This is a genomic window from Streptomyces sp. NPDC050564, from assembly GCF_044457265.1.
In the GTDB taxonomy this organism is placed as follows: domain Bacteria; phylum Actinomycetota; class Actinomycetes; order Streptomycetales; family Streptomycetaceae; genus Streptomyces.
The window spans coordinates 1-57,671 of the sequence record NZ_JBITGS010000024.1; the positions used below are offsets into that span (position 1 = coordinate 1).

Genomic DNA, 57,671 nt, shown 5'->3' on the forward strand with positions numbered 1-57,671 from the left:
CTCCGTCTGCGATCAGTCTCGCGCACGGCACTGACATCGGTACGAGCGGGGGGGCGCCCCCCCCCGGGGGGGGGCCCCCCCCCCCCGGGGGCGCCGCCCCCCCCCCCCCCCCCCCCCCCCCCCCCCCCCCCCCCCCCCCCCCCTCTCCTCGTACGAACGGTTACAGCTTCTCGATCACGTAGTCGATGCACTTCGTCAGGGCCTCGACGTCCGCCGGGTCGATCGCCGGGAACATCGCGATGCGGAGCTGGTTGCGGCCGAGCTTGCGGTAGGGCTCGGTGTCGACGATGCCGTTGGCGCGCAGCACCTTGGCGACGGCGGCCGCGTCGATCTCGTCGGCGAAGTCGATCGTGCCGATGACCTGCGAGCGCTTGGCCGGGTCGGAGACGAACGGCGTGGCGTACTTGGAGTCCTCGGCCCAGGTGTAGAGGCGGGTCGAGGAGTCCTTCGTGCGGCCCGTGGACCAGCCGAGGCCGCCCTGGCCGTTGATCCACTCCAGCTGCTCGTTGAGGAGGAAGAGGGTGGCGAGGGCCGGGGTGTTGTACGTCTGGTTCTTGCGGGAGTTGTCGATCGCCGTGGGAAGGCTGAAGAACTCCGGGACGTGCCGGCCGGACGCGTGGATCCGCTCGGCGCGCTCGATCGCGGCCGGGGAGAAGACGCCGATCCACAGGCCGCCGTCGGAGGCGAAGGACTTCTGCGGGGCGAAGTAGTAGACGTCGGTCTCGGCGATGTCGACCGGGAGGCCGCCGGCGCCGGAGGTGGCGTCCACGAGCACCAGCGCGCCCTCGTCGGCGCCCGCGACCCGCTTGACGGGGGCGGCGACACCGGTGGAGGTCTCGTTGTGGGTGAAGGCGTAGACGTCGACGCCCGCCTCGGCCTGGGGCTCCGGGTGGGTGCCGGGGTCGCTCGCGATCACGGTCGGCTCGGCCAGCCAGGGGGCGAGCTTGGCGGCCTTGGCGAACTTGGAGCTGAACTCGCCGAAGCTGAGGTGCTGCGACTTGTTCTCGATCAGGCCGTGGGTCGCGACGTCCCAGAACGCGGTGGAGCCGCCGTTGCCGAGGATGACCTCGTATCCGTCGGGGAGCGAGAACAGCTCGCGCACGCCGTCACGGACCTTGCCGACCAGGTTCTTCACCGGGGCCTGGCGGTGGGAGGTACCGAGCAGAGAGCTACCGGTCGCGGCCAGCGCGTCCAGCGCCTCCGTACGCACCTTGGAGGGGCCCGCGCCGAATCGTCCGTCGGCGGGCTTGATGTCAGCGGGGATCTGGATATCAGCCACGATCGGAGCCTAGCCGTTTCGGGAAACCTGGGCGAAACGTCGTCCGTCGGGTGAGACGGGGGCGGGGGGTGACGGTTGGGTTCTTTCACCCCGCCGCGCCACGTCAGGGGCACGGCGGGGTACTGCGCGACCAGCCCCCACCCGCCCCGCAGCCGAAAGACATCCGCGGGGGCCCGGGGGCGCGGCCCCCGGGCACGGGACGGGCAGGGGCGGAGGGGGGCGAAATCCCTCCCCACCTCAGCCCGTCGTCAGCCGTACCGGCAGTTCGAAGAGGTCGTTCTGGGTCACCACGGGCTTGTGGCGGAGTTCCGAGGCGGGGATCGCCAGATCGAGGGACGGGAAGCGGGCGTACAGGGCCGGGAGGGCCACCGCCGCTTCCAGGCGGGAGAGGGCGGCGCCGGGGCAGACATGGGGGCCGTGGCCGAAGGAGATGTGCCGGTTCTCGGCGGTGCGGGTGATGTCGAAGTCGCCGGCGGTGGGCCCGTGGGCCTGCTCGTCACGGCCGATCGCGCCGTACGACACGATCAGGGCGTCGCCCGCGGGGAGCACCTTGTCGCCCACCGGAACGTCCTTTGTCGCGAAGCGGATGAGGACGTGGGAGGTGGGGGTGGAGTAGCGGAGGGTCTCCTCGATCACCGACGCCCAGTCGGCCTCGCCGGAGAGGACGAGCGCGCGTTGGTCGGGGTGGGTGGAGAGGTTGACCACCGCGTTGACGATCAGCGAGATCGTCGTCTCGTGCCCCGCCGCGACCATCAGTTGCAGGGTGGAGACGATCTCCTCGTCGGTGAGGTGGTCGCCGTCCTCGGAGGCCAGGATCAGCGCGGAGGTGAGGTCGTCGCCGGGCTCGGCGCGCTTCGCCGCGACCGTCTGCGCCATGATGCCCGCCAGCTCCGTCAGCGTCGCGATGACCTCCGCCGGCGGGGTCTGCGTCGAGAAGAACTTCTCGAAGAGCTCCTTCAGCCGGGGGAGCCGGGACTCGTCGATGCCCATGAGGTCGGCGATGACGTACATGGGGAGGGGGTAGGCGAAGTCCGCCTTCAGGTCGATCACCCCGGTGGAATCCGGCAGGCCGTCCAGCAGGCCCTCCGTCAGCTTGGTGATCCGCTCGCGCATCTGCTCCACCCGGCGTGGGGTGAGCGCCTGTGCCACCAGCGTGCGCATACGCCGGTGGTCCGCGCCGTCCACCGTGAGCATGGAGCGGCCGGGGTTGGCGAGCCCGATCAGCGGCCAGTCGGGGGGTATCTCGCCGCGCTGCCAGGCACCCCAGACGTTGATGTCCTTCACCAGCCGGGGGTCCGTGAGCAGGGCGCGCGCCTCGGCATGGTGCGTGACCGCCCATACCGGGACGCCGCCCGGCAGTTCGACGGCGGCGAGCGGGCCCGCGGCGCGCAGTGCCGCGCTCTCGCCCTCCAAGTCGGTGACGAAGGGGTCCAGGGCGATACGAGTGGTCATGCGGCAGGGCCTCCAAGAGCGGGAGTGGGCGTGAATCTCACAGGGAGTTCGGTCAGGCCCCGCAGCCACGGGGACGCCCGACGCGTCAGAGACTCGGCGGGTACGGCCAGGTCGATGTCCGGCAGCCGGTCCAGTACGACCTCGATCCCCGTCCGCGCGATCACCTCCGCGACCTCCTGGGCCGGGAACGGGCAGCGGTGCTCCCCGTGGCCGAAGGAGAAGTGGGCGCTGTTCCCGCCGGTGAGGGCGGAGCCGTCGATGCGGACCTGGGGGTCGGAGTTGGCGCCCTGGAGGCCGAGCAGCAGCAGGTCGCCGGCGCGGACGCGGCGGCCGCCGAGCTGGGTGTCGCGGGAGGCCCAACGACCTGCCACGTTCTGGGTGGGGGTGTCCTCCCACAGGACCTCGTTCATCGCCTCGGCGACGCTGTGCCGGCCGCCGAAGAGCGACGCAGCGAAACGCTCGTCCGTCAGCATCAGGCGCAGCGAGTTGCCGATCCAGTCGGCGGTCGGCTGGTGCCCCGCGGCCATCATGACCATCAGGTCCTGCATCACCTCTTCGTCGGTGAAGCCGCCGCCGTCCGCTGGATGTCCCGGTTCTTGCGCATGTCCCGGTTCTTGCGAACGTCCCTGCTCTTCTGCCTGTCCCGGCTCTTTCTGATGCGCCCTCGCGAGCATCCTGGACACGACGTCGTTCGCGGGCTCGACCTTCCGGTCGGCCAGCAACCGTGCCATGGACGTGGCCAGGTGCCGCTGGCCCGCCAGTGCCCCCTCCCGCCCGTTGATCATGTCGTTCAGGGCGGTGACCAGGCCCGGCCCCTGCTCCTCCGCGAAGCCGTAGAGCGTCGCGAGGACGCGCACGGGCAGCAGCGCGGCGTACTCCCCGACGATGTCCGTCTCGCCCTTGGCGCAGATCACGTCGAGCAGTTCGTCGGCGAACCTCTCGGTGTGGGAGCGCAGTTCGAAGGGATCGACCGCTTCGAGCGCGTCGCTGATCATCGCGGCGCGCTCGCGGTGGCGTTCGCCGACCGTGTAGAGGATGGACGGCTGCCTGCGCCCGATCATCGGCAGCAGCGGCCAGTCGTCGGGGATGCGCTCCCACTGGTTCCACAGGTCGGAGTCCCGGCTGAACAGGACCGGATCGCCGGTGACCTGGTGCAGTTCGCGATAGCCGAGCACCAGCCACGCCGGTATGTCGCCGTCGATCACGACCGGCACCACGGCACCGTGGTCGCGCCGCATCTCCCGGTACAGCTCGGCGGGTTCGGTCTGGAACCGGGGCCCGCTGAGGGGCACGGGGGCGGGGGTCACAGCGCCAACTCCGGAGATCTTGGGGTGGACAGGGACTTGAGGTGCTCGACGAGGGTGATCAGCACCCGCTTGGCGGACTCGCGCGAACGGGCGTCGCAGTCGAGGAGCGGGACGCCCGGGTCGAGGTCGAGGGCCTCTCGGATCCGGGCGGGCGGGTGCGTGGGGCCGCCGAAGTCGTTGCAGGCCACGATGAACGGCGTGCCGCGGCGCTCCAGACGGTCGATGGCGTACCAGGAGTCGCCGATACGGCGGGTGTCGACGAGGACGACCGCGCCGAGGGTGCCGGAGAACAGCCGGTCCCAGAGGAACCAGAAGCGTTCCTGCCCCGGCGCGCCGCAGAGGTACAGCACATTGCGGGCGTCCAGCGTGATGCGGCCGAAGTCGAAGGCCACGGTGGTCGCGGACTTGCCGCGCACCTCGCTGTTGTCGTCGACCGCCTCGCCGGCCTGTGTCATCGTCTCCTCGGTGTTGAGGGGACGTATCTCGCTCACGGAGCGGACCAGGGTCGTCTTGCCGACGCCGAAGCCGCCGACGACCACGATCTTGAGACCGTTGTCGGCCGACGCCGCCAGGGGTGTACGGGCGCCGGGGCCACCCGTGGACGTACGGGCGTCAGAGGTTACGGAGTCCAACGAGCACCTGCTCCAGGATGTCGGGATCGGGCAGAGCGGCGGCGTGCGGGTGGCGGGCGCTGACGCGACCCGCGGCGAGGAGGTCGCCGAGCAGGATCTTCGTGATGCTCACCGGCAGCCGCAGCTCCGCCGCGATCTCGACGACCGCCGTGGGCCGTTCGCACAGCCGCAGGATCGCGGCGTGCTCCGACTGCATGCCCACGACCGGATCGCACTCCGCGACCACCAGCGTCACCAGGTCGAAGGGGGTGTCGGGCGCGGACCGGCTGCGCCCTCCCGTGAGGGTGTACAGCCGGTCGGGCGCGTCGTCCCTGCCCGGCCGGCTCATGAGGCGCGTGGGCGCGCGCTCAGGTGTTCGCCGAGTTGCTCCACGAGTTCGCTCATGTTGTGCCCGACCAGACCGGCGTCCGCGTCCTCGGCGGTGACCACGGCCAGGTGCGCGCCGTCGCCCGCCTCCACGATGAACAGGACCCCGCCGTAGAACTCGGCCATGGCCGAGCGCACTCCACCACTTCCGTCGCCGAACTCCACGGACGCGCCGTGCGACAGCGACTGGATGCCGGCGGCGATCGCGGCGAGCTGGTCGGCCTGGTCGACCGAGAGCTCCGGGGTCCGGCACAGCTTCAGGCCGTCGCGGGAGAGCACGAGCGCGTGCCGGGCGCCCGGGGTGCGCTCGAGAAGGCCCTCGATGAGCCAGGTGAGCTTCTCGTCGGCGGTGGTCGTGCCGGTCATGGAGTGGTGTCGCCTTCCGGATGCGAGTGAGGGGTGGCGGGGGTGGTGTCCGGTACGGCTTCGGTCTCCCGTACGGCTTCCGTCTTCCCTACGGCGTCTTCGGCTCGTACGGCGTCCTCGGCGCCCCGGGCCGCGCTGCGTACCGCCTCGCGGAAGCTGCTGAAGCGGGCCGCGACGCTTGCTGTGGAGCTGTCGGCGGTGCGGGGCTGCGGATCGGCCTGCGGCGGCGGCGTGGCGTGCGCTCGGCTGCGCTCGGCGTGCGCGAGGGTGCGGCCCCGGCGGCGCTTGGGGAGGGCGCCCGTGGACGGCGGGAGCGGCTCGTGCCGGGGCGAGTCGTGGGTGGGGACCGGGTCCGGGTCGAGGTCGCCCATGGCGTGGGCGGCGGCGTACGACACCTCGGTGGCCGGCCCCGGAACCGCGACCGGTTCGGGCTCCGCGGGCAGCGGTGCGGACGGCAGCGGCGTGGTCGGGGGCGTGAGGAGGTCCTGGGGGATGAGCACCAGGACGCCCGTGCCGCCACGCGCGGAGGGCCGGAAGGACACCTTCAGCCCGTGCTTGCGGGCGAGCCGGCCGACCACCGCGAGGCCGAGCCGGGTGCCCGAGAGCCCGCCGAGCTCCGCAGTGTTCCCAGCGTCTGCGGAGACGGCGCGCTCGGCGCGGCGCAGCTGGACGTCGCCCATGACGAGCCCGCTGTCCTCGACGGAGACGATGACACCGGCCGGGACTTCTTCGACGTACACATGCACTTCAGCGGTCGGCGGCGAGAAGTTCGCGGCGTTGTCGAGGAGTTCGGCGAGTGCGTGCATCACGCCCTCGGCGGCGTGTCCGGCGACGGCGGCCTCGCTGGCGGAGTGCACGCGCACGCGCTGGTAGCCGCCGATGCGGCCCATCGCGCCGCGCAGGATCGACTCCATGACGATGGGGCGTGCCCAGCGGCGGCCTGAGCGGGCGCCGGCGAGGACGGCGACGGAGTCGGCGAGGCGGCCCGCCTGTGCGGTGCGGTGGTCGAGGTGGAGGAGGTCGGCGAGGACCTCCTCGTCGGAGTGCCGCTCCTCCATGGCGCGCAGGTCGGCGAGCATGCCGGTGGCCAGCGCCTGCATGCGGCCCGCGGCGTTGGCGGTCGCCGAGATCGCGGCGGCGCGTTCACTCGTGGCCTGCCGGGCGTGCTCGGTCAGCCGGGTGTTCTCCTCGAAGAGACGGGTGCGTTCGTCGGTGAGGTGCTGCCGCTCGGCCGCGAACTCCTCGGTGAGGAGGGCGCGTTCCCGCGCCGCCGTCTCGGTCAGACGCACGCGTTCCCGCGCCGCCGCCTCGGCCAGGCGGGCCCGTTCGCGCGCGGAGTCATCGGCCAGCCGGGACCGCTCCTGGTGGAACTCCTCGGTCAGCCGGGCTCGTTCCTGGAGCAGCCGTCCGGCGTCCTGGGTCACGGCGTCGAGTCGGCGGCGTACCAGCTTCGCCGACTGTACGGCGCGGGCGGCCACCGCGACGGCCGCGCACAGCAGCACCGCGGCCACGCTCGCGCCCCAGGCGAGGGGAGCGCGCACCGAATCGGGTGCCAGGGCGACCGCGCCGACCACCGCGAGCGCGGCCGGGACGGCGGCGATCAGGGGAGCGGGCGCGACGGCGCGGAGGGTGGGGCGTTCGCCGGAGGGGAGGGGCGCGGTCATCAATCGGTCCTCGGTCGTGTTCTGGGGGGAGAACGTTCCTCGGTCGTGTTCTCGGGCGTTTCCTCGGGCGTGTCCTGGCGCGCGTCCTGGGTGAGAAGCGACACCTGATGCTCAACTCGCCGTCACTATATGGGAGTTCGTGATCAAATTGGGAAGGTTCTGGAAGCGGTTGCATGATCGACCGTGATCGGCACGCGTTCCGTCCGCGATTTTGGCTGCGCGGGTGACGGTCACTGTCCGTGCCCGGCTGCATCCTGGAGGCATGACGGATCTCGGGGAGCAGGGCACACCGGCGTCGGCGGCCGATCTCGCCGGGCTGCGGACGGGGCTGGAGCGGGCGGTGCGCGGCGAGGTCGCCTTCGACGCGACCGCGCGGGCGCTGACCACCATGGACGCGTCCAACTACCGGCGCGTCCCGCTCGGCGTCGTCTCCCCGCGTGATGCCGACGACGTGGCGGCGGCCCTCGCCGTGTGCCGCGCGCACGGCGTGCCGGTGGTGCCGCGCGGCGGCGGCACGTCGATCGCCGGGCAGGCCACGGGCACGGGCATCGTCCTGGACTTCACACGGCACATGAACCGGATCGTGTCGCTCGACCCGGCGGCCCGTACGGCCGTGGTCCAGCCCGGTGTCGTACTGGACCGCCTCCAGGACGCCGCCGCCCCGCACCGCCTGCGCTTCGGCCCCGACCCCTCGACCCACAGCCGCTGCACCCTCGGCGGGATGATCGGCAACAACTCGTGCGGATCCCACTCGGTGGCCTGGGGCACGACGGCGGACAGCGTGCGGGAGCTGTCGGTGGTCACCGGTCAAGGGGCCGCCGTGCGCCTCGGCCAGGACTGGGCGGGTGCCCCCGATGGCCTCAGGGCTCTGGTGGAGGGCGAGTTGGCCCGCCTGCGCACCGGCTTCCCGGATCTGCCGCGCCGTATTTCCGGGTACGCGCTGGACGCCCTCCTGCCCGAGAAGGGCGCGGACGTCGCCCGCGCCTTCTGCGGCTCCGAGGGCACCTGGGGGGTGCTGACCGAGGCGGTCGTACGACTGGTGGAGGCGCCGCGTGCGCGGGCGCTGGCCGTGCTGGCGTACCCGGACGAGAGCGCGGCGGCGGAGGCGGCCGCGGGGCTGCTGCCATGGAGGTCCCCCCGCTCATGGGGGTCCCCCCGCTCGAGAGAAGCCGAGAGTGGGGGAGAAGCCGAGAGTGGGGGAGGGCCGCTCACGGTGGAGGGGATGGCCGCGGATCTCGTGCCGGCCGGCGCGGGGCTGCCACGGGGCGGGGCCTGGCTGTTCGTGGAGACGGGCGGCGCCTCGGAGGCGGAGGCACGTGCGCGTGCGGACGCGATCGTGCGCGTGGCCGACGTGTCGGACGCCCTGGTGGTCACCGACCCGGCCGGGCAGCGTGCCCTGTGGCGCATCCGCGAGGACGCGAGCGGTACGGCGACCCGGATGCCGGACGGCAGCGAGGCCTGGCCCGGCTGGGAGGACTGCGCGGTGCCGCCCGCCCGGCTGGGCGGGTATCTCCGGGACTTCAGGGGCCTGCTGTCCGCCCACGGCCTGCGCGGCACGCCGTACGGGCACTTCGGCGACGGCTGCATCCATGTGCGTATCGACTTCGACCTGATGAGTTCCGAAGGCGTGGCCCGCTTCCGGCGCTTCTCCGAGGAACTCGCGGCACTGGTCGTCTCCCACGGCGGCTCCCTGTCCGGCGAGCACGGGGACGGGCAGGCACGCGCGGAGCTGCTGCCCACGATGTACGGCGCCGAGATGGTGGGCCTCTTCGAGCGGGCCAAGGGCCTCTGGGACCCGGACGACCTGCTCAACCCCGGGATGCTCGTACGGCCCCACCGGCTGGACGAGAACCTGCGGTTCGCGGTGCTGCCGCGGGAGCCGGTGGACGTGGTGTTCGGGTATCCGGCGGACGGCGGGGACTTCTCGGCGGCGGTGCGCCGATGTGTGGGGGTCGCCAAGTGCCGTGCTCCCGTGGCGGCGGACGCCGGGGTCATGTGCCCCTCCTTCCGGGCGACCGGCGAGGAGGAGCACTCCACGCGCGGGCGGGCCCGACTGCTCCACGAGATGCTCGCGGGCGAGGTCGTGACGGACGGATGGCGGTCCACCGAGGTCCGTGACGCGCTGGACCTGTGCCTCTCCTGCAAGGGGTGCAAGTCGGACTGCCCGGTCGGCGTCGACATGGCCACGTACAAGGCGGAGTTTCTCCACCACCACTACGAAGGGCGCCGGCGCCCGGCCGCGCACTACGCGATGGGGTGGCTGCCGGTCTGGCTGGCGGCGGTGACCCGGACGCACTCGGCTCGGCTGGTCAACTCCCTTGCGTCGGTGCGTCCGTTGGCGGCTCTGGCCAAGCGGCTGGGCGGGATCGCGCCCGAGCGGGAGATTCCGCGGGTGGCGCGGGAGACGTTCAGCCGGTGGTGGTCGCGGAGGTTCCGGGATCGGGTACGGGCGTTCGTGCGGGACGCGCGGTGCGGGCAGCGGGGCGCGTTCCCGGGGTTCGGAGGGGACACCGTCGTGGTGTGGCCGGACACCTTCACCGAGTACCTGTCACCGTCCGTGGGCAAGGCGGCCGTACGGGTCCTGGAGGCGGCAGGGCTGACGGTGCTGCTGCCGCCGACGATCCGGATGAGGTTCGGGCCGGCGCTGGAGGGGCTGTCCGAACACCTGGCTGAGGCCGCGCCGGATGGGGCGCCGGTCGGGGACGGGGTGTCGCACGGCCCCATCGGGGACGGGGTGCCGCTGGGGCCGAGCGCCTTCAACACGCTGTTGTCGCGCCGTCAACGCGTCTGCTGCGGATTGACGTACATCTCGACCGGCCAGCTCGACCGCGCCCGCGCCGTGCTGCGTCGCACGCTGGACCTGATGGAGCCGTACCTGGAGATGGACGGCACCTCGGTCGTCGTACTGGAACCGAGCTGCGCCGCCGCCCTGCGCACCGACCTCCCGGAGCTGCTGCCCGACGACCCCCGCGCGGCGCGTCTGGCCGCGGCGGTGCTGACCTTCGCCGAGGCGCTGGAACGCCATGCCCCGCACTGGAGCCCGCCCCGTCTGGACCGCCCGGCCGTCGGCCAGACCCACTGCCACCAGCACGCGGTGCTCGGCGACGCCGCCGACCGCCGGCTGCGCGAGGCGGCGGGCCTGACCGGCAGCCTCACGGGCGGCTGCTGCGGCCTGGCGGGCAACTTCGGCTTCGAGAAGGGCCACTACGAGGTGTCGACGGCCTGCGCGGAGGAGCAACTGCTCCCGGCCGTCCGCGCGGCCACCGACGACGCGGTCGTCCTGGCGGACGGCTTCTCCTGCCGCACCCAGCTGGAGCAGTTGGCGGGGCGGAGGGGGCGACATCTCGCCGAGGTGCTGGCGGAGGCGCTGCCGGAGGGACACCCGTAAGTACGCTGGCAGGTCCACCGGGCCGAGGATCTGGGACCTCGGGACCTCGGGACCCCGGAACCCGGGACCTCGGGACCCCGGGACCCCGGAGCCCTGCGACCCGCCCTGGAACCCCGGAACCCGCACACGCGGACCCCAGAACGACCCCGAGAACCCCAGAACCGCCCGAACCTCAGAACCCTCAGGACCCCGAGGAGCAGTGCGCATGAGCCTCCGCCTTCAGGCGATCACCCGTGAAGAACACCTGGCGTTCGTCAGGACGCGGTCCTCGGCCAGCCACATGCAGGTGCCGTCGTGGGGCGATGTGAAGCCGGACTGGCGGGCGGAGAGCCTGGGATGGTTCGACGATGGCGACGGTGACGGGGACGGCGGCCGTCACCATGGCGGAGGCGGAGGCGGGCGACTGGTCGGCGTCGGGCTGGTGCTGCTGCGCCCGCTGCCGAAGGTGAAGCGGTCTCTCGCGTATCTGCCCGAGGGGCCGGTCATCGACTGGCACGCGGCGGACCTCGCCGAGCGCTGGCTCGAACCCATGCTGGCGTACCTCAAAACGCGGGGCGCGTTCTCGGTGAAGATGGGGCCGCCCGTCGTCGCACGCCGATGGAGCGCGGACGCGGTCAAGACGGCGATCGCCGATCCGGCGGCACGGCGGCTGGGGGACGTGGAGGCCACCACGTACGAGCCGGGCGCGGTCGAGGTCGCGGAGCGGCTGCGCGGTATGGGCTGGCGTCGGACCGAGCCGGGCGGCGAGGACGGCTTCGCGGCCGGGCAACCGCGGTACGTCTTCCAAGTGCCGTTCGCCGGGCGGTCGTTGGAGGAGATCCAGCGGGGACTGAACCAGCAGTGGCGGCGCAACATCAAGAAGGCCGAGAAGGCCGGTGTGAAGGTGGTGAGGGGCGGCCACGACGACCTGCCCGCCTTCTACGAGCTCTACGCCGAGACCGCCGAACGCGACCGTTTCATCCCACGCCCGCTGCCCTACTTCCAGCGCATGTGGACCGCGCTGACGGCCGAGGACCCCGACCGCATGCGGCTCTACCTCGCCCACCACGACGGCGACGTCCTCGCGGCGGCCACGATGCTCACCGTCGGCAGCCACGTCTGGTACTCCTACGGCGCCTCCACCAGCCGCAAGCGCGAGGTCCAGCCCAACAACGCCATCCAGTGGCGCATGATGGCCGACGCCCACGAACTCGGCGCCGCCGTGTACGACTTCCGCGGCATCACCGACACGCTGGAGGAGTCCAACCACCTGCTCGGCCTGCTCCGTTTCAAGGCCGGTGCGGGCGGCGAGGCCGTCGAGTACCTCGGCGAGTGGGACTTCCCGCTCAACCGCCTGCTGCACAAGGCGCTGGACCTCTACATGGCGCGCCGCTGAGCTCCGCGAGCCCCGGCGACAGACAACCAGCACTCAGGTAATCAGGGGGTGCTGCGGCTGCCGCTGTTCGTGGAGGCGCGCCAGTGTTCATGGAGGGTGGACAGGGACCGATGCGCCCCGCCCGACGGCCTGCATCGGTCCCTGTCCGCCCCCCCAGCGCCCCAGGACAGTTGTGCAACGGGTTCACACACCTGACGGAGTCCATTACCCTGGACTGGCAGGTACATCACGATGAACGAACCCTGAGCCGATTCCCTGGAAGGCCCCGTGAACACCCCGAGCGCTGCCCCGTCCTCCCCGGCCCCGGCCGCCCCCGCCACGGCATCCATGCCCACCGCGGGCGTGCCTTCGGCGGGCGGCCCGCGCCGACGGGGCTCCCTCGGGCCCGTGGGCCTGGTCCTCGCCGGAGGTATCTCCGTGCAGTTCGGCGGCGCCCTCGCGGTGACCCTGATGCCGCGGGTCGGTGCCCTCGGTGTGGTGACCCTGCGGCTGCTGGTGGCCGCGATCGTGCTGCTCGCGGTGTGCCGCCCCAAGGTGCGCGGGCACTCGCGCGCCGACTGGGGCACGGTCGTCGTCTTCGGCGTGACGATGGCCGCGATGAACGGCCTCTTCTACCAGTCGGTCGCCCGTATCCCGCTGGGCCCCGCGGTCACGCTCGAAGTGCTCGGACCGCTCGCGCTCTCCGTCCTCGCGTCCCGCCGCGCAGTGAATCTGGTCTGGGCCGGCCTCGCCCTCTGCGGCGTCTTCCTGCTCGGCGGCGGAGGCTTCAGCAGCCTCGACCCCACTGGCGTCGCCTTTGCCCTGGGTGCCGGCGCCATGTGGGCGGCGTACATCATCTTCAGTGCGCGTACGGGCCGACGCTTCCCCCAGGCCGACGGGCTTGCCCTCGCCATGGTGGTCGCGGCGGTGGCGTTCCTGCCCTTGGGGATCGTCGAGTCCGGTTCGAAGCTGCTCGTCCCGACCACGGTCGCGCTGGGTGCCGCGGTGGCCGTCCTCTCCTCGGTCCTCCCGTACACCCTCGAACTCCTCGCCCTGCGCCGCCTGCCCGCCTCCACCTTCGCCATCCTGATGAGCCTCGAACCGGCCGTCGCCGCCACCGCCGGCTTCCTCGTCCTGAACCAGGCCCTCTCGGCCACCGAGGCCCTGGCGATCGCCCTGGTCATCGCGGCGAGCATGGGGGCGGTGCGGACCCAGGTGGGACGCGGGAAGGCCAAGGGGCTGGAAGGTGAGTTGGGGACCGGCGGTTGACCGGCCCACGACCGAGCGGGTCGACCAGCCCACGACCGAGCGGGTCGACCAGCCCACGACCGAGCCGCCTGACCGGCGCGCGTACAGAGCGAGCAGGCTGACCGGCGCGCGTGCGGAGTCGAGCAGGCTGACCGGCGCGCGTGCGGAGCCGAGCCTCCCGACCGCCTGCCCGCCCCGCCGAATCGCGCCCGCTCAGCCCATGCGCTGCAACCGCCGCATTCAGCTCATGCGCTGCAACGGCCGCAGAGAGCCGTACGGCCGTTCGTGCTCGCCGAACCACAACTGCGGCGCTCGCTCGTAGGCGGCCTGGGCGAGTTCGCGCCCCCACTGGCGGCTGGCGTACATCGGGATCCTGATCCGGTAGCGGCGGTCCGGCAGGCCGGGGCGCAGCGGCTCGTCCCGCACGACGAGCGGCTTGAGCAGCGGATCGGACGCGTCGACGTCGCCGTACGGGCACAGTTCAAGGCTCATGACCTTTTGACCGGCCTTGGCGTTGCCCTTGTGCGCCCAGTACAGCCCGACCCCGGCGAGTGACTGCCACGGCACCACTGTCTGCCGCTCCTGGCTGTGCTGCCACCACACTCCGTATGCGTCGAAGGCGAGCAGCGTCCCGCGCCCCGCCCACAGCGCGTACGTCATCAGCGCCCCGAGCCCGCCCCAGAGCAGCAGCCACACCCCGGCGAAGATCCACTGCCCGGCACCCGCCCCGCCCTTGCCTGCCGTGACGACGAGCGGGAGCGGTGCGAGGAGGAGTGCGATCAGCGTGCCCGGCAGCCCGGTCCGGAGCCGGCGCATTCCGAAGCGGTAGACGGCGGCGTCGGGGCCGGGGTGGGGCGGCGGAGAGGGAAACATGGCGGCAGAGCGTAGCGGGGTGACCTGTGCATGGCGAACTCGCCCGGGTCTCGTCGGCGGGGCGTTTCGGTGGCTGCATCCGCGTCAATTAATGCAAGCATGCTTGCTTGTTTCTGTGAGCACTGCCATGCTCCCGGACACACAACTCGTGCCCCGAGGGGAGCGCATCGTGTCCGACCCGTCGTCCGTGATCGACGATCTGCACCGGGAGAGTGACGAACTCGACCGGCTGGTAGGGAAGTTGGCAGAGGGGCAATGGACCCTCGCGACACCCGCTCCCGGGTGGACCGTCGCCCATCAGATCGCGCATCTCGCCTGGACCGACCGCTCCGCGCTGCTCGCCGTGACCGACGCCGAGGCCTTCGCCAAGGAGGTCGAGAAGGCGCTCGCCTCGCCCGACGGATTCGTGGACGACGGTGCGGCGGAGGGGGCCGCACTGCCGCCCGCCCGGCTGCTCGCCGAGTGGCGGGAGGGGCGGGCCGCGCTGGAGAAAGCCCTGCGCGCGGCACCCACCGGAACCCGGTTTCCCTGGTATGGCCCACCCATGTCGGCCGCCTCTATGGCCACCGGCCGTCTTATGGAGACCTGGGCCCACGGACAGGACGTGGCCGACACGTTGGGCGTGGTGCGCGCACCCACGGACCGGCTGAAGCATGTGGTGCGCATCGGGGTGCGGGCCCGTGACTTCGCCTTCGGGGCACGGGGACTCACCGCGCCCGGCGAGGAGTTCCGGGTCGAACTGGTCGGCCCCTCGGGCGAGTCGTGGACGTACGGCCCGGAGGACGCCGCCCAGCGCGTCACCGGGCCCGCTCTCGACTTCTGCCTGCTGGTGACCCAGCGGGCGAACCGCGCCGACCTCGCCGTACGGGCGGAAGGCCCCGACGCCGACCGCTGGCTGGACATCGCTCAGGCCTTCGCGGGGCCGCCGGGCGTCGGACGCGCGCCGAAGGGAGCCGCAGGGTGAGCGGCGTACCACCGCTGCGCATCGGCAACGCCTCCGGCTTCTACGGCGACCGCTTCGGCGCCCTGCGCGAGATGCTCACCGGCGGCCCGCTGGACGTCCTCACCGGCGACTACCTCGCCGAGCTGACGATGCTCATCCTGGGCCGCGACCGGCTGAAGGACCCGAGACGGGGATACGCCAAGACCTTCCTGAGGCAGCTGGAGGAGTGCCTCGGCCTGGCGCACGAGCGGGGCGTGCGCGTCGTCGCGAACGCCGGCGGCCTCAACCCGGCCGGACTCGCCGACGCCGTCCGCGAGTTGGCCGACCGGCTCGGCATCCCGGTGCGCGTCGCCCATGTCGAGGGCGATGACCTGACGCCCCAGTACGCGGGGAGTCTCGCCGCGCACGCCTACCTCGGCGGCGCGGGCATCGCCGCGTGCCTGCGCCAGGGCGCGGACATCGTCGTCACGGGGCGGGTCACGGACGCCGCGCTCGTCACCGGGCCCGCTGTCGCCCACTTCGGCTGGGGGCCGCGCGCGTACGACCGGCTCGCGGGCGCCGTCGTCGCCGGGCACGTCCTGGAGTGCGGCACCCAGGCCACCGGCGGCAACTACGCCTTCTTCGCCGACCACGACCCGGCTGGCCTGCGCCATCCCGGCTTCCCGCTCGCCGAACTCCACGAGGACGGCACGAGCGTCATCACCAAGCACGACGGCACCGGAGGCCTCGTCGACGTCGGCACGGTCACGGCCCAACTCCTGTACGAGACACAGGGCGCTCGGTACGCGGGCCCCGACGTCACCGCCCGGCTGGACTCGGTCCGGCTCACCCAGGAGGGCCCCGACCGGGTACGGATCGAGGGCGTGCGCGGCGAGGCCCCGCCCCCCACCCTCAAGGTCGGCCTCAACCGGCTCGGCGGCTTTCGCAACGAGGTCGTGTTCGTCCTGACCGGGCTCGACATCGCGCAGAAGGCCGCCCTGGTACGGGCCCAGATGGAGGCCGCGCTCGACGCCGCCAAGTCCCGCCCGGCGGACGTCCGCTGGGACCTCGCCCGCACGGACCACCCCGATGCCCCCACCGAGGAGACCGCGAGCGCGCTGCTCCGGCTCGTCGTGCGGGACAGGGAGCAGGAGGTCGTGGGGCGGGCGCTCAGCGGGGCCGCCATCGAGCTGGCGCTGGCGAGCTACCCCGGATTCCATGTGATGGCGCCACCTGGGACGGGCGCGCCCTATGGGGTCTTCGAGGATGTGTACGTCCCCCATGGGGCTGTGGACCACGTGGCGGTCCTCTACGACGGGCGACGCGTCCGTGTGGCTCCGGCGGAGGACACCCGCGTACTGGAGACGCCCGAAGAGCCGCCGCTGCCCGAGCCGTTGCCCGTGACCGGACCGACCCGCCGCGCTCCCCTCGGGCTCATCGCCGGGGCCCGGAGCGGGGACAAGGGTGGGAACGCCAACGTCGGTGTGTGGGCGAGGTCGGACGACGCCTGGCGGTGGATGGCTCATCAGCTGACGACTGACAGATTTCAGAATCTGATAACTGAAAGCCGTCATCTGAAAGTCGTCCGTCACATACTGCCCAACCTCCGCGCCCTCAACTTCGTCGTCGAAGGCATCCTCGGCGAAGGCGTCGCCTCCCAGGCCCGTTTCGACCCCCAGGCCAAGGCCCTCGGCGAATGGCTCCGCTCCCGCCACCTGGACATACCGGAGACCCTCCTGTGACCGTCCTCTCCTCCGCGCTCGACATCAAGAGCCCCGACTACACCGCCCACCGCGAAGCCATGCTGGCCAAGCTCGCCGACCTGGACGCCGAGCACGCCAAGGCGCTCGCCGGCGGCGGACCCAAGTACGTCGAGCGGCATCGCAAGCGCGGCAAGCTCCTCGCGCGCGAACGCATCGAGCTGCTGCTCGACCCGGACACGCCCTTCCTGGAGCTGTCGCCGCTGGCGGCCTGGGGAAGCGACTACGCGATCGGCGCCTCGCTCGTCACCGGGATCGGGGTCGTCGAGGGCGTGGAGTGCCTGATCACGGCGAACGACCCGACCGTGCGCGGCGGTGCCAGCAACCCCTGGAGCCTGAAGAAGGCGCTGCGGGCCAATGACATCGCCCTCGCCAACAGGTTGCCCTGCATCAGCCTCGTCGAGTCGGGCGGCGCCGATCTGCCGTCCCAGAAAGAGATCTTCATCCCTGGCGGTGCGATCTTCCGCGACATCACGCGGTTGTCGGCGGCCGGAATCCCCACCGTGGCCGTGGTCTTCGGGAACTCCACCGCCGGAGGCGCGTACGTCCCCGGTATGTCCGACCACGTGATCATGGTCAAGGAGCGGGCCAAGGTCTTCCTGGGCGGTCCGCCGCTGGTGAAGATGGCCACCGGCGAGGAGAGCGACGACGAGTCGCTGGGCGGTGCCGAGATGCACGCGCGCGTGTCGGGTCTGGCGGACTACTTCGCCGTCGACGAGCAGGACGCGCTGCGGCAGGCCCGGCGCGTGGTGGCACGGCTCAACCACCGCAAGGCGTACGGCGATCCGGGCCCGGCGGCCCCGCCCAAGTACGACGAGAACGAGCTCCTGGGGATCGTCCCCGGCGACCTGAAGCACCCCTTCGATCCGCGCGAGGTCATCGCCCGCATCGTCGACGGTTCGGACTTCGACGAGTTCAAGCCGCTGTACGGGACGAGCCTCACGACAGGCTGGGCGGCGCTCCACGGCTACCCCGTCGGCATCCTCGCCAACGCCCAAGGGGTGCTCTTCAGCGCCGAGTCCCAGAAGGCGGCCCAGTTCATCCAGCTGGCCAACCAGCGCGACATCCCCCTCCTCTTCCTGCACAACACCACCGGCTACATGGTCGGCAAGGAGTACGAGCAGGGCGGCATCATCAAGCACGGCGCGATGATGATCAACGCGGTGAGCAACTCGCGCGTCCCGCATCTCTCCGTGCTCATGGGCGCCTCGTACGGGGCCGGCCACTACGGCATGTGCGGGCGGGCCTACGACCCGCGCTTCCTGTTCGCCTGGCCCAGCGCCAAGTCGGCCGTCATGGGCCCCCAGCAGCTCGCGGGCGTCCTGTCCATCGTCGCCCGGCAGTCGGCGGCGGCGAAGGGGCAGCCGTACGACGAGGACGCCGACGCCGCCCTGCGCGCCATGGTGGAGCAGCAGATCGAGTCGGAGTCCCTGCCGATGTTCCTGTCCGGGCGGCTGTACGACGACGGGGTCATCGACCCGCGCGACACCCGCACCGTCCTCGGCCTGTGCCTGTCCGCGATCCACACGGCGCCGTACGAGGGCGCGCGTGGCGGCTTCGGCGTCTTCCGGATGTGAGGGATCCAGTGATCACTTCTGTGCTCGTCGCGAACCGCGGCGAGATCGCGTGCCGTGTCTTCCGCACCTGCCGTGAGGGGGGAATCCGAACCGTCGCCGTGCATTCGGACGCCGACGAGAACGCCCTCCACACGCGCGTGGCCGATACGGCGGTACGGCTGCCGGGGGCGGCGCCCTCGGAGACGTATCTGCGCGGCGACCTGATCGTGAAGGCGGCCCTGAGCGCCGGCGCGGACGCCGTGCACCCCGGGTACGGCTTCCTGTCCGAGAACGCCGACTTCGCACGGGCCGTCCTCGAGGCGGGCCTCGTCTGGATCGGTCCGCCGCCCGAGGCGATCGAGGCGATGGCCTCGAAGACGCGGGCCAAGAAGCTGATGGGGATCGAAGCCCTGTCGCAGGTGACGGCCGACGACCTCCCCGTGCTGGTGAAGGCGGCCGCTGGCGGTGGCGGGCGCGGTATGCGTGTGGTCAGGGAACTGGCCCAGCTGGACGCCGAGTTGACGGCCGCCCGTGCCGAGGCGCTCGGGGCCTTCGGCGACGGGGAGGTCTTCGTCGAGCCCTATGTGGAGGGCGGCCGGCACGTCGAGGTGCAGATCCTCGCCGACACGCACGGCACGGTGTGGGCACTCGGCACCCGCGACTGCTCCCTCCAAAGGCGTCACCAGAAGGTCATCGAGGAGGCTCCCGCACCGGGGCTGGGCGACCTCACCCAGACGTTGTACGACCTGTCCGTACGCGCCGCCCGCGCGGTCGACTACGTGGGCGCCGGAACGGTCGAGTTCCTGGTCGCGAACGGTAAGGCCCACTTCCTGGAGATGAACACCCGCCTCCAGGTCGAACACCCGGTCACGGAAGCCGTCTTCGGCATCGACCTCGTGGCACTGCAGATCCAGGTCGCCGAGGGCGCGGCGCTGGACAACGACCCTCCACGCGCGCGTGGCCACGCGGTCGAGGCCCGCCTCTACGCGGAGGACCCGGCCGGCGCGTGGGCCCCGCAGACCGGCACCCTGCACCGCCTCACCGTCCCGGACGGCGTCCGCCTCGACACCGGCTACACCGACGGCGACCCCATCGGCATCCACTACGATCCGATGCTCGCCAAGGCCGTCGCCCACGCCCCGACGCGCGCGGAAGCCCTCCGCCGGCTGTCGGGCGCCCTGGAGAGGGCGACGATCCACGGCCCGGTCACCAACAGGGACCTGCTCGTACGGTCGCTGCGGCACGAGGAGTTCACCGCGGCCCGGATGGACACGGGCTTCTACGAGCGCCACCTCGCCGATCTGACGACACCCGCCCCCGACCCGTACGTCCCTCTGGCCGCCGCCCTCGCGGACGCCCACGGGCGCTCCGGGTTCGGCGGCTGGCGGAACCTGCCCTCGCAGCCCCAGACCAAGCGCTACCTGATGGCGGGCACCGAACACGAAGTCCACTACCGGCACACCCGCGAGGGCCTGACCGCCGACGGGGTGCGCGTGGTGCACGCCGACGCCGCTCTCGTCGTACTCGAAGTGGGCGGCGTACGAAGGAAGTTCGAGGTCGCACGCTACGACGACCAGGTCTTCGTGAACGCGACCGCCGTCACCGCCCTGCCCCGCTTCCCCGATCCGGCCGCGGAGCGCGCCCCCGGCTCACTGCTCGCACCGATGCCCGGCACCGTGGTCCGGGTGTCGGAGGGGCTGGCCGCAGGAGCCGCTGTACGGGCCGGAGAGCCCCTGCTGTGGCTGGAGGCGATGAAGATGGAGCACAAGATCTCCGCGCCGGTCACAGGGACGCTCAGCGCTCTGTACGCCGCACCCGGCCAGCAGGTGGAGGTCGGCGCCTTGCTGGCGGTCGTACAGCAGACCTGAGAGACGCGGGGCCGCATCGAATATGCGGCTCCGCCGCGTGAGCGCGCCAAGCCACCCAAGACCCGCATCCTCCAGACGGCCGAACCCCCTCTCCCTGAGGAGCCCCCATGACCAATCTCGTCGAAACCGAAGAGCACAAGGCCCTCCGCTCGGCCGTGGCCGCCCTCGGCAGGCGCTACGGCCGCGCATACCTCACCAAGGTCGTCGCCGAGGGGGCCCACCCGGACGAACTCTGGTCCGAGGCGGCCAAGCTCGGCTACCTCGGCGTCAACCTGCCCGAGGCGTACGGCGGCGGGGGTGGCGGCATAGCCGAACTCTCCATCGTGCTGGAGGAGTTGGGAGCGGCGGGCTGCCCGCTGTTGATGATGGTCGTGTCCCCGGCGATCTGCGGCACGGTGATCGCCCGCTTCGGCACCGAGGCGCAGAAGCGGGAGTGGCTGCCGCCCCTGAGCGACGGCACCCGCACCATGGCCTTCGGCATCACCGAACCCGACGCGGGCTCCAACTCCCACCGGATCACCACCACGGCGCGCCGCGACGGCGACACCTGGGTCCTCACCGGCCGCAAGGTGTTCATCTCCGGCGTCGACATCGCCGACGCCACGCTCATCGTGGGACGTACCGAGGACGCGCGGACGGGCCGCCTCAAGCCGTGTCTGTTCATCGTCCCGCGCGATGCCGAGGGCTTCGGGCGGCGTCGCATCGACATGGAGCTCCAGGGCGCGGAGAAGCAGTTCGAGCTGACCCTGGACGACGTACGGCTGCCCGCCGACGCGCTCGTCGGCGACGAGGACGCCGGCCTGCTCCAGCTCTTCGCCGGGCTCAACCCGGAGCGGGTGATGACGGCGGCGTTCGCGATCGGCATGGGCCGCTACGCGCTCTCCAGGGCCGTCGAGTACGCGCGCGAACGCACCGTCTGGAAGGCGCCCATCGGCGCCCACCAGGCGATCGCGCACCCCCTGGCGCAGTCCCACATCGAGCTCGAACTCGCCCGCCTGATGATGCAGAAGGCGGCGTTCCTGTACGACTCCGGGGACGACGTCGCCGCCGGAGAGGCCGCCAACATGGCCAAGTACGCGGCCGCCGAAGCCTGTGTGAAGGCCGTCGACCAGGCCGTGCACACCCTCGGCGGCAATGGCCTCACCCGCGAATTCGGCCTCGCCTCACTGATTACGGCGTCGCGCGTGTCTCGTATCGCACCGGTCAGCAGGGAGATGATTCTCAACTACGTCTCCCACCAGACCCTGGGCCTTCCCAAGTCGTACTAGCGAGCCACTTGAGCCGCTCTAGGAGGAACCGTGTTCCGCAGCCAGTACGCAGACGTCCCGGCCGTCGAGGAACCCATCCACGACGCCGTCCTAGGCCGTGCCGCCGAGCGCGGCGCTGCGCCCGCGCTCGTCGACGGTGTCGACGGAACCACGCTCACGTACGAACAACTGGACCGCTTCCACCGGCTGCTGGCCGCCTCGTTCGCCGACGCGGGCGTCCGCAAGGGCGATGTGCTCGCCCTGCACAGTCCGAACACCATCGCCTTTCCGACGGCGTTCTACGCCGCCACGCGCGCGGGGGCGTCGGTCACGACCGTGCACCCGCTCGCCACGCCCGAGGAATTCGCCAAGCAGTTGCGCGACAGCGCGGCCGCCTGGATCGTCACCGTGTCGCCCCTCCTGGATACCGCCCGCGCGGCAGCCGAACTCGCGGGCGGCATACGGGAGATCTTCGTCTGCGACCAGGCGCCCGGGCACCGCTCGCTGATCGACCTGCTCGCCACCACCGCGCCCGAACCGCGGATCGACATCGACCCCGTGGCCGACGTCGCCGCCCTCCCGTACTCCTCCGGGACGACCGGCATCCCCAAGGGCGTGATGCTCACCCACCGGTCCATAGCCACCAACCTGGCGCAGCTCGTGCCGTCCATGCCGCTGGGCCCCGGCGACCGCATCCTCGCCGTGCTGCCGTTCTTCCACATCTACGGGCTGACGGCCCTGATGAACGCTCCCCTGCGGCAGGGCGCCACCGTCGTCGTACTGCCCCGCTTCGAGCTGGACACGTTCCTCGCGGCCATCGAGAAGCACCGCATCAACGTGCTGTTCGTGGCCCCGCCGATCGTCCTCGCCCTCGCCAAGCATCCGGCGGTCGCCCAGTACGACCTGTCGTCCCTCGAGCACGTCATTTCCTCCGCCGCGCCCCTGGACGCGAAACTGGCGCAGGCCTGCTCGCAGCGGCTCGGGCTGCCGCCCATCGGCCAGGGCTACGGCATGACGGAACTCTCGCCCTGCACCCATCTGGTGCCCCTGAACACCCCGGACGCGCCCCCCGGGACGGTCGGCAGGCTCATCGCCGGCACCGAGATGCGCATCGTCTCCCTCGACGACCCCGACAAGGAGCTGGGCGTCGGTGAGGCCGGAGAGATCGCCATCCGCGGCCCTCAGGTCATGAAGGGCTACCTGGGCCGCCCCGACGCCACCGCGGCGATGATCGACCCCGACGGCTGGCTGCACACCGGAGACGTCGGTCACGTGGACGCCGAGGGCTGGCTGTTCGTCGTCGACCGCGTCAAGGAACTCATCAAGTACAAGGGTTTCCAGGTCGCCCCCGCCGAACTCGAGGCGCTGCTGCTCACCCACCCCGGCATCGCCGACGCGGCCGTCATAGGCACCTACAACGAGGACCACAACGAAGTCCCCCACGCCTACGTGGTGCGTCAGCCGTCCGCGACCGACCTCGCCGAAGGAGAGATCATGATGTACGTCGCCGAACGCGTCGCCCCGTACAAGAGGGTCCGTCTCGTCACCTTCGTCGAAGGCGTCCCGCGGGCGGCCTCCGGGAAGATCCTGCGACGCGAACTGCGGGGCCGCTCATGACCGTTGTGCACACGGCACGCGACCGCGCCGTCACCACCCTCACCCTCGACTCGCCCGCCAACCGCAACGCCCTCTCGGCCGTCCTCGTCGGCGAACTGGCGGACGCGCTCACCAGGTGCGGCAAGGACGGCGACGTACGCGCGGTCGTCCTGACCCACACCGGGAACACGTTCTGTGCGGGCGCCGACCTGCGCGACCCGCCGCACCCGGACGCCCTCGTCGGACTGTTGCGGCAGATCGTCGAGCTGCGCAAACCCGTGCTGGCCCGGGTGACCGGACATGTACGGGCGGGCGGCCTCGGCCTGCTGGGCGCCTGCGACATCGCGGCCGCCTCCACGGACGCCACCTTCGCCTTCACCGAGGTACGCATCGGCGTCGCACCCGCCGTGATCTCCCTCCCGCTGCTGCCCCGCACCGACCCCCGAGCCCTCGCCCGCTACTACCTCACCGGCGAGCGCTTCGACGCCGCCGAGGCGGTCCGCACCGGACTCCTCACGGTGACCGGCGACGACGTCGACGAGGTGCTCGCCCCCCTCCTCGACGGCCTGCGCCGAGCGTCCCCCCAGGGCCTCGCCGAGACGAAAGAGCTGCTCACGGCTAAGGTGCTGGAGACCTTCGACCGGGACGCGGCCGAACTGACCGCGCTCTCGGCCCGGCTGTTCTCCTCCGCGCAGGCCCGCGAAGGGATGACAGCCTTCCTCGAACGACGGGATCCCGCATGGGTGGTGTGAGCACGACGGAGCAGGCCACGCGTCTTCCGCATGTTCCCAAGCAGGACCGCAGCCGGGCCACCCGGCAGCGGCTCCTGGCAGCCGCTGTGGCCTGCCTCGCCGAACACGGCTGGGCGGGCTCCACGGTCTCCGTCGTCGCCGAACGCGCCGGCGTCTCCCGGGGCGCTGCCCAGCACCACTTCCCGACCCGCGAGGACCTCTTCACGGCGGCGGTCGAGTACGTCGCCGAGGAACGCTCCACCGCCCTGCGCGCCCTCTTCCCCGACGGTGCCGTCGACCGCCGAGCCGTCGTCGCCGCCCTCGTCGACCTCTACACCGGCCCCCTCTTCCGCGCCGCCCTGCACCTCTGGGTCGCCGCCTCCAACGAGGACCAACTCCGCCCGAGGGTCACCGAACTGGAGGCCCGCGTCGGCCGCGAGACCCACCGCATCGCGGTCGACCTCCTGGGCGCCGACGAATCCCGACCCGGCGTGCGCGAGACCGTCCAGGGCCTGCTGGACATGGCCCGGGGCCTGGGCCTGGCCAACCTCCTCACGGACGACGCGGGGCGCCGGGAGCGGGTGGTGGAGCAATGGGGTTCGCTGATGGAGGAGGCGCTCGGCTGAGGCGTCGGCCTCAGGGACTGAGCCGCTCCACCCGCCAGCTGCCGTCCGGCTCCGCCACGTACCGCAGCCGGTCGTGCAGGCGGTTCTCGCGGCCCTGCCAGAACTCGACCGCTTGCGGGGCGATACGGAAACCGCCCCAGTGCGGCGGGACCGGGACCTGCTCGCCCTCCGGGTAGCGGGCGCTCAACTCCGCGTAGGAGACGTCCAGTTCGGTGCGAGAGCGGATGACGGAGGACTGGGCGCTGGCCCAGGCGCCGAGCTGGGAGCCGTGCGGGCGGGTGCGGAAGTACGCGGCGGTCTCGTCGCGGCCGGTACGCCGCGCCGTGCCGGTGACGATGACCTGGCGGGCCAGCGGATGCCACGGGAAGAGCAGCGAGATGTACGGGTTGGCGGCCAGCTCGCGGGCCTTGCGGGAGTCGTAGTTGGTGTAGAAGACGAAGCCCTGCTCGTCGTACTGCTTCAGCAGCACCGTGCGCGAACTGGGGCGGCCCTCGGCGTCCGCCGTGGAGACGACCATCGCGTTCGGCTCGTGCACGAAACCGTGCACCGCGGCCTGCGCCGCCTGCTCGAACCAGCGGGCGAACTGGTCCATCGGGTGCGGGGCGAGGTCCGCCTCGTCCAGACCCTCGGCGCGGTAGTGCGCGCGCATCGCGGCGGGGTCGGCGGCGAGTTCTTCGGCGTCGGCGTCGGCGGCCTCGGCTGCGCGCTGGACGATGGGCTCGGCGGCGGATTCATCCGGGAAGCGGTCGTTCACGCGGTCATCCTGCCGTATGCGCCCCCGCCTCCGGTGGGCGTGTGCTGCATCACTGCGTGGCACTCAGTGCCGCACACTCTCCCCAAAGGTGGCACTCGGGGATATCGTGCTGCTGCCGTTCCGGTTGGGATGACCGCCAGCCGCACGGGGCATCACCGGGGTGACCGCTTCGGACCGCGAGTCGGCGAGGACCCTTCGAAAGGCTCCGGAGAGTCTTCGAGAGTTTTCGGGAACGACCGTGGAACCGGACCGGCGGACGAACGACATCGACCGCCACCCACGCCTGACACATGGTCGCGAACACCACGTACACCACAAGCAGCATGTACGCCACGCACACCCCACAACACCATCTGTCGCACACATCACGAGGAGCCGCCTGATGTCCGACTTCGTACCCGGGCTCGAGGGAGTCATCGCGTTCGAGACGGAGATCGCCGAACCGGATAAGGAGGGCGGCGCACTCCGGTACCGAGGCGTCGACATCGAGGATCTGGTCGGCCACGTCTCCTTCGGCAACGTCTGGGGGCTGCTCGTCGACGGCGCCTTCAAACCCGGCCTGCCGCCCGCCGAACCGTTCCCCATCCCCGTCCACTCCGGCGACATCCGCGTCGACGTCCAGTCGGCGCTCGCCATGCTGGCACCCGTCTGGGGCCTCAAACCCCTCCTCGACATCGACGAGCAGCAGGCCCGCGAGGACCTCGCCCGCGCCGCCGTCATGGCCCTCTCGTACGTCGCCCAGTCCGCCCGCGGCCAGGGCCTGCCCATGGTCCCGCAGCACGAGATCGACAAGGCGCAGTCCGTCGTGGAGCGGTTCATGATCCGCTGGCGCGGAGAGCCGGACCCCAAGCACGTGGCGGCCGTGGACGCCTACTGGACCTCCGCGGCGGAGCACGGCATGAACGCCTCGACGTTCACGGCGCGCGTCATCGCGTCGACGGGCGCGGATGTCGCCGCGGCGCTCTCGGGCGCCGTAGGGGCCATGTCGGGCCCGCTGCACGGCGGCGCGCCGTCCCGCGTCCTCGGCATGATCGAGGAGATCGAGCGCACCGGAGACGCCGAGGCCTACGTCAAGCAGGCCCTCGACAAGGGCGAACGCCTCATGGGCTTCGGCCACCGCGTCTACCGCGCCGAGGACCCGCGCGCGCGGGTCCTGCGCCGCACCGCCCGCGACCTCGGGGCGCCCCGCTTCGAGATCGCCGAAGCCCTGGAGCAGGCCGCCCTCGCCGAACTCCACGCCCGTCGCCCGGACCGCGTCCTGGCGACGAACGTCGAGTTCTGGGCCGCCATCGTCCTCGACTTCGCCGAGGTTCCGGCCCACATGTTCACCTCGATGTTCACCTGCGCCCGCACCGCGGGCTGGTCGGCGCACATCCTGGAACAGAAGCGCACGGGCCGGCTCGTACGCCCCTCCGCGCGCTACGTGGGCCCCGGCTCGCGCAGCCCCCAGGAAATCGACGGCTACGAGGACATCGCGCACTGAGAACCGGTCGCACCGGGAACCAGGCCGTACCGGCGCACCGGGAACCAAGTACCGGCGCACCGGGAACCAGTACCGGCGCACCGGGAATCAGGTCGCACCGAGGAGCAGGGTCCTCGTCGTACGCCGGTCATCACGCGGGCGTGAGCAGCTCCGCGTGATGACGGGCGGCGACCAGCGGATGTGCCCGCAGCTTGCCCTTCAGCTCATTCCTGCCGTACTCGGCGAAGAGCGGATTCGCCGGATCCGTCGTCACCCCGGGCGCGGTGGCCGCGTGCGGGAACGGCAACGGCTCGACCCGCGCGTCGAGCCGCGGGTTGTAGAAGAACGGCACGGAGAACCGCTCGGTGGCTCCAGCCGGACTGACCACCCGATGATTGGTGGCGATCAGATACCCGTTGGTGGCCACTTCCAGCAGCTCACCGAGATTGACGACGAAGGCTCCCGGCAGCGGCGGCACATCATGGAACAGCCCGTCCTCCCGCTGCACCTGGAGCCCGCCCACCTGGTCCTGCAGCAGCAGCGTCAGAAACCCGTAGTCCTTGTGCGCGCCGACCCCCTGATCGCCTCCGTCACTCGCACTCCCCGGATACCGCACCAGCTTCAGATGCGGATGAGCCCGCTCCCCGAAGACCGGCTCGTAGAAGTCGCCGGGCGCACCGATGGCGACGAGCAGCTCACGCAGCAGCCGCGCCGCGACGGCACTGAGCCGGTCGATCCAGGCCAGTGCGGCGACCCGCAGCTCCGGCAGGGCATCCGGCCACTGGTTCGGCCCCTCCAGCCACCAGTACGCGGGCTCACCCGGACCCGGTGTCCGAGCAGCCCGCTCGGCCCCTATGTCCAGCTGGTCCCGCCAGTCCCGGCTCCCTCCCGTCCGCTCGTCGCCCGTACGCGTGTACCCCCGGAAATGCGGCGAGTTCAGGTTGTCGATGGCCAGCCGATCGACTTCGGGAAGCGCGAAGAACCGATGCATGGCCTGAAGCAGAGCGCCGGTCTCGGCCTCTGTCACCCCATGCCCGACGAGCTGGAAGAACCCCACGTCGTGCGCGGCGCTGTGCAACTGCGCGTGCAGCAGCGCACGGGCCTGGGGGCCGCGGTCGGCCGCGGAGAGATCAATGATCGGAAGCTGCTGGTACTGGTGTTGCTGCTGGTGCCGAGAAGACGTGTTCGTCGTCATGAGTCGCGTCCGCAGGTGTACGGGGCCCGGGCAGCCGCCGAGGGTGGGGCGGGGCCGCGGGTGCCAAGGTGGAAGAGAGAAACGGCGCGAGAAGCGCACAAAGGGGCTGGGTCAGGCAGAACGCCGACAGCCCATGCTCGTGACGCGCACGTAGTCCACGTGACGGCGTCGAACGAGCATCGGAAGCATGGCCCCAGAGTACTGCGGGGCGGCCGATGCACCTGTGCCCCACCTCACACCACACCTGAAACGCAGACGACCCGCGAGCTCGGGTCCCCCCGCCTCACGGCGGGGGAGCCGGCCGGACGTACCGGCGAGCTCGCGGGTCGGGTGACTGCTTGGGATTGGGGCCGGCTGCACGCACATGTCACGCGCTGGTCCGGCACCGCACTGAATGTGGTGACGGGCCGCTAGCCCGCAGCCACCTCTTCCGTCCGGTATTCATACATCTGCCGAACCACCTCCTCTCCGAAGTAACAATCACCCTAGGAACCTGGTCCGGGCACTTCAAGGGGTTTTCCGAGATGTTGACGGCAAGCGCTCCTCCAGCCCACTGAGCAGGCCACTTCAACATGCCCAGCTCAGGCCGCTCTCGCCGCCACCGCGCTCCACCGGCGGTGGACCCGTGCTTCATGGGGCGGGCGGGGTGGAATTCCGGCGTACAACGATTTCGTCCAATCTTTGGGGAACGAGGTGTGGGCTGGGTCACGTTCGAGTTGAATGATTACCAGTGAGCGAACTGTCGCGCCGTACGTGCGGACGCAGCCTGCAGGGGGTCCAGGTGAGTGCTTCCCGGCGTAGTGGGACCACCGATGAGCTGGGGCCGGACGAGCCCGAGCGGGATGGTTCGGATCTGCTTGCCGCGCTGTTGGACGGGATGGACGCGGCGCTCTGTGCCTTCGATGCCGAGGGGGTCGTGACCCACTGGAATCGAGAAGCTGAGCGGATTCTTGGGTGGACCGCGGCCGAGGCCGTGGGACGACAGGGGTTCGCCGGGTGGGCCGTGCGGACCGCGGACGCCGAGGAGGTCGAGGGGCGGTTGCTGTCCGCCATGCAGTCCCCTGGGCGGCAGGTGCATGAATTCGCCCTGCTGACCAAGGACGGGGGGCGGGTGCTCGTACGGACGCAGTCCGCCGCCGTGCCGGGCCCGGACGGGAAGCCCGCCGGGGTGTACTGCGCCTTCAGCGAGGTGCACGCGCAGATCGATCTCGAGCGGTCCATCGCGCTGAGCGAGGCGTTGTTCGAGGACGCCAGCTGGGGCGTGGTGCTCGTCGACGCCGATCTGCGACCCGCCGTCGTCAACGCGCATGCGGCGCGAGCTCTGGGGACCGGGCGTACGTCGGTGCTCGGGCGGCCCCTCGGCGACCTGCTCTCGCAGGGCGTGGAGGAACTGGAGAGCGCGCTCACGCATGTGCTCGCGGAGGGCGCGCCGCCCGCGCCCGCCGAGATGTGGGTGAGTGTGCGGACGACGGAGGGCGAGAAGCGGCGCTGCTGGCGCAGTGGGTTTCTGCGGCTCGCCTCGCCGCTCGCGGAGGAGCCCGTACCGCTGGGGGTCGGGTGGCTCTTCCAGGACGTCACCGAGGCCAAGCAGACCGAGCAGGAGGCGGCGCTGCTGCGGTTCCGGGCCAATCAGCTGCACCGGGCGGCGCGGGCCGCTGCCGAGTGCGAGGACCCGGCGGAGGTCGCCACCGTCCACCTCGACTTCGCGCTCGCCGGTTTCGCCGACCACGCGCTGATCGACCGCGTGGCGGGAGGTTCGTCCTGGGACGGCGAGGGGCCCGTGCGGCTCGTACGGGCCGCCGCCACGCCCTCCGGCGCGCCGGGGCCGAGTCTGCTCACCGGGAAGGCGGGGCTGCCCGTCCGGTACGCGGAGGGCCATCCCGCCCTGCAGTGCGTGGAGCGTGCCGGGTCCGTACGGGCCAGCGCGGGTGCCGCGGCCGCCGAGCAGGCGCGCGAGTGGGCCGTGGCGCGCCAGTGGCCGCCGGACTCGGTGCATGCGCTGTGCGCGGTGCTGCGGAGCCGGGGGCGGACGCTGGGGGTCGTGACGTTTCTGCGAGGGGCGGGGCGCAGTCAGTTCGAGCGGACGGACGCGACGTACGCGGAGGACGTGGCCGTACGGATTGCCATGGCGCTGGACCTGGAGGGTGTGCTGGGACTCGGGTAGGGCGGCGCCCGGGCTCGCGCGATGCGGTTGCCCGGCCGCGGGAGCCGGGCTCGGGGCGGGCGCGCTCACCGGGTGCTGACAGGGGCGCTGTACCCACCCGATATCCACCCGTGCCGTCCCAGCGGCGCGATGGCCCACGGCCATGACCGCCGAGGAGAGGCTGCCGTCCCGGTCTTACGTCTGCCCGCAGCCAGGACGGCCGAAGTGCCTCTCAGTGGCGGTAGAAGATCCGGTCCCCGTATTCCGTCATCACGCGGCTGTTCCACTCGTGGCCGCCGTCCACGTTGCCCGAGCGGAGGAGGGGTGGCTCGATGCCGCGGTCGGCGAGGGCGCCGGCGGCCGTGGCCATGACGGCCTGGAGGAGGGCCGTGGTGACGACGGTGGAGGCGGGGGCGAAGGGGGCCTCGATCGCGTCGAGAGTGAGTTCCGCGTCGCCGACCGCGATCCTCGAGTCGAGGACGATGTCGCAGTGGTCCTTCAGATACGTCCCCGAGACATGCCGGGACCTCGTCTCGGAGGCGTAGGCGACCGAGGTGACGCCGATGACCTTCACCCCCAGCGCGCGGGCGTTCATGGCCATCTCGACGGGGAGCGCATTGCGGCCGGAGAGCGAGATGATCACGAGTACGTCGCCGGAGCGGACCGGGCTGGAGTCCAGGACGGCGCTCGCGAGGCCGTCGACGCGCTCCAGGGCGGAGCCGAGCGTCGCGGGCATGACGTCGACGCCGACGACGCCCGGTACGGCCAGCAGATTCATCAGGGCGAGGCCGCCCGCGCGGTAGACGATGTCCTGCGCGGCGAGCGAGGAGTGTCCGGCGCCGAAGGCGAAGAGCCGTCCGCCGTCGGCGACGGTGTCGGCGATCAGGGTCCCCGCCGCCGCGATCTCCCCGGCGTCCTCGTCCCGGACCCGCTGCAGCAGGCCGATCGCGGCGTCGAAGAACTGCCCGGCCAGCTTGCTGTCGCTCATCGGCGAAGCCCCTTAGAAGTCTCGTCCGCGTCGGGTGGGCATCGTGTCGCGGATCACGTTGCGGTCTGGACCAGTGCCCTGTCAATACGGCCCGCGGGGGCGACACTGGGCTCGGGGCGCCGCGCCACATCCGCCCCGGCCGAGCCCCGCACCCGTACAGCCGCACAGGCACTCGTCAGCGCGTGGTTGCCACGGCGAGGCACGGTTGTCAGTGGTATGCGTCAGAATTGGGTTCAGGGCCAGCGCACACGCCGGTGAGCCATCGAGTCTCCGGCAGAGCTAATCGAGGGGCACGAATGTCCGGATTGATCGACACCACGGAGATGTATCTCCGCACCATCCTCGAGCTGGAGGAGGAAGGCGTTGTCCCCATGCGCGCCCGGATCGCGGAGCGGCTCGACCAGAGCGGCCCGACGGTCAGCCAGACGGTGGCGCGGATGGAGCGCGACGGCCTGGTGGCGGTCGCCAGCGACCGGCACCTGGAGCTCACCGAGGAGGGGCGGCGGCTGGCCACGCGTGTCATGCGCAAGCACCGCCTCGCGGAGTGCCTGCTCGTCGACGTGATCGGCCTGGAGTGGGAGCAGGTGCACGCCGAGGCGTGTCGCTGGGAGCACGTGATGAGCGAGGCCGTCGAGCGGCGGGTCCTCGAGCTGCTGCGCCACCCGACCGAGTCGCCGTACGGGAATCCGATCCCGGGCCTGGAGGAGCTGGGCGAGAAGGACGGCGCCGACCCGTTCCTGGACGAGGGCATGGTGTCGCTGGCCGAGCTCGACCCGGGGCACGACGGCAAGACCGTGGTCGTACGGCGTATCGGTGAGCCGATCCAGACGGACGCTCAGCTGATGTACACGCTGCGGCGGGCGGGCGTGCAGCCCGGCTCCGTGGTGAGCGTGACCGAGTCGGCGGGCGGGGTCCTGGTGGGCAGCGGCGGCGAGGCCGCGGAGCTGGAGGCGGACGTTGCCTCCCATGTGTTCGTCGCCAAGCGCTAGCGTCGGCGGAGAGGGAGCGCCGGGCGCCGGCACCTGATCATCGCTGGGTGCCGATCCGCGTGTGATCGGCACCCGGCACCGGTACCCGCGAGGGGCAGCTCCCGGGCGCCGGCCGTGGGGGACGGCATCCGCCGTCCCCGCGGTCGGCACCCGGGCGCACGCCACCGACCTTCACGCCGGCTCCGAGCGCCCGCCGCGCAAGCTCGCCCACATGACTCCGGGCGCCCGCCGCGCCCGCTCGTCCACATGGCTCTGGGCATGTCAACTCCCGTGACGCCAGAGGCAGTTGTGATGCTTCCGCGACCTCACCGAAACCAAGATTCAGTGTGCCGAATCGCAGCGCCGGGACCATTTGCGTGCGAGGCTGTCGCGTGAGGCATATGACCTGAGGGCTCTTGACCGTGTCCGGGAGCGATGGTGCGCGGTCGGGGAGGGGGCGGGGAGGATGTGCCGCAGATGTGGAGAGGGCCCCGGCGCCAGATGGCGCCGGGGCCTGTCCTCCCCTGTGCTGACCCGGAGCCCCGAGCTCTCAGGGTCATTCCCCTCGGACCGTTTTTCCCCGAGCGGTCCGCCTCCCGCTGAAGATCTCCCCTCGACGGCGGCGATCAATCCCCGACCATGGTCACTCGAATGAGGGGTGTTGCAGCCAGGAAGGCCATTTTCGAAATCCCATTCGATAGCGTGGCGGTGCAGTAGGGGTACACGTAGAGCAGCACCGGTAGCAGGAGCAGCGGTACGACAGCGGTAGGAAGCGGTACGAGTGGACCGGCCGGTTCGAGCGGGAGCGAGCCGGTCCGAGCGAGCTAGGGGGGTGCCATTACCGATGGTGGGGCGCATCGACGTGACGGGAGCGGGCGGCGTACGCCTCGCTGCGTGGGAGTTCGCCGATCCTCCGAAGGCGGATCCCTCCAGGGCCGGCGAGGCCTCGGGAGCCCCCGGAGTGCTGTTGCTGCACGGCCTGATGGGCCGCGCCTCGCACTGGGCGTCCACCGCCCGCTGGCTCTCCGAGCGACATCGTGCCGTCGCCCTCGACCAGCGCGGCCACGGCCAGAGCGACAAGGCGCCTCAGGCGGAGTACACCCGCGAGGCGTACGTCGAGGACGCCGAGGCCGCGCTCGAGCAGCTCGGCCTCGCCCCCGCCGTTCTCATCGGCCACGCCATGGGTGCGCTGACCGCCTGGCAGCTCGCCGCGAAGCGGCCCGATCTCGTACACGGGCTGATCATCTGTGACATGCGGGCGTCGGCGTTAGGGGCCGCGTCGCAGCGTGAGTGGGAGGACTGGTTCAAGGCCTGGCCGGTGCCCTTCGCCACGCTCGCCGACGTACGGAAGTGGTTCGGCGAGGACGACCCCTGGGTGGAGCGGCCGAATCCGTCCCGAGGGGAGTTCTACGCCGAGGTGATGCACGAGTCCCCGGACGGGTGGCGTCCGGTCTTCGAGCCCGATCAGATGCTCAAGTCCCGGCAGACGTGGGTGTACGACGCGCACTGGGAGGAGCTGGCGCAGGTGCGCTGTCCCGCGCTCGTCGTGCGGGGGCTGGACGGGGAGCTGGGGCGAGCCGAGGCGCAGGAGATGGTCCGGGTGCTGCCGTACGGGCAGTATGCGGAGGTGGCCGAGGCGGGGCACCTTGTGCACTATGACCAGCCGGAGGCTTGGCGCGCGGCGATCGAGCCGTTTCTGGACGGGGTCCTCACCGGGAGCTGAGCGCTTCCCGTGCAGGGCAGGGCCCGGCGCCGCCCCGGCACGACGGTCCACAGGGTGAGCCGTGTGGATCACCCCTTGCTGACCGCCGCCAAGATCTCCGGCAGCCGCCGTGCCGTCCGAGGCGCCGCCAGGCGCAGGCCCAGCACCGTGATCAGGGCCCCGTACCCGGCGCCCAGTGGCAGCAGCAGCCAGGTCCACTCGTCGCCGTCCGCCGTGACGTTCAGCCAGATGGTGAGGGTGATGACAGGTGCGGCGAGCAGAGCCGCCGAGACCATGCCGCCGAAGATGGAGATCCAGGCGAGGCCGGTCTGGCCGGGGGCGACGTTCTTGTAACCCTCCTGGGGGATCGAGTACGGGAAGCGGGCCGAGGACCACGCGCCGGTGGCGAGCATCGCGCCGAGCAGTGCGAAGGAGAGGCCGAGCACCTCGGGCAGCTTGGGCCAGTCGCCGAGCATCGCCGTCGTCAGGACGGTCACGAGGGTCGCGTACGGCAGGGTGATCACCAGCAGTGCCAGCGCGCGCCCGCGCAGTTCGACGTAGGCGTCCCGGGTGGACGAGATCGTCATCGCCACGATCCAGAACGCGGACGTGTCCTGCCCGAACTGGTTGTACATCTGGATCCCGAGCATCCCTGCCGCGAAGCACGCGAAGTAGATCGAGCCGGTGCCCTGGAGCGCGTTGAAGACCGGCACGATCAGGCCGATCGCCAGCGATGTCACCCACGCCGCCTTGGTCTTCGGGTCGCGCCACACATAACGCAGGCTGCGCTCCATGACCGTTCCGGTGCGGCCCGACGGCAGCAGCCGGCCGAGCCCCGACGAGCCCCACTCCCGCGCGGCGGGCTCGGCCGCCTGCAACGTGGACCCGTCCGGCGAGGTCATCAGCCGGGTCAGATGACGGGACCACAGCGCCAGCAGCCCGGCCAGCGCGGCCACGGCGAGGACGAGTTGGGCGATGCCCGCCCCGTACGACCCCTCGCTCACCGAGTCCACCGCGCCGATCGCCGAGGCGGGCGGCAGCCACCGCAGCACGTCCGCCACGGGGTCGAGCTTCGACAGGCCGCCCGCCGAACCGAGCCGCTGCGCACCGAAATTGACCAGTTGTGCGCCGATCGCGATCACCAGGCCACTGAGCACCGCCAGATCGCGGCCCTTGCGGCTGGACAGCAGCCGGATGTTGGCGGCCGCGACGGCCCGTGCGAGGGCCACGCAGACGAGCAGGGCCACGACGACGGCGATGACGGCGGTGACGTACGCCGCCGCGCCGTGTGCCACGGAGATGACCGAACCGATGAGCAGGCACAGCGTGAAGACCGGCCCGATGCCGACCAGTGAGGCCACGAGCAGCGCCCGTACGAGCGGACGCGGGCGCAGCGGCAGCATCACCAGCCGCGTCGGGTCGAGCGTCTCGTCGCCGCTGGGGAAGAACAGCGGCATCACGGCCCAGCCGAGCGCCAGGACCGCGATGAGCAGCATGGCGACGGCGGTGGCGTGCGCGTTGCCGCGCAGCGCGATCAGGCCGAGCAGCTGGAGGGCTGCGAAGAGCAGGACGAGGACGACGGAGGTGACGTACGCGGCCCGCCGTCCGGCGGACTGCCGCAGCCCGTTGCGCAGGAGCGACAGCTTCAGTCGTACGACGACGGGGGTGATCGACGCGGCGGAGACACCGGCGTTGCTGCTCATCGGGCGGCCCCGCCGCCCAGCCAGTCGAGATCGGTCCCGGCGGTGCGGCCGCGCGCGCCGACCAGCTCCAGGAAGGCCTGCTGGAGGGAGGGCGCGCTGCCGCGCACCTCCGCGAGCGGGCCGTGTGCGCGGATGCGCCCCGCGGCCATGACGGCGACCCAGTCGCACAGCGACTCGACCAGCTCCATCACGTGCGAGGAGAAGACGACCGTGGCGCCCGATCCGGTGTACCGCTCCAGGACACCGCGGATGGTCTGCGCGGAGACCGGATCGACGCCCTCGAACGGCTCGTCCAGGAAGAGGACTTCGGGGTTGTGGAGGAGGGCGCAGGCCAGGCCGATCTTCTTGCGCATGCCGGTGGAGTAGTCGACGACGAGTTTGTGCTGGGCACCCGCGAGGTCGAGGACGTCGAGGAGCTGGGTGGCGCGTTTGTCGACCTCGGTGCCGTGCAGGCCGCGCAACCGGCCGGTGTAGGCGAGGAGTTCGCGCCCGGAGAGCCGCTCGAAGAGACGCAGTCCCTCGGGCAGCACACCGATGCGGGCCTTCACCTCCACCGGGTCGCGCCACACGTCGCGCCCGACGACCTCGACCGTGCCCTGGTCGGGCCGGAGCAGCCCGGTCGCCATTGAGAGAGTGGTGGTCTTCCCGGCCCCGTTCGGACCGACGAGCCCGATGAACCGGCCCGCGGGCAGTTCCAGATCGATCCCGGCGACGGCGACCTGCTCCCCGAACCGCTTCCAGAGCCCGCGCACACGGACGGCGGGTACGGCTTCCCCAGCTACGTCGGTCATGCAAGCACCCTAAGGGGAAGCGCCCCTGTCTTCAGGGGCGCGGGGAACTGCGCGACCAGCCGCGACGAACCCGCGGAGACGACGGCGCCGATCCAGCGTTACCGGTCCCGCCCGCACGCGTAAGCAAGCGGCGAGATCAACTCCTCCGCATCCGGAAGCCACCGATTCGCAGGTGTCGGCCGACAGGCCCACTGCACCGCGCCGCGCGAGCCGAACCGGGTCGGCGGGGCAGCGACGTACGCCCCCTCCCCGAGGGTGACAAGGTCGAGGGAGGAGGGCGGCCACCCGAGGTTGCGGACCAGGTCGGGGACCTTCGCGGCGGCACCGGGGAGCACGAAGAAGTGCATGCGCCGGTCCGGGGTGCAGGAGACGGGGCCGAGGGTCAGCTCCATGCGCCGCATCCGGGCGAGCGCGAGACAGCCGGCCGTCTCGGGGACCTCGATCGCATCGAACGTCCGTCCGGTGGGCAGCAGAATCGACGCCGCCGGCTGCTTCGACCACATCCGGCGTACGACGGTCACACTGCCCGTCGTCTGTGTCGCCCAGTCCTCGCGCGCCGGATGTGCGCCGGGTGCGGAGCACACGGGCTCGCCGCAGGAGCAGTGCTGCACCCCGTCGGCGGCTTCCAGCCAGGTGCCCGGGAACACGTCCCAGTGGCGCTCCTCGGCATAGCGCACGGCGGCTTCCTGCAGCGATTCGCCGCGCTGCTTGGGGATCTGTGCGGTCTTTGTGCCTGCGATGGTCTCTTCCACGCTGAACTCAACTCTCGGGTCACCCTCGGGTTACGGGGGACACGCGCGCGGGGGAGGAGCATCGATTCCGCATCTGGGGCGCATGGATGCACGTGTGGGGGCGCGCAGGGGCAACGGCAGCGGGGTGCGGGTAACCAGGGGAGGGGTCGGGCAGCCGCCTTTACCCCGGCAATCCTCATATGTCTCGCATCTTCGGTATGTCGGCGGGGCATTGATCTTCGTGGCCGACTTCTTTCGGTGCGGTCGGCCGGTGAAGACACGTCAACTCGGTGCGTGGGCAGGCACCGCAGCCACAGGGGGTACGCCATGGCCGCAAGGCCTCTCGTCGCCAGGCAGCCGAACGAACGGTTGCAGGCGCTCATTCAGGAAGCGGGCTGCTCGAACGCCGGGCTGGCCCGCCGGGTCAACATGTGCGGCGCGGAGCACGGTCTCGATCTGCGTTACGACAAGACGTCCGTGGCGCGCTGGCTGCGTGGACAGCAGCCACGCGGACGGGCTCCGGCGATCATCGCCGAGGCGCTCGGCCGCAAGCTGGGCCGTACGGTCACGATCGACGAGATCGGCATGGCCAACGGCAAGAACCTCGCGTCCGGCGTCGGTCTCCAGTTCTCGCCGACGGTACTGGGGGCCATCGAGCAGGTCTGCGAGCTGTGGCGCAGCGACGTCGGCCGCAGGGACTTCCTCTCCGGCTCGTCCGTCGCCGCCTCCGCGCTCGTCGAGCCGAGCCGCGACTGGCTGATCTCCGCGCCGGACTCGCAGGTGGCGCGCTCGGCGGGCCCGCGCGTCGGGCTCTCGGACGTGGCGGCGGTCTGCGCGATGACCCAGGCGCTGGTCGATCTGGACCACCAGTACGGCAGCGGGCATGTACGCCCGGTCGTCGTGCACTACCTCAACAGCGTGGTCTCCGGGCTGCTCGCGGGTTCCTACCGGGAGGCGGTGGGGCGCGAACTGTTCGCCGCGGTCTCGCGGCTGACGGAACTCGCCGGCTATATGGCCATCGACACCGGCCAGCCGGGACTCGCCCAGCGGTACTACATCCAGGCGCTGCGGCTGGCGCAGGCGGCCGGGGACCGCGGGTACGGCGGATACGTGCTGGCCGCGTCGATGAGCCACCTGGCGGCCCAGCTCGGCAACCCGCGAGAGATCGCGCAGTTGGCGCGCGCGGCGCAGGAGGGAGCGCGCGGGCGGGTGACGCCCCGCGCGGAGTCGATGTTCCATGCCGCGGAGGCACGCGGGCACGCGCTGATGGGCGACGCGCGCGCCGCCCAGGTGGCGTCCGGGCGTGCCGTCACCGCTCTCGAGGCGGCCGACCCGGCCTCCGGGGACGACCCGACGTGGATCGCGCACTTCGACGAGGCCTATCTGGCCGACGAGTTGGCGCACTGCCACCGGGACCTGGGCCAGGCGGAGGCCGCCGCGCGGTGCGCGGAGGAGTCCCTCGCCGGGCACCCCGAGTCACGGGCCCGCCGCCGGGCGATCGGTTTCGTGCTGCTCGCCACGGCGCAGGTCCAGCAGCGCGAGGTGGAACAGGCCTGCCACACGGGCCTGCGCGCGGTGGAGTTGCTGGGCACCCTCCGCTCCAACCGGGGCGCTGAATACCTCGACGACTTTCAGCAGCGGCTGGAGCCGTACCGGGACGAGCCGGTGGTGCGGGAGTTCGGGGCGCGCATGGAGCTGCAGGCGGCCGCCTGAGCGTACGGGTGTGGGAGGGCGTGGAAGAAGGGCCGCACGCGCGGGCGTGAACATACGACCCGCGCGGGCATGAACGCCGGGGAAACAGGGGCGCCGGGTATGGGAGGAGGTATATACAGCGCACCGGGGGGCGGTTTTGTTACCCCGGTCACAGGGGGCGGAGGTCACGTCCTGTGCTGCGTGGCACCGGGTTGTCGGGACCCGGTAGCGTGAGCCGACGATTCCGAAGGTCCCCCATTAGTAGGAGTCCCGGTGACGCAGAGTGGACAGGGCGATGAGCCCTCGGCGCGGCCCGCGCGCGAAGGCATCGTGCTGCCCTCCGACGGCGGCGAGCCGCTGCTGCCGGGTACGACGGGCGACCGCACGACCCCGGCGGGCGGCCAGGCCTGGGGCCAGCCGTGGGGCCCCGAGCAGTCCGCCCCCGCCCCGCAGCCCGGCCAGGGCTGGGGAGCGCCGGTGAACGGAACCCAGACGTGGGAGGCCGCCGAGCCGCCTCGGCCCACCGCCCCCGCCCCGGACTGGGGCACCCCCGACGCCTCCCAGGGCTGGGCGGCGCAGCAGCAGCCGGGCACGGACGGCTATCAGCAGCAGAGCTTCGCGCCGCAGCCGGCGCCCGGCGCCGGTCCGCTGCCGCCCGAGGGCGCGCAGGCACCGTCGTACGGCGCGCAGGCACCGTCGTACGGCGCGCAGGGCGGTTTCACGCCGGAGGCGCAGGGTGCGCAGGCGGGCGCCGGATACGGCGGGTACGCGGCGCAGGGCCAGCAGGGTCAGCAAGCTGCGCGGCCCTCGCACCCCGGGAACGCTCTTCCGCAGGCGGCCGAGGCGTACGGCACCCCAGGGGCCTCGCCCTCCCTGCCGCCGGTCGCGCACCCGGCGCCGCTGCCGCCCGCCGCCGATGACGGCGCGACCCAGTACATTCCGCACATTCCGCCCACCCCCGGTGGAGGCGACGGGGCGACCCAGTTCATACGGCCCGTCCCCGCCGCGGCGGACGAGGGCGCCACCCAGTACATCCCGCCGGTGGGCCCGGGGGCACTGCCGCCCGAGGTGGCGGCCGACGCGACGCAGTTCCTCGGGCAGGCGCCGCAGGGCGGCCCCGGAGCCGGATCGCTGCCCGCTGCCGCCCACCCGGACGCCGAGGCGACGCAGTTCATCGCCCCCGTGCCCGCGCAGCCGGCCGGGGCGCCGTACGGGATACGCCCGGGCGCGCCGGAGGACCGGCAGCCCCCGGCGGAGTTCGACAGCCTGTTCCGCAGCGAGCCGGAGGGGCCCGCGTCGACGCAGCAGATGCCGCGCTTCGACCCGTCGGCGCAGGACCCGCACGGCGGCGCGCCAGCCGCGTACGGTGCTCAGGCTCCGTACGGGGCGCACGCCCCCGGCGCGCCGGGAGGCCGGGCCGCCGCACGGCGTGGCGGTGTGTCCGACCGCGACGGTGCCGGCGGACGCGGTGGCCGCAGCGGCTCGCGTGTCCCGCTGATCGCGGCCGTGGGCATCGGCATCGCCGTGCTCGGCATCGGCGCCGGTGCGCTGCTCAGCGGTGGCGGTGACTCCGACAGCAAGGGCGACGGCAGCAAGACCGTGTCGGCCACGGCCCCCGCCACGGGCGACTCGGCCTCGCCGGCCGCGGACCCGGTCAAGGCGCAGGCCGTCGAGCTGGACAAGCTCCTGGCGGACAGCAGCAGCAGCCGCGACTCGGTGATCAAGGCTGTGGCGGACGTGAAGACGTGCGACAACCTGGCCCAGGCGGCCAGTGATCTGCGCGACGCGGCCAAGCAGCGCGGCGAACTGGTCACCCGGCTCGCCGCCCTCTCCGTCGACAAGCTTCCCAACCATGCCGAGCTGACCACAGCGCTCACCAACGGCTGGAAGGCCTCCGCGTCGGCCGACAACCACTACGCGGCCTGGGCCGACCAGGTCGCCGGCAAGAAGGGCTGCAGGAAGGGCCACGCCCGCACCACCGCGCAGACCCAGGCCGGCAACCGGGCCAGCGGCACGGCGTCCACGGAGAAGGAGAAGGCCGCCAGGCTGTGGAACTCCCTCGCGTCCAAGTACGGACTGACGCAGCGGTCGCGGACCCAGCTCTGAGCCGTTGGCGGGCTCCTCGGGAAACCCCGAGGAGCCCGGCGGCCCTCAGCCCGCGTCCTCCAGAGTCTTCGACACATTGACGAACCCACGCCGTGCCGACACCAGCTGACCCTGGCGTACGGCCTGGAAGGTCACGTCGGCGTTGACGAGGCGCGGGAACTCGACGGCCGCCATCATGTCCTCGAAGCGCCAGCTGAGCGTCGGGGTGAGCCCGCCCGTGGTCACCTTGAGGCCGTCGTCGAGGGCGCGCCGGATCGCGTGCGCGGACACCTCTTGGTTGCCGAGCGACTCGATGGCCGCCTTCAGCACGGTGTACGCGATCCAGGTGGTCTGCACTCCGGCGTCGGCGGGGTCGATCCGGTTGTCGCCGAAGGCCTGCTCCTTGATCACCTTGCGCATCGCGTCCCAGCGCGGGTCGTTCGAGTTCGGGTACCAGCCGGTGACGTACGAGCCCTCGTACGGGCTCGACGTGCCGCCGGTGGCGTCGATCAGCGACTGGTCGACGCTGCCCAACACGGTGCCCGTGCGCACCCGCGGGTAGTCCTCGCGGTCGCGGCGGAAGGAGTCCATGAAGGTGTCGGTGCGGTCGCCGAGCGAGGGCACCACACAACCCTGCTTGAGCGGGTCGCTGGTCGCGCGCTCGAGCGCCTGCTGGGTCTGCCGCGAGTATTCGGTGGCGTCGTCGGCGGCCCGCTGGTCCGCGGCGGACGTATGGCCCTCCGACTTCAGGCCCGAGTTGAGCAGCCCGGGGAGCTCGTCGCCCGCCGTGGTGTCGGGGCGGATGAGCGCGACCGGGCCGCAGTTCTTGCCGAGCTGTTCGCCGAGGCCGGCCAGCAGCGCGGGCTCGCCCCCGTTGATGGGGTAGGAGAGAGGGCTGGTGAACTCGTCGTCGGTGACGCCGTAGCCGCCGATGTAGGGGATGCCGGCGCTTTCCAGCGGGGCGAGGAAGGTCCGGCCGTGCTGGCTGTAGGAGCCGACGACCGCGACGACGTTCTCGTCGACCGCGCGCTGGGCGCACTTCGCGGCGTCCACGAAGTCGTTGTGGTCGTTGCAGGTGAGGACCTTGAGCTTGTGGCCGTTGATGCCGCCGTGGGAGTTGACCCAGCGGGCGTACGCCTTCGCCATCGCGGGCATGCCGGGCTTGTTGGTCGCGGCCGTCTTCTCGGGCGCCCAGGTCATGACGGTGACGGGGTCGTCCCCGGAGCCCCCCGTGGCACCAGGGACGACCCCGCATCCGACGGCGATCGACGCACACGCTGCCAGCGCGCCCGCGGACAGCAACGTGGCTTTGACGGGCCGGGGGAGGACGGGTGAGCTGGTGCGTGTGCGACGCCTGCCGGTCATGGAGCCACACGATTCCGCCACATCGCGAACCCGGGAGTGACCCGTGGTCAACGGCAGGTGACGCAGAGGTGAATTACGGGGGCCCATGAACTGTTTTTCACAGGGAACGTACGATCGGTGACCGTGCAAGGTTCGGAGAACTCTTCCCGTCGCGGCCGTCGCTCCTCCACCATGGGCGGCATGCCACTCAACGACATGCCGTGGTGGCGCTGGCGCAGCAATGTGCGCTCCGCGCTGCACATGCTCTCCGACCCCGCCTTCCAACGTGACGTCTGGCTCGCCGGTGTCGACGGGTACGGGGACGTCACCGACGCCGTGTACCGCCTGGTCGAGGACACCTGGCTGGACAACTGGTCCGCAGAGAAATACGTCGGCACGATCTTCCGGGACTCCCAGGAGGCGGCCCTCGTCGACACCGCCGTGCTGCGCGTCCTGCGGATCATGCACCAGGTCGGGCCCGACGCACCCGTCTCCGCGTACCTGGACCACCACGCCTGGCCGGAGGCCGTCCGCGCCGCCCGCGACGCGCATGTACGTCTGGCGGCGAGCGACGGGGAGGAGCCCGACACCCCGCCGCGGACGCTCGAAGTGCTGCGGATCCTGACGCGGTCGGCGTAGCGGTTCTCGGGCGATCCCGGAGGCGTCCGCGTGGCGGGACACTCGTCCCCCCTGGGCGGCCCGTGTGGGACCCTGTCCTGCATGAATGAGCAGTCCGTCCGCGGGGCCGCACCCGCCGCCGAGCAGTACGTCCTGACCATCTCGTGCCCGGACAAGCCGGGCATCGTGCACGCCGTGTCGAGCTACCTGTTCATGACCGGCTGCAACATCGAGGACAGTCAGCAGTTCGGCGACCACGACACGGGACTGTTCTTCATGCGGGTCCACTTCTCGGCGGAGGCGCCGGTGACCGTGGAGAAGCTGCGCGCGAGTTTCGCGGCGATCGGTGACTCCTTCCACATGGACTGGCAGATCAACCGAGTCGAGGACAAGATGCGGATCGTCCTCCTGGTCAGCAAGTTCGGCCACTGTCTGAACGACCTGCTCTTCCGTGCGCGGATCGGCGCGCTGCCGGTCGAGATCGCCGCCGTGGTCTCCAACCACACGGACTTCGCCGAGCTCGTGGCTTCGTACGACATTCCCTTCCACCACATTCCGGTGACGAAGGAGACGAAGGCGGAGGCCGAGGCGCAGCTGTTGGAGCTGGTCCGCGGGGAGAACGTCGAACTCGTCGTCCTCGCCCGCTATATGCAGGTGCTGTCCGACGACCTGTGCAAGCAGCTCAGCGGGCGGATCATCAATATCCACCACTCCTTCCTGCCGAGCTTCAAGGGCGCGAAGCCCTATCACCAGGCGCACGCCCGGGGAGTGAAGCTCATCGGTGCCACCGCGCACTATGTGACGGCCGACCTCGACGAGGGGCCGATCATCGAGCAGGAGGTCGAGCGGGTCGGCCACGATGTGACTCCCGATCAGCTGGTCGCCATCGGGCGCGATGTGGAGTGCCAGGCCCTGGCGCGGGCGGTGAAGTGGCACGCGGAGCGCCGCATCCTGCTGAACGGGCGCCGCACGGTGGTGTTCGCGTAGCGATGGTCGCCCCCCCCCGGCTCCTTCTTGGGGGTGCGGGGAACTGCGCGATCTTTCAGGGGGGTCCGGGGGCCCAGCCCCAGGGACGGGACGGGTAGGGGCGGAGGGGGCGAAAACCACCCGACGGCCCCTACATCCGGCTCAGTGAGGCCGCCGCGAACAGGACCTCCCTGATCGCCTCCCGGTCCCCGTCCTGCCCGGCGGCCGCCTCCTCGGGCGACACATGGCCCGCCGCCAGCCGGCAGAACTCCACCCCGTCCAGAGCGACGTGAGCCACCTCGCGCTCGGCGGAGCCCACCGCGCCGGGCGAGTCGAGCGGGATCAGCCAGTCCCCGCCCCCGGATCCCTCGATCTCGAGCCGCAGGCTGCGCCCCGGCGCTCCCGCCGCCACAAGGTGCCGCCCCGACGCGGCGGAGAGCCCCGCCCGGCGGCGGGCGGCCAGCGACGTCGGCAGCATCCGCGCCGCGAGGTCGATCATCCGGTGGAGATGCCGCGGCGCAGGCGGCTCGTACGGATAGTCCACCGCGTCGGCGATGTCTCCCGCGTGCACCCAGCACTCGAAGGCCCGGTCCAGCATCGAGTCCCGCAGGGGCAGTTCGAAGCCGCCGTACGGCACGGTCAGGCGCCCGGAACCGCCGCCCGCGAACGACACCGTGCGCACCAGGTTGTGGCTCTGCTCCCGCCAGGGCCCGCGCACGGACCGGGTGGGCGGGAAGTGCGAGCCGCGCCAGAACGCCTCGGTGCGTCCCGCGGGGGTCGGGTCCTCGGAGGCCGGGCCGGTCGGGCCGAGCGGATCCTCCAGGCCCAGCGCGACGGCGACGAGACCGTCGACGCAGAGCAGATGCGCGATGACTCCCGCGACCGTCGTACGACGGCTCTTGGGCCTCGCGCCGTCGAACCAGCGCAGCCGCACGGGCGCATGCCACTCGGCACCGCCGATGTCCTGCAGCAGCGCGTCGAGCCGCGCGGTCTCCGCGTCGTACGGAGCCGCCCACTCGGGCACCGGAATCTTCGGCGGGCGCCGGTCGAGGCAGCCCTCCAGGACGCGGGTGCGCAGCGTCGGGTCGAGGTCGAGGCTCTCGGGCCGGTGCAGCAGCTCGACCGCCCCGCGCAGCCGCAGCGCCTCGTCCGCGCAGGAGCCGCAGTCCCCGAGGTGCTCCTCGACGGCCGCGGTCTCCTCCGCCGAGCAGGCGGCCAACGCCCAGGCGCCGAGCAGTGACTTCAGCACACGGTGTTCGAGGACGAGTACCGCCGGTTCGGGAGCGGCGGCCGGTTCGGGCAGCGGTCGCCCGGTGTCCTCGACGGAGGAACGCGGCAGCGGTATGCGCGGGGGCTGCTCCGGCTCCCCACCATTGCCGTGGGCGGACCCGCCGGGCCCTTCCGGTCCGCGGGGGCCCTGAGGTCCCTGAGGTCCCTGGGACCCTTCGCCCCCATCGGCCGAGCCCCTCTCCGGCTCTACGCCACTGCTCGCGGCGTCCGCCCGGCCCTCGTACGCAGCGCCCTCCTCGTATCCGCCCTCCTCGCACCCCTCATGCCCCGGGTCCTCATGCCCGTCGCGTTCGTCGCGCTCGTCGAACGCCTCGAACCGGTCCGCTCCTCCGTTCACCGCGCACCCCCGTATTCGGGCGGTGCGCCGGCGGGGCCGGTGTCCTGGGCGGTGGACAGGAGCTGGAGGCCGAGGCGGAGCCGACGGCGGGCCTCGTCCTCGGTGACGCCGAGGTCGGCGGCGGCCTGGCGGTAGTCACGGCGCTGGAAGTAGGCGAGCTCCAGGGCGGCGCGCAGTGGGGCGGGCATGGACGTGACGATGTAGTCCGCGCGGGCGGCCACGGACGCGCTGCGTACCTTCCGCTCCAGCTCCTCGGTGGTGCCGTGGCCGCCCCGGGCGAGCGCGGCGGTCTCGGTCGCGCGCAGCCGCTGGACGGCGAGGCGGTGGGTCAGCGTGGCGACCCAGGAACGCATCGGGCCCTGCTTGGGGTCGTACGCGTCGGGGTTCTCCCAGACGTGGGCGAACACCTCGCGGGTGATGCCGTCGGCTGCCCTTTCGTCTCCGAGCACGCGGTGGGCGAGGCCGTGGACGAGCGAAGCGAACCGGTCGTAGAACTCGCCGAGCGCGGCCGCCTCCCCGCGTGCGAGCCGCTGCTGCATCTTGCGGTCCCAGCGGGGCGGTGCGTCCTTCTTCGCCATGCGGCCCCCTCACCCCTGGTCGTGCCCGACGCCTGTCCCTGTGCTCGGCCTGTGTGGTGCTGTCCAGCCTGTGCGCACTGCTGTCTCGAATGTAGTCGGCACGTCTGACAGCGCACGCCCCTTTACGTCAATGCGCGCCCCCGGACAGGCCGTGGATGGTAAAAGCTCATCGTCTTCCCCATCGAATCCGATCGAATCAGACCGTAGGCGTCTGAAACAGTTCGCTCGCTACACAATTTCGACCGTGGACCGACGTTTCTTCGTTCGCGGACCGGTGTTTCATGGAACGACGGCGGGGCAGCCGCGCTGGAGGGAAGCGTAGGGACTGCTTCCGTTTCCGGTGGGTGAGGCGAGCGAGAGGCGTGGCGGTGACGCTCAAGGTGACCGACGGCGAAGAGGGCGAGTGGGCCGTGCTGCGGGTGTCGGGCGAGCTGGATCTCGTCACGTCCCCGGTGCTGCGCCAGCGGGTGCACGACGCGGTGGCCGACGGCCGCCGCAGTCTCGTGCTCGACCTGTCCGAGGTCCTTTTCTGCGATTCGAGCGGCGTCGGCGTGCTCATCGCCACCCGTCGCCTCATCCGCTCCTGCCAGGGCAGGCTGCGCCTGATCCTGCCCGCCCAGGGCGCGATCGACGGCTCCCACGTCAATCGTGTCCTCGCGGCCCTCGGCGTCCGTCGCCTCTTCGACGTGTACCCGGACGTCCCCACGGCCGTCGCCGACGAGTCGAGCCCCCTGTCGGCGTGACCCCTCCGGCACGCTCCGCGACACATCGCCACACAGTTGTCCCAGAATTCCCGCAGTCTTGGTACAACCGTCGTTTTCCCGCTCCCGCGATGGCCGTGGCGTCGTACGCTCCGTGCCAGATGAACCCCCAAGTCCGGCGGAGAGACCGGCGGAGATGTAAGGCGGTCCGAACACACCATGGTCAGCACCGAGTACGAGCGCAGGATTGCCGCCCGGTTCGCCGGCTTCGACCAGGACGGCAATGGCTACATCGACCGGGAGGACTTCAACGCCGCGACCAAGGCGGTCCTCGCCGAGTTCGGTACGACGGCACGGTCGGACAAGGGGCAGGCCCTGTATGTCGGCGCCGAGGCGTTCTGGCAGGGCATGGCGGGAATAGCGGACCGGGACGGCGACCAGCGGATCACCCGCGAGGAGTTCGTGAGCGGCGCGGTGAAGCGGCTGCGCGACAACCCCGAGCGGTTCGCCGAGATCGCCCGGCCCTTCCTGCACGCCGCCCTGGCCATCGCGGACACCGACGGGGACGGCGCGGCCACGGTCGAGGAGACCGAGCGCGTCCTGCGGGCCCTCGGTGTGCGCGACGACATCGCCGCCGTCGCGGCCGGCGCCCTCGACACGGACTCCGACGGCCGGATCGGCGAGGCGGAGATCGTGAGCGCGTTCGCCCGCTACTTCACGGTGCCGGAGTGAATCACGTACTTCACGGTGCCGAGTGAATCATTTACTTCACGGTGCTGGAGTGAATCACTGCGAATAACGCTCCCTGAGCCGGTACTTGAGTACCTTGCGCAGGGTCTCGTTCCGCGGAAGGGCGTCCACCACCTCCAGCCGCTCCGGCAGCTTGTGCACGGACAGCCCTTCCGCGCGCAGATACGACGTGATCGCCGCCAGGGTCAACTCATCGGCTCCCGGCGGCTGTTCGACCACCGCGCAGACCCGCTCCCCGCGCTCTGCGTCGGGCAGCCCGATCACGGCCACGTCCCCGACGTCCGGGTGCCGGTGCAGCAGGTCTTCGATCTCCTTGGCCGAGATGTTCTCGCCCTTGCGGATGATGATGTCCTTCGAGCGGCCGGTGAGGACGAGGTGCCCGCTCTCCGTCAGATGCCCGACGTCCCCGGTGATCAGGAACCCGTCCGCGTCGAAGGCCTCCGCCGTCTGCGCCGGATCCAGGTATCCCTGGCAGACGGCCTCCCCGCGCAGCCGTACATCGCCGTCGACGCCGTACGGCCGTGACGCCCCGTCCCCGTCCACGATCCGTATCCTCATGCCCTCGGGGGGCCTGCCCTCCGTCGTCGCCAGGTTCTCGACCGTGTCGTCCGGCGACCCCATCGTGATCATCGGGACCTCGGTCATCCCGTATCCGTGGGTGAGCTGCACGCCCATCTCCCGTACGACGCAGTGGTAGACCTCCGGCGGCTTCGGCGCCCCACCGCCCGCCAGGAGTCGCAGAGTCGGTATGACGGGCTCTCCCGGCTGCTTGCGCTGTTCGGTGAGGAACATCGAGTAGAAGGCCGTCGAGCCGCCCGCCACCGTCACGCCGTGCTTGCGATAGCCCTCCAGGGCGGCGGGCAGCGCGAAGTGCTCGAACATCACCGCCGGGAAGCCGTACAGCAGCAGCATCACCGTGTAGTCGGGCCCGGCGATGTGCGCGTACGGGAAGGCCATCGAGCCCACGTCGTCGGCCGTCAGGCGCAGCGCGTGCGCCAGGCACGAGCCGCCCGCGATCAGTGAACGGTCCGTGTGCAGCACGCCCTTGGGGTCGGAGGTGGTGCCCGAGGTCCAGTAGATCCAGCGGACGGAAGTGCCGTCGGCGGGGGGAGCGGGGAGCACGGCGGGGTCGCCGTCCGGCAGCGTGTCGTATGCCTCGAAGACACCCTTCGCGCCGAGCCGTCGCGCCATCGCCGTGTGGTCGAAGCCGCGCCACTCGCCCGGTACGGCGAAGTACTCCGCCTTGGACTCCCGCAGCGCGAAGCCGACCTCGCGGTCGCGGTAGAAGGGGATCACCGGGGACTGCACGGCGCCGAGACGGGCCAGCGCGAAGGACAGCAGCGCGGTCTCGATCCGGGTGGGCAGCTGCCAGGCGACCACGGTGCCGGGGCGTACGCCCATGTCGTACAGGCCCGCCGCGACCCGTTCGGCACGGCCGCGCAGTTCGCCGAAGCTCAGGGAGCGGTCGTCCTGGAGGAGGACGGGCCGGTCGGGGGTGAGGTCGGCGCGGCGTGCGACCAGTTCCCAGAGCGTACGTGCGGAACTCAGGGCGTGTGCGGTGTCGTTCACTTCGACCCCCTATAGCTGACGGTCAGTCAGATCGTGGGCAGAGCGTAGGGCTCGCCGCCTTGTCGGTCCATAGGCGCGGGGCTAGCCTGCTTGTGCAGAAGAATCTGACGGGTCATCAGAAACGTACGCCAGGCGGAGGGGAACCATGACCGAACTGCCCCGCATCATCAGCGTCGACGACCATGTGATCGAGCCCGCGCACCTCTTCGAGACCTGGCTGCCGCAGAAGTACCGCGAGCGCGGGCCGCAGCCTCTCACCGCCGGCATCGGAGAACTCGCCTACGTCGGCGGCAAGTACCAGATCACGATGGATCCGCAGGGGCCGCCGACCGACTGGTGGATCTACGAGGACCTCAAGTTCCCGTACAAGCGCAACATCGCCGCCGTCGGCTTCGACCGCGACGAGATGACCCTGGAGGGCATCACGCGCGCGGAGATGCGACGCGGCTGCTGGGACCCCGTCGAGCGCCTCAAGGACATGGACCTCAACCATGTCGAGGCCAGCCTCTGCTTCCCCACCTTTCCGCGCTTCTGTGGGCAGACGTTCGCCGAGGCGCATGACAAGGAAGTGGCCCTGGCCTGCGTGCGCGCGTACAACGACTGGATGGTCGAAGAGTGGTGCGGCGACAGCGGCGGCCGGCTGATCCCGCTGTGCCTGATCCCGCTGTGGGACATCGACCTCGCGGTCGCCGAGATCCGGCGCAACGCGGCCCGTGGCGTGAAGGCCGTGACCTTCTCGGAGATCCCCACCCATCTGGGGCTGCCCTCCATCCACTCCGGCTACTGGGACCCCTTCTTCGCGATCTGCCAGGAGACGGGCACGGTCGTGAACATGCACATCGGCAGCAGCAGCCAGATGCCCGCCGCCTCCCCGGACGCGCCCCCCGCCGTCCAGGCGTCGCTGTCCTTCAACAACGCGATGGCCTCGATGATGGACTTCCTGTTCAGCGGCGTCCTCGTGAAGTTCCCGCGCCTCAAGCTCGCCTACTCCGAAGGGCAGATGGGCTGGATCCCGTACGCCCTGGAGCGCGCCGACGACGTCTGGCAGGAGCACCGCGCTTGGGGCGGGGTCCGCGACCTGATCCCCGAGCCCCCGTCCACGTACTACTACCGGCAGATCTTCTGCTGTTTCTTCCGCGACAAGCACGGCGTCGCGTCCCTGGACGTGGTGGGGCGCGACAACGCGACCTTCGAGACCGACTACCCGCACGTGGACTCGACGTTCCCGAACACCAAGGAGGTCGCCCTCGACCATGTGAAGGGCCTCGACGACGAGACCGTCCACAAGCTGATGCGCGGCAACGCGATCCGGATGCTGGAACTGGACCTCTAGTGGACAGGGGCCTCTAGTGGACCTGGCGTACACCCCGGAGGAGGAGGAGTTCCGCGCGCGGCTGCGCGAGTGGCTCGCCGAGGTGCTCCCGTCACTGCCCCCGAAGCCGTCCCCCGACGACTGGCCGGGCAGACGGGCCTACGACCTCGGCTGGCAGCGGATGCTGTACGACGCCGGGTACGCGGGCCTGCACTGGCCCGTCGACGCGGGCGGCCGGGGCGCCACCCCGACGCAGCACCTCATCTACCTGGAGGAGACGGAAAAGGCGGGCGCGCCCTACGTAGGGGCCAATTTCGTCGGGCTGCTGCACGCCGGGCCGACCATCGCCTCCGAGGGCAGTGCCCAACAGCGGGCGCGCTGGCTGCCGCCCGTGCTGCGCGGCGAAGAGGTCTGGTGCCAGGGCTTCAGCGAGCCGGATGCCGGCTCGGACCTCGCGGCGCTGCGCACGCGCGCGTGGCGGGACGGCGACGACTACGTGGTGAGTGGGTCCAAGATCTGGACTTCCCACGCGGAGGTCGCGGACTGGTGCGAGCTGCTGGTCCGCACCGACGCCACCGCCCCCAAGCACCGCGGCATCTCCTGGCTCGCCATGCCCATGGACGCGCCCGGGATCACCGTCCGGCCGCTGCGGACGCTCGCGGGCTCCACCGAGTTCGCCGAGCTCTTCCTCGACGAGGTGCGCATCCCGGTCGCCAACCGCGTCGGTGCCGAGAACGACGGCTGGCGGGTGACCATGGTGACGCTGTCGTACGAGCGCGGTACCGCCTTCGTCGGCGAGGTCGTCGCCTGCCGGCGCGTGCTGGGCGAACTCGCCCGCGAGGCTCGCAAGAACGGCCGCTGGGACGATCCCGCGCTGCGCCGCCGGCTCGGCCGGCTGAACGCAGAGTTCCGCGCGCTGTGGCGGCTCACCCAGTGGAACGTCAGCGAGTCGCAGAAGGCCGGGGGAGTGCCCGGAGTCGGCGGCTCGGTCTTCAAGCTGCGGTTCTCGCACACGCGCCAGGAGCTGTACGACGCCGCCGCCGAGGTCCTCGGCCCCGAGGCGCTCGACCTCGGGCGGGAGTGGACCCTGGACCGGCTCTCGTCACTGTCGTACACCATCGCGGCCGGCACCTCGCAGATCCAGCAGAACATCGTGGCCGAGCGGATCCTGGGCCTTCCCAAGGGGCGGTGAGCTCTCCGAAGTGGACTTCCAACTCACGGATGATCAGCGGGCTTTGAAGGCGGGTGTGCGGGAGCTGCTGAGCGCGCGCTTCGGCCGGGAGCGGCTGCGGGCCGCCGCGGACGGCGGGCCGCCGGGCCTTGACCGGGTGCTGTGGCGCGAACTCGGGGAGGCGGGGCTCTTCGCGCTGCGGCTGCCGGAGGCGGACGGCGGGGTCGGACTCGGACTGCCGGAAGCCGTGTTGGCCTTCGAGGAGGCGGGGCGGGTGCTGCTGCCCGGCCCGCTGATCGCGACGCACCTCGCGGCGGGCGCGGTGGACGGGGCGGCCACGGGCGAGACCGTGGTGGCCGCCGTCGACGGGGGGCTCGTGGAGTGGCTGGCCGAGGCCGATGTCGTACGAGGGGACACGACCGGCGCCGAGCCGCTGCGGTCGGTGGATCCGCTGACGCCGCTGCACCGGGTGCCTGCGTCCGGCGTATCCAGGGGGGCTGACCCCGACGCGGTGCTCCTCACCTCGCTCCTCACCGCCGCCGAACAGCTCGGCGGCGCCGCCCGTACCTGCGAGCTGGCCGTGCAACACGCCCGGACGCGGGAGCAGTTCGGGCAGCCGATCGGGGCCTTCCAGGCGGTGAAGCACCTGTGCGCGCAGATGCTGGTGCGGGTGGAGGTGGCGCGCGCCGCCGTCTACGCGGCCGCCGTGACCGCCGACCCGATGGATGTCGCCGCGGCCCGGCTGCTCGCCGACGAGGCCGCCGTGCGTGGCGCTCGCGACTGCCTCCAGGTGCACGGCGGCATGGGCTTCACCTGGGAGTCCGATGTCCATCTGTACCTGAAGAGGGCGTGGACGCGGACGCACCGTGCGGGTGGAGTCACAGAGAGTGAGGACGTATTGGCGGACGATCTCTTGGCCGGAGCGGGCTGAGGGGCTCTGTGCAGGCACGTCGCGAGAAGGGCTCACATGAATGTCGCGGATCGTGGCATACCGGAATTACAGAGCGTTGATATCGGGTTGTGTCCTAGGCGTGACTTGTCACGGCCTGGAGTCGGCGCCGGGCTCCGGTACCTTGTGTGGGATGCGAGTGGTTCTGAGGCTGAGCCATCCCGGTGTTGCCCCTGAGGCCGCGCCGGACCCGGCGATGCATGCCGCTCGCACGGCAGGGCGGACCCCCGCACCTGCCTGTTCGACTCCCCGTGGCGAGCGTCGCACAGTATGCCGCACGCGTACTCCTTCGCGCTGGAATATGCCCGAAGCGCTTGTTGGGGTGACTGTACGTCAACCATGCTGTCTCGCAAGGGAATCACTTTCCGTGATCCTTGTTCTGGCCATGCAGAAAATGGCTACGATCGTGGCCCTTGTGAGGCGCGAGGCGATGTGTCCGCCGGTTCGGATGGTGTGAGCGGTGCAGGTGCTTCAAGTGCAGCTGGAGATCCGGCCCGACCCCGCAGAGGTGGGGCGAGCCCGGAGGTGGGCCCGATCCAGGCTCGCCGGGTCCGGGATAGGGGCCGATGAACCGCTCGCCGAGACGCTGATCCTGCTCGTCTCCGAACTCGTCACCAACGCCGTGGTGCACACCGGCTGTCCGGCCGTGCTGCGGCTGTCCCTGCCGGGCGGGGCGGAGGCCGCCACCGTCCGCCTGGAGGTGGCCGACTCCAGCGCCCGGCCTCCGTGCCCTCGCCACGCCGAGGGCGACGAGACCAACGGCCGTGGCCTGGAGCTCGTCGATGGCCTCGCGGACCGCTGGGGCTGGAACACCGAGGGTGCCGGCAAGCGCATCTGGTGCGAGGTGGACCGCTGCGCGCCGGGAGCTTCTGCGGGGGCCGCGTATCCGGCGTATGAGGACTTTGCGTACGAGGCGGTCTAGGCCGCAGACTCTGCGGCCGGGCGCACGGGTTCGTGCATGTATGCACGAACCCCGTGTACAGAACCTCGATTGTGGCTGAATGCGCCGGGGAGTGCTTCTGTACGCGCTGTCACAAAGGGGACGTAAACTGATAATTCCCCGAACGGGTGTTGACGTGACGTGTCCGTTTGATCACGCTTGTGTTCAGCGATTCGCCGCGAGGGGACGGCGAGGGTTTCGGTGACGGGAGCCCTCGGCGAGTGTGGGTCGCGATTCGGCGTCGGCTCCTACAGGGCCAGAGGAGCAGGGCGGGTACGCCGGAGCCGGATGGCGGCGCGCGGTGCCGTGCTCGGGGCGAGCAGTGACGCGCCGCCAGCCGACCCTCTCGTGAACGGGCATATCCAGTCGGCCCCTGTCCCGATGGGCCTGATCAGGCGGCCCTCCCCTTCGGGCGGGCTTGTGCCGCAGGGCTTCTACAGCAGGGCGACCGGCGCCACCGGTGTGCCCGTACCGCCCACGAAGGGTTCGGGCATCGCCGACAGCAGGAAGCTGTAGCGTCCCTCTTCTCCACAGGCTGTGGACAACTCTTCGAGATTCCAGTTCTGGCCCTGCAGCATCCCCATCTCGACCAGGTCGAGCGCGTGCACGGGCAGCCAGAGGTCCTCGATCTCGGGCGGAAAGATCTCGAAGGTGAGGGTGTCGTTCGCGACCGCCGCGACATCGCGCGCGTGGAACCACTCCGGGGTTCGGACGGACAGTCCGGGTGACGGATACCCGTATCCGTGTTTGTCGCCGGCCAAATACACCTGGATCTGCCCGGTCCGTACGAGGACGATGTCGCCCGCCCGTACGCGTGTCCCGCCCAACTCCTCGGCCGCGTCCAGGTCTTCGGGCGTCACGGCATGGCCGCCGTCCAGCCGGTCCGTGCCCCGCGCTCGCGCGACGTCGAGCAGCACGCCGCGCGAGACGATGTGCCGCGGCTTGTCGATCCCGCTGAACTCGGCGCCGCCGTGCGGGGTGATCGTGCCGGCCGGACGGCCGTTGTAGAGCTTCCCGGAGTGGGAGACATGGGTGAGCGCGTCCCAGTGGGTCGCCGCCTGGAGCCCCATGGTCACGGCGTCGTCGCTGCAGGCGACGGTGCCCGGCCCGAAGAGCTCCTGGTTGATCTGCACCATGGCGTGCAGCGGATTGACGCGCCCCGGGATCATGCCGGTCTGTACGCCGTCCTGCTGAAGGGGAAGGGCGAGGGGGATGCGGCGGCCGCTGCGGACGCAGGCGGCGGCCTCCCGTACGACGTCATCGGTGATGAGGTTCAGGGTCCCGATCTCGTCGTCGGACCCCCAACGCCCCCAGTTGTTCACGCGCTTGGCGATCTCGTGAAACTCCGGACGAAGCGTCGGCAGTGACATGAGTCCTCCCCGGGGGCTTGTCTCCAGGTATCTGACGGGTCGTAGAATCCGAGTTGAATCTAACGGACCGTCAGAAACTGCGGGAAGGGGCCGGGCGTGGGGAACTTCTTGGCAGGCAAGGTCATCGCCGTCACCGGGGCGGGGCGGGGGATCGGCCGTGCTGTCGCCCTCGCCGCGGCGGCCGAGGGCGCACGCGTCGTGGTCAACGACTACGGCGTCTCCATCGAGGGCGCGGAGCCGACGAGTTCCGTCGCCGACGCCGTCGTCAAGGAGATCGAGGCGGCGGGCGGCGACGCGGTCGCGGTGGCCGACGACATCTCGACGATGGCGGGCGGGCAGCGGGTCGTCGACGCGGCGCTGACGTCGTACGGGCGCATCGACGGAGTGGTGTGCGTAGCCGGCATCCTGCGCGAGCGCATGCTCTTCAACATGTCCGAGCAGGAGTGGGACCCGGTGGTCGCCACCCACCTCAAGGGCACGTTCACGCTCTTCCGCGCCGCCTCCGCGGTGATGCGCAAGCAGGGCTCCGGGACTCTGATCGGTTTCACCAGCGGCAATCACCAGGGGTCGGTTTCGCAGGCCAACTACAGCGCCGCGAAGGGCGGAATCATCTCCCTCGTCCGGAGCGCCGCGCTCGGCCTGCACAAATACGGGGTCACGGCGAACGCGGTCGCCCCTGTCGCGCGGACGCGCATGTCGGCGAACGTCCCCATGGAGCTGAAGGAGATCGGCGAACCGGAGGATGTGGCCGCGCTGGTGGTCTACCTCCTGTCGGACCGCGCGCGGGAGGAGCGGATCACCGGGCAGGTGTACACCATCGCCGGCCCCAAGATCGCGGTGTGGGCCCAGCCCCGGGAACTGCGCGCCGGATACGCCGAGGGCACCTGGACCCCCGAGAAGATCGCGGACTTCCTTCCGGGGACCGTGGGGGTGGATCCGATGCCGCTGCTGGAGCGGGTGGAGGCGATGGCGAGGGCGGCGTCGGAGGGGGCGCGACCGAATGCGTAGGGCGTGTGCGCGGTGGGGCGCTGTCTCAGCCGTCCTCGCCGCGGGCATGCGGGCCGCTGGGGGTGGCGCCCGTCCCACAGAGCGCGGCACCCGGTAAGCGCCGGGTTGCGCGGCCCACCCTTGGCTCGGCCCCAACCCCGGGCGCCCAAGCCGGAGATGTCCAGTCGGCCAACGTGGAGGCGGCAACCGTGGAGTTCGGATTCGGCCCCGAGGACGAGGCGTTCCGGGGTGAGGCGCGCGCCTGGCTGAAGGCGCACCGCACCGGTGCCCCCGCCCGTGGGGACTGGGAACGGGAGCTCGGCCGGGACGGCTGGATCGGCCTCGGCTGGGACGAGGACGGGTACGGCAACCGGCGGGGCAGCCTGACCCAACAGGTCGTCTGGGCCGAGGAGTACGCCCGGGCGAAGGCACCCGCCCGCTCGGGCCACATCGGCGAGAACCTCCTGGCGCCGACCCTCATCGCCCACGGAACGCAGGAACAGAAAGCCCGCTTCCTGCCCCCCATCGCCCGGGGCGAGGAACTCTGGTGCCAGGGCTACAGCGAGCCGGGAGCGGGCTCGGACCTGGCGGGCGTGCGCACCGCTGCCGTACGCGACCGCGACTCCTACCGGGTCACCGGCCAGAAGATCTGGACCTCCCTCGCCCACGAGGCGGACTGGTGCTTCGTGCTCGCCAGGACGCAACCCGACTCCACCCGCCACCACGGCCTGTCCTTCCTCCTCGTCCCGATGGACCAGCCGGGCCGCGTCGAGGTCCGCCCGATCCGCCAGCTGACCGGCACGAGCGAGTTCAACGAGGTTTTCTTCGACGGCGCGTTGGCCCGTGCGGAGCACGTGGTCGGCGGCGAAGGCAATGGCTGGCGCGTCGCGATGAGCCTCCTCGGCTTCGAGCGAGGCGTGTCGACGCTGGCCCAACAGATCGGTTTCGCAGAGGAGTTGGGGCGTGTGGTCGACACGGCCACCGCGACCGGCGCGGCCGCCGATCCCGTCGTACGCGACCGGCTCGTACGCCAGTGGGCAGAGCTGCGCACGATGCGCTGGAACGCCCTGCGCACGCTGGGGAGTTCCGGCGGCCCTGGAGGCGCCGGGGCGCCCAGTGTGGCGAAGCTGCTGTGGGGTGGCTGGCATCGGAGGCTCGGTGAGCTGGCGGTGCGGGTGCGGGGGGCCGCGGCGGCCGTGGGCCCGGCGGACTGGTCGGCGACGGCACCGTACGAACTCGACGTGTTCCAGCACCTGTTCCTCTTCAGCCGGGCCGACACGATCTACGGCGGTTCGGACGAGATTCAGCGCACGATCATCGCCGAGCGCGTGCTCGGCCTGCCTAGGAAGCCGAAGGGCTGAGGGAGTCGCGATGCGAGGCGTGATCTTCGATGGGAAACAGACCCAGGTCGTGGACGATCTGGAGATACGGGATCCGGGGCCGGGGGAGGTTCGGGTCGCGATCTCCGCGGCCGGGCTGTGTCACAGCGACCTCTCTGTGGTGGACGGGACCATACCGTTCCCCGTTCCTGTGGTGCTCGGCCATGAGGGCGCGGGTGTGGTGGAGGCGGTGGGGGCGGGCGTCACCCATGTCGAGCCCGGCGACCATGTGTCGCTGTCCACGCTCGCCAACTGCGGGGCCTGCGCGGAGTGCGACCGGGGGCGGCCGACGATGTGCCGCAAGGCCATCGGAATGCCGCAGCAGCCGTTCGCGCGGGACGGCCGACCGTTGTACCAGTTCGCGTCCAACTCGGCCTTCGCGGAACGGACGGTGGTCAAGGCGGTCCAGGCGGTCCGGATCCCGAAGGACATCCCTCTGACGTCCGCCGCGCTGATCGGTTGCGGCGTTCTGACGGGCGTCGGCGCCGTCCTGAACCGCGCCCGCGTGGACCGCGGCGACAGCGTCCTGGTCATCGGCACCGGCGGCATCGGCCTCAATGTCATCCAGGGCGCCCGGATCGCGGGAGCCTTGCAGATCGTCGCGGTCGACTCCAACCCGGCGAAGGAGTCGGTGGCCCGCCAGTTCGGCGCGACGCACTTCCTGGCCTCGACGGAGGGCGTGAAGGACATCCTCCCTCTGGGCGCGGACCACGCCTTCGAGTGCGTCGGACGGACCGAACTCATCCGCCAGGCGGTCGACTTGCTGAATCGCCACGGCCAGGCGGTTCTCCTCGGAGTTCCCCCGTCGACGGCCGAGGCCTCCTTCCTCGTCTCCTCCATGTACCTGGACAAGTCGATCCTCGGCTGCCGCTACGGCTCATCGCGTCCACAGCGCGACATCGCCCTGTACGCGGACCTGTACCGGGAGGGCCGCCTGCTCCTGGACGAACTGGTGACGGCC

At 71.4% G+C, this 57,671-nt stretch carries 47 protein-coding genes (1 of these 47 running past the window's edge); 28 read left to right on the forward strand and 19 right to left on the reverse strand.

The genetic code is table 11. The features are described 5' to 3' along the window. Positions 1 to 160: 160 nt before the first annotated feature. The 7 genes from serC to ACIBK0_RS32625 form a co-directional block, all read right to left on the reverse strand. Complete coding sequence (gene serC, locus ACIBK0_RS32595; protein WP_399087808.1) at positions 161 to 1,279, reverse strand: phosphoserine transaminase; 1,119 nt, start codon at positions 1,277 to 1,279, stop codon at positions 161 to 163. Between the two features lie 237 nt (positions 1,280 to 1,516). Then, on the reverse strand, positions 1,517 to 2,731 hold the full coding sequence (locus ACIBK0_RS32600) for a cytochrome P450 (protein WP_399087810.1): 1,215 nt from the start codon (positions 2,729 to 2,731) through the stop codon (positions 1,517 to 1,519). Continuing rightward, on the reverse strand, positions 2,728 to 4,038 hold the full coding sequence (locus tag ACIBK0_RS32605; protein WP_399087812.1) for a cytochrome P450: 1,311 nt from the start codon (positions 4,036 to 4,038) through the stop codon (positions 2,728 to 2,730). Before ACIBK0_RS32605 ends, ACIBK0_RS32600 begins: the two co-directional genes overlap by 4 nt. After that, positions 4,035 to 4,670, reverse strand: a complete 636-nt coding sequence (locus ACIBK0_RS32610; RefSeq protein ID WP_399087815.1) for a GTP-binding protein — start codon at positions 4,668 to 4,670, stop codon at positions 4,035 to 4,037. Before ACIBK0_RS32610 ends, ACIBK0_RS32605 begins: the two co-directional genes overlap by 4 nt. Beyond that, entirely contained in the window at positions 4,651 to 4,998 is a 348-nt protein-coding gene (locus ACIBK0_RS32615; RefSeq protein ID WP_399087817.1) for a DUF742 domain-containing protein, read from the reverse strand. The genes ACIBK0_RS32610 and ACIBK0_RS32615 overlap by 20 nt, the downstream gene beginning before the upstream one ends. Beyond that, positions 4,995 to 5,402, reverse strand: coding sequence for a roadblock/LC7 domain-containing protein (locus tag ACIBK0_RS32620; RefSeq protein ID WP_399087819.1), 408 nt, complete (start codon positions 5,400 to 5,402; stop codon positions 4,995 to 4,997). Before ACIBK0_RS32620 ends, ACIBK0_RS32615 begins: the two co-directional genes overlap by 4 nt. Next, complete coding sequence (locus ACIBK0_RS32625; RefSeq protein ID WP_399087821.1) at positions 5,399 to 7,066, reverse strand: ATP-binding protein; 1,668 nt, start codon at positions 7,064 to 7,066, stop codon at positions 5,399 to 5,401. The genes ACIBK0_RS32620 and ACIBK0_RS32625 overlap by 4 nt, the downstream gene beginning before the upstream one ends. Before the next feature lie 262 nt (positions 7,067 to 7,328). Between ACIBK0_RS32625 and ACIBK0_RS32630 the strand changes: the two genes are divergently transcribed. The 3 genes from ACIBK0_RS32630 (at position 7,329) to ACIBK0_RS32640 (ending at position 13,077) form a co-directional block, all read left to right on the forward strand. Continuing rightward, positions 7,329 to 10,454, forward strand: coding sequence for an FAD-binding and (Fe-S)-binding domain-containing protein (locus ACIBK0_RS32630; protein WP_399087823.1), 3,126 nt, complete (start codon positions 7,329 to 7,331; stop codon positions 10,452 to 10,454). 205 nt (positions 10,455 to 10,659) lie between these two features. Next, positions 10,660 to 11,829 carry a lipid II:glycine glycyltransferase FemX gene (locus tag ACIBK0_RS32635; protein ID WP_399087825.1) on the forward strand — a complete coding sequence of 390 codons (1,170 nt, stop codon included), beginning with the start codon at positions 10,660 to 10,662 and terminating at the stop codon, positions 11,827 to 11,829. 267 nt (positions 11,830 to 12,096) lie between these two features. Next, entirely contained in the window at positions 12,097 to 13,077 is a 981-nt protein-coding gene (locus ACIBK0_RS32640; protein ID WP_399087827.1) for an EamA family transporter, read from the forward strand. A 219-nt stretch (positions 13,078 to 13,296) separates the two neighbouring features. On the opposite strand, the gene ACIBK0_RS32645 is transcribed toward ACIBK0_RS32640, so the two are convergent. Continuing rightward, on the reverse strand, positions 13,297 to 13,929 hold the full coding sequence (locus ACIBK0_RS32645; protein WP_399087830.1) for a hypothetical protein: 633 nt from the start codon (positions 13,927 to 13,929) through the stop codon (positions 13,297 to 13,299). 169 nt (positions 13,930 to 14,098) lie between these two features. On the opposite strand from ACIBK0_RS32645, the gene ACIBK0_RS32650 reads away from it, so the two are divergent. The 8 genes from ACIBK0_RS32650 (at position 14,099) to ACIBK0_RS32685 (ending at position 24,235) form a co-directional block, all read left to right on the forward strand. Then, entirely contained in the window at positions 14,099 to 14,893 is a 795-nt protein-coding gene (locus ACIBK0_RS32650; protein WP_399087832.1) for a TIGR03084 family metal-binding protein, read from the forward strand. Then, the gene (locus ACIBK0_RS32655; protein WP_399087834.1) at positions 14,890 to 16,593 is read left to right on the forward strand and encodes an acyclic terpene utilization AtuA family protein; all 1,704 of its coding nucleotides are present in this window, start codon (positions 14,890 to 14,892) and stop codon (positions 16,591 to 16,593) included. The genes ACIBK0_RS32650 and ACIBK0_RS32655 overlap by 4 nt, the downstream gene beginning before the upstream one ends. Further along, a complete protein-coding gene (locus tag ACIBK0_RS32660; protein WP_399087836.1) occupies positions 16,590 to 18,188 on the forward strand; it encodes an acyl-CoA carboxylase subunit beta in 1,599 nt (532 codons plus the stop codon). Before ACIBK0_RS32655 ends, ACIBK0_RS32660 begins: the two co-directional genes overlap by 4 nt. A gap of 8 nt (positions 18,189 to 18,196) precedes the next feature. After that, on the forward strand, positions 18,197 to 20,035 hold the full coding sequence (locus ACIBK0_RS32665) for an acetyl/propionyl/methylcrotonyl-CoA carboxylase subunit alpha (protein WP_399087838.1): 1,839 nt from the start codon (positions 18,197 to 18,199) through the stop codon (positions 20,033 to 20,035). A gap of 107 nt (positions 20,036 to 20,142) precedes the next feature. After that, on the forward strand, positions 20,143 to 21,303 hold the full coding sequence (locus ACIBK0_RS32670) for an acyl-CoA dehydrogenase family protein (protein ID WP_399087840.1): 1,161 nt from the start codon (positions 20,143 to 20,145) through the stop codon (positions 21,301 to 21,303). Between the two features lie 30 nt (positions 21,304 to 21,333). Continuing rightward, positions 21,334 to 22,899, forward strand: coding sequence for a 4-coumarate--CoA ligase family protein (locus ACIBK0_RS32675; protein ID WP_399087842.1), 1,566 nt, complete (start codon positions 21,334 to 21,336; stop codon positions 22,897 to 22,899). Then, positions 22,896 to 23,630 (forward strand): enoyl-CoA hydratase family protein, encoded by a 735-nt coding sequence (locus ACIBK0_RS32680; protein WP_399087844.1) that lies wholly within the window; start codon positions 22,896 to 22,898, stop codon positions 23,628 to 23,630. The genes ACIBK0_RS32675 and ACIBK0_RS32680 overlap by 4 nt, the downstream gene beginning before the upstream one ends. After that, positions 23,618 to 24,235: a TetR/AcrR family transcriptional regulator gene (locus ACIBK0_RS32685; protein ID WP_399087846.1), complete on the forward strand. Its 618-nt coding sequence runs from the start codon at positions 23,618 to 23,620 to the stop codon at positions 24,233 to 24,235. The genes ACIBK0_RS32680 and ACIBK0_RS32685 overlap by 13 nt, the downstream gene beginning before the upstream one ends. A 10-nt stretch (positions 24,236 to 24,245) precedes the next feature. Here the strand turns inward: ACIBK0_RS32685 and pdxH are convergent, their stop codons facing one another. Continuing rightward, positions 24,246 to 24,884, reverse strand: a complete 639-nt coding sequence (pdxH, locus tag ACIBK0_RS32690) for a pyridoxamine 5'-phosphate oxidase (RefSeq protein WP_399088085.1) — start codon at positions 24,882 to 24,884, stop codon at positions 24,246 to 24,248. 487 nt (positions 24,885 to 25,371) lie between these two features. Between pdxH and ACIBK0_RS32695 the strand changes: the two genes are divergently transcribed. Further along, positions 25,372 to 26,472 (forward strand): citrate synthase 2, encoded by a 1,101-nt coding sequence (locus ACIBK0_RS32695; protein WP_399087848.1) that lies wholly within the window; start codon positions 25,372 to 25,374, stop codon positions 26,470 to 26,472. Positions 26,473 to 26,602: 130 nt separating this feature from the next. Here ACIBK0_RS32695 and ACIBK0_RS32700 read toward each other — a convergent pair whose 3' ends face one another. After that, positions 26,603 to 27,646, reverse strand: coding sequence for an isopenicillin N synthase family dioxygenase (locus ACIBK0_RS32700; RefSeq protein WP_399087850.1), 1,044 nt, complete (start codon positions 27,644 to 27,646; stop codon positions 26,603 to 26,605). Between the two features lie 781 nt (positions 27,647 to 28,427). Here ACIBK0_RS32700 and ACIBK0_RS32705 point away from each other — a divergent pair. Further along, on the forward strand, positions 28,428 to 29,810 hold the full coding sequence (locus ACIBK0_RS32705) for a PAS domain-containing protein (RefSeq protein WP_399087852.1): 1,383 nt from the start codon (positions 28,428 to 28,430) through the stop codon (positions 29,808 to 29,810). A gap of 211 nt (positions 29,811 to 30,021) precedes the next feature. On the opposite strand, the gene ACIBK0_RS32710 is transcribed toward ACIBK0_RS32705, so the two are convergent. Further along, a complete protein-coding gene (locus tag ACIBK0_RS32710) occupies positions 30,022 to 30,777 on the reverse strand; it encodes an SIS domain-containing protein (RefSeq protein WP_399087854.1) in 756 nt (251 codons plus the stop codon). 296 nt (positions 30,778 to 31,073) lie between these two features. Here ACIBK0_RS32710 and ACIBK0_RS32715 point away from each other — a divergent pair, with 296 nt between their 5' ends. Together ACIBK0_RS32715 and ACIBK0_RS32720 are read left to right on the forward strand one after the other, a co-directional pair. Next, entirely contained in the window at positions 31,074 to 31,766 is a 693-nt protein-coding gene (locus ACIBK0_RS32715; protein ID WP_189186237.1) for a metal-dependent transcriptional regulator, read from the forward strand. Between the two features lie 823 nt (positions 31,767 to 32,589). After that, the gene (locus ACIBK0_RS32720; protein ID WP_399087856.1) at positions 32,590 to 33,468 is read left to right on the forward strand and encodes an alpha/beta fold hydrolase; all 879 of its coding nucleotides are present in this window, start codon (positions 32,590 to 32,592) and stop codon (positions 33,466 to 33,468) included. A gap of 68 nt (positions 33,469 to 33,536) precedes the next feature. Here the strand turns inward: ACIBK0_RS32720 and ACIBK0_RS32725 are convergent, their stop codons facing one another. The 3 genes from ACIBK0_RS32725 to ACIBK0_RS32735 all read right to left on the reverse strand — a co-directional run bounded on the left by ACIBK0_RS32725 (position 33,537) and on the right by ACIBK0_RS32735 (position 36,693). Beyond that, entirely contained in the window at positions 33,537 to 35,150 is a 1,614-nt protein-coding gene (locus ACIBK0_RS32725) for a transporter (protein ID WP_399087858.1), read from the reverse strand. After that, positions 35,147 to 35,941 (reverse strand): ABC transporter ATP-binding protein, encoded by a 795-nt coding sequence (locus tag ACIBK0_RS32730; RefSeq protein ID WP_399087860.1) that lies wholly within the window; start codon positions 35,939 to 35,941, stop codon positions 35,147 to 35,149. Before ACIBK0_RS32730 ends, ACIBK0_RS32725 begins: the two co-directional genes overlap by 4 nt. Before the next feature lie 98 nt (positions 35,942 to 36,039). Continuing rightward, positions 36,040 to 36,693 (reverse strand): bifunctional DNA primase/polymerase, encoded by a 654-nt coding sequence (locus ACIBK0_RS32735; RefSeq protein ID WP_399087862.1) that lies wholly within the window; start codon positions 36,691 to 36,693, stop codon positions 36,040 to 36,042. A 306-nt stretch (positions 36,694 to 36,999) separates the two neighbouring features. Here ACIBK0_RS32735 and ACIBK0_RS32740 point away from each other — a divergent pair, with 306 nt between their 5' ends. Continuing rightward, positions 37,000 to 38,385 carry a transcriptional regulator gene (locus ACIBK0_RS32740; protein ID WP_399087864.1) on the forward strand — a complete coding sequence of 462 codons (1,386 nt, stop codon included), beginning with the start codon at positions 37,000 to 37,002 and terminating at the stop codon, positions 38,383 to 38,385. A gap of 252 nt (positions 38,386 to 38,637) precedes the next feature. Continuing rightward, positions 38,638 to 40,470 carry a hypothetical protein gene (locus ACIBK0_RS32745; protein WP_399087866.1) on the forward strand — a complete coding sequence of 611 codons (1,833 nt, stop codon included), beginning with the start codon at positions 38,638 to 38,640 and terminating at the stop codon, positions 40,468 to 40,470. A 45-nt stretch (positions 40,471 to 40,515) separates the two neighbouring features. Here the strand turns inward: ACIBK0_RS32745 and ACIBK0_RS32750 are convergent, their stop codons facing one another. Continuing rightward, entirely contained in the window at positions 40,516 to 41,814 is a 1,299-nt protein-coding gene (locus tag ACIBK0_RS32750) for an ABC transporter substrate-binding protein (protein WP_399087868.1), read from the reverse strand. A gap of 117 nt (positions 41,815 to 41,931) precedes the next feature. Between ACIBK0_RS32750 and ACIBK0_RS32755 the strand changes: the two genes are divergently transcribed. After that, positions 41,932 to 42,432: a hypothetical protein gene (locus ACIBK0_RS32755; protein WP_399087870.1), complete on the forward strand. Its 501-nt coding sequence runs from the start codon at positions 41,932 to 41,934 to the stop codon at positions 42,430 to 42,432. Between the two features lie 81 nt (positions 42,433 to 42,513). Further along, positions 42,514 to 43,398: a formyltetrahydrofolate deformylase gene (gene purU / locus ACIBK0_RS32760; RefSeq protein WP_399087872.1), complete on the forward strand. Its 885-nt coding sequence runs from the start codon at positions 42,514 to 42,516 to the stop codon at positions 43,396 to 43,398. Between the two features lie 130 nt (positions 43,399 to 43,528). On the opposite strand, the gene ACIBK0_RS32765 is transcribed toward purU, so the two are convergent. After that, a complete protein-coding gene (locus ACIBK0_RS32765) occupies positions 43,529 to 45,004 on the reverse strand; it encodes a maleylpyruvate isomerase N-terminal domain-containing protein (RefSeq protein ID WP_399087874.1) in 1,476 nt (491 codons plus the stop codon). After that, complete coding sequence (locus ACIBK0_RS32770; RefSeq protein ID WP_399087876.1) at positions 45,001 to 45,582, reverse strand: sigma-70 family RNA polymerase sigma factor; 582 nt, start codon at positions 45,580 to 45,582, stop codon at positions 45,001 to 45,003. The genes ACIBK0_RS32765 and ACIBK0_RS32770 overlap by 4 nt, the downstream gene beginning before the upstream one ends. A gap of 362 nt (positions 45,583 to 45,944) precedes the next feature. On the opposite strand from ACIBK0_RS32770, the gene ACIBK0_RS32775 reads away from it, so the two are divergent. Both ACIBK0_RS32775 and ACIBK0_RS32780 read left to right on the forward strand, forming a co-directional pair. Continuing rightward, a complete protein-coding gene (locus ACIBK0_RS32775) occupies positions 45,945 to 46,325 on the forward strand; it encodes an STAS domain-containing protein (protein ID WP_399087878.1) in 381 nt (126 codons plus the stop codon). A 177-nt stretch (positions 46,326 to 46,502) separates the two neighbouring features. Continuing rightward, positions 46,503 to 47,015: an EF-hand domain-containing protein gene (locus ACIBK0_RS32780; RefSeq protein ID WP_399087880.1), complete on the forward strand. Its 513-nt coding sequence runs from the start codon at positions 46,503 to 46,505 to the stop codon at positions 47,013 to 47,015. A gap of 54 nt (positions 47,016 to 47,069) precedes the next feature. On the opposite strand, the gene ACIBK0_RS32785 is transcribed toward ACIBK0_RS32780, so the two are convergent. Beyond that, a complete protein-coding gene (locus ACIBK0_RS32785) occupies positions 47,070 to 48,602 on the reverse strand; it encodes an AMP-binding protein (RefSeq protein ID WP_399087882.1) in 1,533 nt (510 codons plus the stop codon). Between the two features lie 145 nt (positions 48,603 to 48,747). Here ACIBK0_RS32785 and ACIBK0_RS32790 point away from each other — a divergent pair, with 145 nt between their 5' ends. The 4 genes from ACIBK0_RS32790 (at position 48,748) to ACIBK0_RS32805 (ending at position 52,956) form a co-directional block, all read left to right on the forward strand. Continuing rightward, entirely contained in the window at positions 48,748 to 49,935 is a 1,188-nt protein-coding gene (locus ACIBK0_RS32790) for an amidohydrolase family protein (RefSeq protein ID WP_399087884.1), read from the forward strand. A gap of 16 nt (positions 49,936 to 49,951) precedes the next feature. After that, complete coding sequence (locus tag ACIBK0_RS32795) at positions 49,952 to 51,106, forward strand: acyl-CoA dehydrogenase family protein (RefSeq protein ID WP_399087886.1); 1,155 nt, start codon at positions 49,952 to 49,954, stop codon at positions 51,104 to 51,106. Positions 51,107 to 51,116: 10 nt separating this feature from the next. Next, positions 51,117 to 52,016 (forward strand): acyl-CoA dehydrogenase family protein, encoded by a 900-nt coding sequence (locus ACIBK0_RS32800; RefSeq protein WP_399087888.1) that lies wholly within the window; start codon positions 51,117 to 51,119, stop codon positions 52,014 to 52,016. Positions 52,017 to 52,494: 478 nt separating this feature from the next. Next, complete coding sequence (locus ACIBK0_RS32805; RefSeq protein ID WP_399087890.1) at positions 52,495 to 52,956, forward strand: ATP-binding protein; 462 nt, start codon at positions 52,495 to 52,497, stop codon at positions 52,954 to 52,956. Positions 52,957 to 53,408: 452 nt separating this feature from the next. Here ACIBK0_RS32805 and ACIBK0_RS32810 read toward each other — a convergent pair whose 3' ends face one another. Beyond that, on the reverse strand, positions 53,409 to 54,344 hold the full coding sequence (locus ACIBK0_RS32810) for a cyclase family protein (RefSeq protein WP_399087892.1): 936 nt from the start codon (positions 54,342 to 54,344) through the stop codon (positions 53,409 to 53,411). Between the two features lie 96 nt (positions 54,345 to 54,440). On the opposite strand from ACIBK0_RS32810, the gene ACIBK0_RS32815 reads away from it, so the two are divergent. The 3 genes from ACIBK0_RS32815 to ACIBK0_RS32825 form a co-directional block, all read left to right on the forward strand. Then, positions 54,441 to 55,352 (forward strand): SDR family oxidoreductase, encoded by a 912-nt coding sequence (locus ACIBK0_RS32815; protein ID WP_399087894.1) that lies wholly within the window; start codon positions 54,441 to 54,443, stop codon positions 55,350 to 55,352. A 188-nt stretch (positions 55,353 to 55,540) separates the two neighbouring features. Beyond that, positions 55,541 to 56,692 (forward strand): acyl-CoA dehydrogenase family protein, encoded by a 1,152-nt coding sequence (locus tag ACIBK0_RS32820; RefSeq protein WP_399087896.1) that lies wholly within the window; start codon positions 55,541 to 55,543, stop codon positions 56,690 to 56,692. Between the two features lie 10 nt (positions 56,693 to 56,702). After that, positions 56,703 to 57,671, forward strand: the 5' portion of a protein-coding gene (locus tag ACIBK0_RS32825; protein ID WP_399087898.1) for a Zn-dependent alcohol dehydrogenase. Its footprint extends 81 nt past the window's final position; only the first 969 of its 1,050 coding nucleotides appear in the window; the start codon lies at positions 56,703 to 56,705; its stop codon lies off the right edge, out of view.

Coding starts and splice junctions, on each gene's coding strand:
- ACIBK0_RS32710 (WP_399087854.1), bottom strand. CDS start 30,777: ATGAGCGACAGCAAGCTGGCCGGGCAGTTCTTCGACGCCGCGATCGGC.
- pdxH (WP_399088085.1), bottom strand. CDS start 24,884: ATGCGCGCGCACTACCGCGCCGAGGGTCTGGACGAGGCGGACCTCGCC.
- ACIBK0_RS32695 (WP_399087848.1), top strand. CDS start 25,372: ATGTCCGACTTCGTACCCGGGCTCGAGGGAGTCATCGCGTTCGAGACG.
- ACIBK0_RS32715 (WP_189186237.1), top strand. CDS start 31,074: ATGTCCGGATTGATCGACACCACGGAGATGTATCTCCGCACCATCCTC.
- ACIBK0_RS32740 (WP_399087864.1), top strand. CDS start 37,000: ATGGCCGCAAGGCCTCTCGTCGCCAGGCAGCCGAACGAACGGTTGCAG.
- ACIBK0_RS32680 (WP_399087844.1), top strand. CDS start 22,896: ATGACCGTTGTGCACACGGCACGCGACCGCGCCGTCACCACCCTCACC.
- ACIBK0_RS32625 (WP_399087821.1), bottom strand. CDS start 7,066: ATGACCGCGCCCCTCCCCTCCGGCGAACGCCCCACCCTCCGCGCCGTC.
- ACIBK0_RS32670 (WP_399087840.1), top strand. CDS start 20,143: ATGACCAATCTCGTCGAAACCGAAGAGCACAAGGCCCTCCGCTCGGCC.
- purU (WP_399087872.1), top strand. CDS start 42,514: ATGAATGAGCAGTCCGTCCGCGGGGCCGCACCCGCCGCCGAGCAGTAC.
- ACIBK0_RS32630 (WP_399087823.1), top strand. CDS start 7,329: ATGACGGATCTCGGGGAGCAGGGCACACCGGCGTCGGCGGCCGATCTC.
- ACIBK0_RS32720 (WP_399087856.1), top strand. CDS start 32,590: ATGGTGGGGCGCATCGACGTGACGGGAGCGGGCGGCGTACGCCTCGCT.
- ACIBK0_RS32700 (WP_399087850.1), bottom strand. CDS start 27,646: ATGACGACGAACACGTCTTCTCGGCACCAGCAGCAACACCAGTACCAG.
- ACIBK0_RS32645 (WP_399087830.1), bottom strand. CDS start 13,929: ATGTTTCCCTCTCCGCCGCCCCACCCCGGCCCCGACGCCGCCGTCTAC.
- ACIBK0_RS32600 (WP_399087810.1), bottom strand. CDS start 2,731: ATGACCACTCGTATCGCCCTGGACCCCTTCGTCACCGACTTGGAGGGC.
- ACIBK0_RS32635 (WP_399087825.1), top strand. CDS start 10,660: ATGAGCCTCCGCCTTCAGGCGATCACCCGTGAAGAACACCTGGCGTTC.
- ACIBK0_RS32750 (WP_399087868.1), bottom strand. CDS start 41,814: ATGACCGGCAGGCGTCGCACACGCACCAGCTCACCCGTCCTCCCCCGG.
- ACIBK0_RS32770 (WP_399087876.1), bottom strand. CDS start 45,582: ATGGCGAAGAAGGACGCACCGCCCCGCTGGGACCGCAAGATGCAGCAG.
- ACIBK0_RS32730 (WP_399087860.1), bottom strand. CDS start 35,941: ATGACCGACGTAGCTGGGGAAGCCGTACCCGCCGTCCGTGTGCGCGGG.
- ACIBK0_RS32685 (WP_399087846.1), top strand. CDS start 23,618: ATGGGTGGTGTGAGCACGACGGAGCAGGCCACGCGTCTTCCGCATGTT.
- ACIBK0_RS32725 (WP_399087858.1), bottom strand. CDS start 35,150: ATGAGCAGCAACGCCGGTGTCTCCGCCGCGTCGATCACCCCCGTCGTC.
- ACIBK0_RS32810 (WP_399087892.1), bottom strand. CDS start 54,344: ATGTCACTGCCGACGCTTCGTCCGGAGTTTCACGAGATCGCCAAGCGC.
- ACIBK0_RS32615 (WP_399087817.1), bottom strand. CDS start 4,998: ATGAGCCGGCCGGGCAGGGACGACGCGCCCGACCGGCTGTACACCCTC.
- ACIBK0_RS32790 (WP_399087884.1), top strand. CDS start 48,748: ATGACCGAACTGCCCCGCATCATCAGCGTCGACGACCATGTGATCGAG.
- ACIBK0_RS32780 (WP_399087880.1), top strand. CDS start 46,503: ATGGTCAGCACCGAGTACGAGCGCAGGATTGCCGCCCGGTTCGCCGGC.
- ACIBK0_RS32620 (WP_399087819.1), bottom strand. CDS start 5,402: ATGACCGGCACGACCACCGCCGACGAGAAGCTCACCTGGCTCATCGAG.